General features: G+C 42.2%; 62 protein-coding genes and 1 pseudogene (1 of these 63 running past the window's edge). 22 read left to right on the top strand and 41 right to left on the bottom strand.

What is annotated here, in order from left to right; translation table 11 throughout:
• A protein-coding gene (locus PseudUWO311_RS07110; RefSeq protein WP_142654507.1) for a DJ-1/PfpI family protein crosses the window boundary here: on the top strand, positions 1 to 310 show its 3' end. The gene continues 386 nt to the left of window position 1, outside the view; only the last 310 of its 696 coding nucleotides appear in the window; the start codon falls outside the window, past its left edge; its stop codon occupies positions 308 to 310.
• Between the two features lie 92 nt (positions 311 to 402).
• On the opposite strand, the gene PseudUWO311_RS07105 is transcribed toward PseudUWO311_RS07110, so the two are convergent.
• The 3 genes from PseudUWO311_RS07105 to PseudUWO311_RS07095 all read right to left on the bottom strand — a co-directional run bounded on the left by PseudUWO311_RS07105 (position 403) and on the right by PseudUWO311_RS07095 (position 2,463).
• Entirely contained in the window at positions 403 to 1,278 is an 876-nt protein-coding gene (locus PseudUWO311_RS07105) for an RNA polymerase sigma-70 factor (protein ID WP_142654506.1), read from the bottom strand.
• A gap of 3 nt (positions 1,279 to 1,281) precedes the next feature.
• Positions 1,282 to 1,905 (bottom strand): FMN-dependent NADH-azoreductase, encoded by a 624-nt coding sequence (locus PseudUWO311_RS07100; protein WP_142654505.1) that lies wholly within the window; start codon positions 1,903 to 1,905, stop codon positions 1,282 to 1,284.
• A 141-nt stretch (positions 1,906 to 2,046) separates the two neighbouring features.
• Entirely contained in the window at positions 2,047 to 2,463 is a 417-nt protein-coding gene (locus PseudUWO311_RS07095; RefSeq protein WP_142654504.1) for a winged helix-turn-helix transcriptional regulator, read from the bottom strand.
• A 123-nt stretch (positions 2,464 to 2,586) separates the two neighbouring features.
• Here PseudUWO311_RS07095 and PseudUWO311_RS07090 point away from each other — a divergent pair, with 123 nt between their 5' ends.
• Both PseudUWO311_RS07090 and PseudUWO311_RS07085 read left to right on the top strand, forming a co-directional pair.
• Positions 2,587 to 3,333, top strand: coding sequence for an SDR family oxidoreductase (locus tag PseudUWO311_RS07090; RefSeq protein WP_142654503.1), 747 nt, complete (start codon positions 2,587 to 2,589; stop codon positions 3,331 to 3,333).
• Between the two features lie 69 nt (positions 3,334 to 3,402).
• The gene (locus PseudUWO311_RS07085; RefSeq protein ID WP_142654502.1) at positions 3,403 to 3,891 is read left to right on the top strand and encodes a RidA family protein; all 489 of its coding nucleotides are present in this window, start codon (positions 3,403 to 3,405) and stop codon (positions 3,889 to 3,891) included.
• A gap of 142 nt (positions 3,892 to 4,033) precedes the next feature.
• Here PseudUWO311_RS07085 and PseudUWO311_RS07080 read toward each other — a convergent pair whose 3' ends face one another.
• Both PseudUWO311_RS07080 and PseudUWO311_RS07075 read right to left on the bottom strand, forming a co-directional pair.
• Positions 4,034 to 4,624: an AAA family ATPase gene (locus PseudUWO311_RS07080; protein ID WP_142654501.1), complete on the bottom strand. Its 591-nt coding sequence runs from the start codon at positions 4,622 to 4,624 to the stop codon at positions 4,034 to 4,036.
• A 189-nt stretch (positions 4,625 to 4,813) separates the two neighbouring features.
• Positions 4,814 to 5,398, bottom strand: a complete 585-nt coding sequence (locus PseudUWO311_RS07075; protein ID WP_142654500.1) for an O-methyltransferase — start codon at positions 5,396 to 5,398, stop codon at positions 4,814 to 4,816.
• Positions 5,399 to 5,462: 64 nt separating this feature from the next.
• Here PseudUWO311_RS07075 and PseudUWO311_RS23950 point away from each other — a divergent pair, with 64 nt between their 5' ends.
• Positions 5,463 to 5,627: a hypothetical protein gene (locus PseudUWO311_RS23950; RefSeq protein WP_190303426.1), complete on the top strand. Its 165-nt coding sequence runs from the start codon at positions 5,463 to 5,465 to the stop codon at positions 5,625 to 5,627.
• Positions 5,628 to 5,682: 55 nt separating this feature from the next.
• On the opposite strand, the gene PseudUWO311_RS07070 is transcribed toward PseudUWO311_RS23950, so the two are convergent.
• The 5 genes from PseudUWO311_RS07070 to PseudUWO311_RS07050 form a co-directional block, all read right to left on the bottom strand.
• The gene (locus PseudUWO311_RS07070; RefSeq protein ID WP_142654499.1) at positions 5,683 to 6,261 is read right to left on the bottom strand and encodes a DUF2721 domain-containing protein; all 579 of its coding nucleotides are present in this window, start codon (positions 6,259 to 6,261) and stop codon (positions 5,683 to 5,685) included.
• A gap of 291 nt (positions 6,262 to 6,552) precedes the next feature.
• A complete protein-coding gene (locus tag PseudUWO311_RS07065; protein ID WP_142654498.1) occupies positions 6,553 to 6,927 on the bottom strand; it encodes a hypothetical protein in 375 nt (124 codons plus the stop codon).
• Between the two features lie 114 nt (positions 6,928 to 7,041).
• Positions 7,042 to 7,410: a plastocyanin/azurin family copper-binding protein gene (locus PseudUWO311_RS07060; RefSeq protein ID WP_142654497.1), complete on the bottom strand. Its 369-nt coding sequence runs from the start codon at positions 7,408 to 7,410 to the stop codon at positions 7,042 to 7,044.
• Between the two features lie 11 nt (positions 7,411 to 7,421).
• The gene (locus PseudUWO311_RS07055; RefSeq protein WP_142654496.1) at positions 7,422 to 8,054 is read right to left on the bottom strand and encodes a DUF4439 domain-containing protein; all 633 of its coding nucleotides are present in this window, start codon (positions 8,052 to 8,054) and stop codon (positions 7,422 to 7,424) included.
• A gap of 259 nt (positions 8,055 to 8,313) precedes the next feature.
• Positions 8,314 to 8,859: a peroxiredoxin-like family protein gene (locus PseudUWO311_RS07050; protein ID WP_142654495.1), complete on the bottom strand. Its 546-nt coding sequence runs from the start codon at positions 8,857 to 8,859 to the stop codon at positions 8,314 to 8,316.
• 152 nt (positions 8,860 to 9,011) lie between these two features.
• Here PseudUWO311_RS07050 and PseudUWO311_RS07045 point away from each other — a divergent pair, with 152 nt between their 5' ends.
• Positions 9,012 to 9,878 (top strand): LysR family transcriptional regulator, encoded by an 867-nt coding sequence (locus PseudUWO311_RS07045; protein ID WP_142654494.1) that lies wholly within the window; start codon positions 9,012 to 9,014, stop codon positions 9,876 to 9,878.
• A gap of 68 nt (positions 9,879 to 9,946) precedes the next feature.
• Here PseudUWO311_RS07045 and PseudUWO311_RS07040 read toward each other — a convergent pair whose 3' ends face one another.
• Positions 9,947 to 10,663 (bottom strand): DUF4336 domain-containing protein, encoded by a 717-nt coding sequence (locus tag PseudUWO311_RS07040; protein ID WP_142654493.1) that lies wholly within the window; start codon positions 10,661 to 10,663, stop codon positions 9,947 to 9,949.
• 23 nt (positions 10,664 to 10,686) lie between these two features.
• On the bottom strand, positions 10,687 to 11,076 hold the full coding sequence (locus PseudUWO311_RS07035) for an MAPEG family protein (RefSeq protein WP_142654492.1): 390 nt from the start codon (positions 11,074 to 11,076) through the stop codon (positions 10,687 to 10,689).
• Positions 11,077 to 11,159: 83 nt separating this feature from the next.
• Between PseudUWO311_RS07035 and PseudUWO311_RS07030 the strand changes: the two genes are divergently transcribed.
• A complete protein-coding gene (locus tag PseudUWO311_RS07030; RefSeq protein WP_190303425.1) occupies positions 11,160 to 11,849 on the top strand; it encodes a helix-turn-helix domain-containing protein in 690 nt (229 codons plus the stop codon).
• A gap of 150 nt (positions 11,850 to 11,999) precedes the next feature.
• Here PseudUWO311_RS07030 and PseudUWO311_RS07025 read toward each other — a convergent pair whose 3' ends face one another.
• The 4 genes from PseudUWO311_RS07025 to PseudUWO311_RS07010 all read right to left on the bottom strand — a co-directional run bounded on the left by PseudUWO311_RS07025 (position 12,000) and on the right by PseudUWO311_RS07010 (position 14,590).
• Positions 12,000 to 12,428, bottom strand: a complete 429-nt coding sequence (locus PseudUWO311_RS07025) for a GNAT family N-acetyltransferase (protein ID WP_142654490.1) — start codon at positions 12,426 to 12,428, stop codon at positions 12,000 to 12,002.
• A 419-nt stretch (positions 12,429 to 12,847) separates the two neighbouring features.
• On the bottom strand, positions 12,848 to 13,135 hold the full coding sequence (locus PseudUWO311_RS07020; RefSeq protein ID WP_142654489.1) for a DUF2442 domain-containing protein: 288 nt from the start codon (positions 13,133 to 13,135) through the stop codon (positions 12,848 to 12,850).
• Positions 13,136 to 13,149: 14 nt separating this feature from the next.
• Entirely contained in the window at positions 13,150 to 13,422 is a 273-nt protein-coding gene (locus PseudUWO311_RS07015) for a DUF4160 domain-containing protein (protein ID WP_142654596.1), read from the bottom strand.
• Positions 13,423 to 13,693: 271 nt separating this feature from the next.
• Positions 13,694 to 14,590 (bottom strand): LysR family transcriptional regulator, encoded by an 897-nt coding sequence (locus PseudUWO311_RS07010; protein ID WP_142654488.1) that lies wholly within the window; start codon positions 14,588 to 14,590, stop codon positions 13,694 to 13,696.
• A gap of 210 nt (positions 14,591 to 14,800) precedes the next feature.
• On the opposite strand from PseudUWO311_RS07010, the gene PseudUWO311_RS07005 reads away from it, so the two are divergent.
• From PseudUWO311_RS07005 to PseudUWO311_RS06995, 3 genes are read left to right on the top strand one after another with little or no spacing between them, the layout of a single operon-like run.
• Positions 14,801 to 15,526 (top strand): SDR family oxidoreductase, encoded by a 726-nt coding sequence (locus tag PseudUWO311_RS07005; protein ID WP_142654487.1) that lies wholly within the window; start codon positions 14,801 to 14,803, stop codon positions 15,524 to 15,526.
• Positions 15,527 to 15,545: 19 nt separating this feature from the next.
• A complete protein-coding gene (locus tag PseudUWO311_RS07000; RefSeq protein ID WP_142654486.1) occupies positions 15,546 to 15,842 on the top strand; it encodes a DUF1330 domain-containing protein in 297 nt (98 codons plus the stop codon).
• Positions 15,843 to 15,876: 34 nt separating this feature from the next.
• A complete protein-coding gene (locus PseudUWO311_RS06995; protein ID WP_317842998.1) occupies positions 15,877 to 16,782 on the top strand; it encodes an NAD(P)-dependent oxidoreductase in 906 nt (301 codons plus the stop codon).
• 188 nt (positions 16,783 to 16,970) lie between these two features.
• Here the strand turns inward: PseudUWO311_RS06995 and PseudUWO311_RS06990 are convergent, their stop codons facing one another.
• The 4 genes from PseudUWO311_RS06990 to PseudUWO311_RS06975 all read right to left on the bottom strand — a co-directional run bounded on the left by PseudUWO311_RS06990 (position 16,971) and on the right by PseudUWO311_RS06975 (position 20,367).
• Positions 16,971 to 17,738 carry a class I SAM-dependent methyltransferase gene (locus PseudUWO311_RS06990; protein ID WP_142654484.1) on the bottom strand — a complete coding sequence of 256 codons (768 nt, stop codon included), beginning with the start codon at positions 17,736 to 17,738 and terminating at the stop codon, positions 16,971 to 16,973.
• A gap of 59 nt (positions 17,739 to 17,797) precedes the next feature.
• Positions 17,798 to 18,634: an AraC family transcriptional regulator gene (locus tag PseudUWO311_RS06985; RefSeq protein WP_142654483.1), complete on the bottom strand. Its 837-nt coding sequence runs from the start codon at positions 18,632 to 18,634 to the stop codon at positions 17,798 to 17,800.
• Between the two features lie 212 nt (positions 18,635 to 18,846).
• Positions 18,847 to 19,269, bottom strand: a complete 423-nt coding sequence (locus PseudUWO311_RS06980) for an ester cyclase (protein WP_142654482.1) — start codon at positions 19,267 to 19,269, stop codon at positions 18,847 to 18,849.
• Positions 19,270 to 19,470: 201 nt separating this feature from the next.
• The gene (locus PseudUWO311_RS06975; RefSeq protein ID WP_142654481.1) at positions 19,471 to 20,367 is read right to left on the bottom strand and encodes a LysR substrate-binding domain-containing protein; all 897 of its coding nucleotides are present in this window, start codon (positions 20,365 to 20,367) and stop codon (positions 19,471 to 19,473) included.
• A 135-nt stretch (positions 20,368 to 20,502) separates the two neighbouring features.
• On the opposite strand from PseudUWO311_RS06975, the gene PseudUWO311_RS06970 reads away from it, so the two are divergent.
• A complete protein-coding gene (locus PseudUWO311_RS06970) occupies positions 20,503 to 21,237 on the top strand; it encodes an SDR family oxidoreductase (protein ID WP_142654480.1) in 735 nt (244 codons plus the stop codon).
• Positions 21,238 to 21,340: 103 nt separating this feature from the next.
• The gene (locus PseudUWO311_RS06965) at positions 21,341 to 22,144 is read left to right on the top strand and encodes a DODA-type extradiol aromatic ring-opening family dioxygenase (protein WP_142654479.1); all 804 of its coding nucleotides are present in this window, start codon (positions 21,341 to 21,343) and stop codon (positions 22,142 to 22,144) included.
• A gap of 33 nt (positions 22,145 to 22,177) precedes the next feature.
• Here PseudUWO311_RS06965 and PseudUWO311_RS06960 read toward each other — a convergent pair whose 3' ends face one another.
• The 5 genes from PseudUWO311_RS06960 to PseudUWO311_RS06940 all read right to left on the bottom strand — a co-directional run bounded on the left by PseudUWO311_RS06960 (position 22,178) and on the right by PseudUWO311_RS06940 (position 27,633).
• Entirely contained in the window at positions 22,178 to 23,674 is a 1,497-nt protein-coding gene (locus PseudUWO311_RS06960; protein WP_142654478.1) for a mechanosensitive ion channel domain-containing protein, read from the bottom strand.
• 24 nt (positions 23,675 to 23,698) lie between these two features.
• Entirely contained in the window at positions 23,699 to 25,171 is a 1,473-nt protein-coding gene (locus PseudUWO311_RS06955) for an alpha-amylase family glycosyl hydrolase (protein WP_142654595.1), read from the bottom strand.
• Positions 25,172 to 25,245: 74 nt separating this feature from the next.
• Positions 25,246 to 26,181: an NADP-dependent oxidoreductase gene (locus tag PseudUWO311_RS06950; protein ID WP_142654477.1), complete on the bottom strand. Its 936-nt coding sequence runs from the start codon at positions 26,179 to 26,181 to the stop codon at positions 25,246 to 25,248.
• Positions 26,182 to 26,218: 37 nt separating this feature from the next.
• Positions 26,219 to 26,932 carry a YoaK family protein gene (locus PseudUWO311_RS06945; protein WP_142654476.1) on the bottom strand — a complete coding sequence of 238 codons (714 nt, stop codon included), beginning with the start codon at positions 26,930 to 26,932 and terminating at the stop codon, positions 26,219 to 26,221.
• A gap of 80 nt (positions 26,933 to 27,012) precedes the next feature.
• Complete coding sequence (locus tag PseudUWO311_RS06940) at positions 27,013 to 27,633, bottom strand: NAD(P)-dependent oxidoreductase (RefSeq protein WP_142654475.1); 621 nt, start codon at positions 27,631 to 27,633, stop codon at positions 27,013 to 27,015.
• Between the two features lie 307 nt (positions 27,634 to 27,940).
• Here PseudUWO311_RS06940 and PseudUWO311_RS06935 point away from each other — a divergent pair, with 307 nt between their 5' ends.
• The 4 genes from PseudUWO311_RS06935 (at position 27,941) to PseudUWO311_RS06920 (ending at position 33,998) form a co-directional block, all read left to right on the top strand.
• Positions 27,941 to 28,753 (top strand): aquaporin, encoded by an 813-nt coding sequence (locus PseudUWO311_RS06935; RefSeq protein ID WP_142654474.1) that lies wholly within the window; start codon positions 27,941 to 27,943, stop codon positions 28,751 to 28,753.
• Between the two features lie 172 nt (positions 28,754 to 28,925).
• Positions 28,926 to 30,485, top strand: a complete 1,560-nt coding sequence (locus tag PseudUWO311_RS06930; protein WP_142654473.1) for a GMC oxidoreductase — start codon at positions 28,926 to 28,928, stop codon at positions 30,483 to 30,485.
• 29 nt (positions 30,486 to 30,514) lie between these two features.
• Entirely contained in the window at positions 30,515 to 31,297 is a 783-nt protein-coding gene (locus tag PseudUWO311_RS06925) for an SDR family NAD(P)-dependent oxidoreductase (protein ID WP_142654472.1), read from the top strand.
• 52 nt (positions 31,298 to 31,349) lie between these two features.
• Complete coding sequence (locus tag PseudUWO311_RS06920) at positions 31,350 to 33,998, top strand: MGH1-like glycoside hydrolase domain-containing protein (RefSeq protein WP_142654471.1); 2,649 nt, start codon at positions 31,350 to 31,352, stop codon at positions 33,996 to 33,998.
• 118 nt (positions 33,999 to 34,116) lie between these two features.
• Here the strand turns inward: PseudUWO311_RS06920 and PseudUWO311_RS06915 are convergent, their stop codons facing one another.
• Both PseudUWO311_RS06915 and PseudUWO311_RS06910 read right to left on the bottom strand, forming a co-directional pair.
• Entirely contained in the window at positions 34,117 to 34,434 is a 318-nt protein-coding gene (locus PseudUWO311_RS06915; RefSeq protein ID WP_142654470.1) for a hypothetical protein, read from the bottom strand.
• 197 nt (positions 34,435 to 34,631) lie between these two features.
• Complete coding sequence (locus PseudUWO311_RS06910) at positions 34,632 to 35,324, bottom strand: hypothetical protein (protein ID WP_142654469.1); 693 nt, start codon at positions 35,322 to 35,324, stop codon at positions 34,632 to 34,634.
• A 135-nt stretch (positions 35,325 to 35,459) separates the two neighbouring features.
• On the opposite strand from PseudUWO311_RS06910, the gene PseudUWO311_RS24575 reads away from it, so the two are divergent.
• On the top strand, positions 35,460 to 35,591 hold the full coding sequence (locus PseudUWO311_RS24575) for a hypothetical protein (RefSeq protein ID WP_263402913.1): 132 nt from the start codon (positions 35,460 to 35,462) through the stop codon (positions 35,589 to 35,591).
• 72 nt (positions 35,592 to 35,663) lie between these two features.
• Here the strand turns inward: PseudUWO311_RS24575 and PseudUWO311_RS24335 are convergent.
• Positions 35,664 to 35,891: pseudogene (locus tag PseudUWO311_RS24335) on the bottom strand (type II toxin-antitoxin system HicA family toxin).
• Positions 35,884 to 36,096, bottom strand: coding sequence for a type II toxin-antitoxin system HicB family antitoxin (locus PseudUWO311_RS06900; protein ID WP_142654594.1), 213 nt, complete (start codon positions 36,094 to 36,096; stop codon positions 35,884 to 35,886). Before PseudUWO311_RS06900 ends, PseudUWO311_RS24335 begins: the two are co-directional and overlap by 8 nt.
• A gap of 248 nt (positions 36,097 to 36,344) precedes the next feature.
• Here PseudUWO311_RS06900 and PseudUWO311_RS06895 point away from each other — a divergent pair, with 248 nt between their 5' ends.
• On the top strand, positions 36,345 to 36,629 hold the full coding sequence (locus PseudUWO311_RS06895; RefSeq protein ID WP_223807475.1) for a type II toxin-antitoxin system Phd/YefM family antitoxin: 285 nt from the start codon (positions 36,345 to 36,347) through the stop codon (positions 36,627 to 36,629).
• On the top strand, positions 36,629 to 36,958 hold the full coding sequence (locus PseudUWO311_RS06890; RefSeq protein WP_142654468.1) for a type II toxin-antitoxin system RelE family toxin: 330 nt from the start codon (positions 36,629 to 36,631) through the stop codon (positions 36,956 to 36,958). Before PseudUWO311_RS06895 ends, PseudUWO311_RS06890 begins: the two co-directional genes overlap by 1 nt.
• Before the next feature lie 105 nt (positions 36,959 to 37,063).
• Here PseudUWO311_RS06890 and PseudUWO311_RS06885 read toward each other — a convergent pair whose 3' ends face one another.
• From PseudUWO311_RS06885 to PseudUWO311_RS06850, 8 genes are all read right to left on the bottom strand, one after another.
• Entirely contained in the window at positions 37,064 to 38,623 is a 1,560-nt protein-coding gene (locus PseudUWO311_RS06885) for an iron uptake porin (protein WP_190303424.1), read from the bottom strand.
• A gap of 32 nt (positions 38,624 to 38,655) precedes the next feature.
• The gene (locus PseudUWO311_RS06880; RefSeq protein WP_142654466.1) at positions 38,656 to 39,231 is read right to left on the bottom strand and encodes a flavodoxin family protein; all 576 of its coding nucleotides are present in this window, start codon (positions 39,229 to 39,231) and stop codon (positions 38,656 to 38,658) included.
• Positions 39,232 to 39,270: 39 nt separating this feature from the next.
• Positions 39,271 to 40,464, bottom strand: coding sequence for an MFS transporter (locus PseudUWO311_RS06875; RefSeq protein WP_142654465.1), 1,194 nt, complete (start codon positions 40,462 to 40,464; stop codon positions 39,271 to 39,273).
• Between the two features lie 15 nt (positions 40,465 to 40,479).
• Positions 40,480 to 41,073, bottom strand: a complete 594-nt coding sequence (locus PseudUWO311_RS06870; protein WP_142654464.1) for an isochorismatase family protein — start codon at positions 41,071 to 41,073, stop codon at positions 40,480 to 40,482.
• Between the two features lie 133 nt (positions 41,074 to 41,206).
• On the bottom strand, positions 41,207 to 41,701 hold the full coding sequence (gene dps, locus PseudUWO311_RS06865; protein ID WP_142654463.1) for a DNA starvation/stationary phase protection protein Dps: 495 nt from the start codon (positions 41,699 to 41,701) through the stop codon (positions 41,207 to 41,209).
• Between the two features lie 6 nt (positions 41,702 to 41,707).
• Positions 41,708 to 41,986 (bottom strand): CDGSH iron-sulfur domain-containing protein, encoded by a 279-nt coding sequence (locus tag PseudUWO311_RS06860; protein ID WP_142654462.1) that lies wholly within the window; start codon positions 41,984 to 41,986, stop codon positions 41,708 to 41,710.
• Positions 41,987 to 42,477: 491 nt separating this feature from the next.
• Complete coding sequence (locus PseudUWO311_RS06855) at positions 42,478 to 43,146, bottom strand: NADPH-dependent F420 reductase (RefSeq protein ID WP_142654461.1); 669 nt, start codon at positions 43,144 to 43,146, stop codon at positions 42,478 to 42,480.
• A 147-nt stretch (positions 43,147 to 43,293) separates the two neighbouring features.
• The gene (locus tag PseudUWO311_RS06850; protein WP_142654460.1) at positions 43,294 to 44,406 is read right to left on the bottom strand and encodes an aldo/keto reductase; all 1,113 of its coding nucleotides are present in this window, start codon (positions 44,404 to 44,406) and stop codon (positions 43,294 to 43,296) included.
• A gap of 375 nt (positions 44,407 to 44,781) precedes the next feature.
• Here PseudUWO311_RS06850 and PseudUWO311_RS06845 point away from each other — a divergent pair, with 375 nt between their 5' ends.
• Genes PseudUWO311_RS06845 through PseudUWO311_RS06830 form a run of 4 tightly spaced genes read left to right on the top strand, consistent with a single transcriptional unit; the run spans position 44,782 to position 51,063 of the window.
• Complete coding sequence (locus PseudUWO311_RS06845; RefSeq protein WP_142654459.1) at positions 44,782 to 48,432, top strand: GAF domain-containing protein; 3,651 nt, start codon at positions 44,782 to 44,784, stop codon at positions 48,430 to 48,432.
• Positions 48,429 to 49,055, top strand: coding sequence for a response regulator (locus PseudUWO311_RS06840; protein WP_142654458.1), 627 nt, complete (start codon positions 48,429 to 48,431; stop codon positions 49,053 to 49,055). The genes PseudUWO311_RS06845 and PseudUWO311_RS06840 overlap by 4 nt, the downstream gene beginning before the upstream one ends.
• A 51-nt stretch (positions 49,056 to 49,106) precedes the next feature.
• A complete protein-coding gene (locus tag PseudUWO311_RS06835; RefSeq protein WP_142654457.1) occupies positions 49,107 to 50,786 on the top strand; it encodes an alpha/beta hydrolase in 1,680 nt (559 codons plus the stop codon).
• A 43-nt stretch (positions 50,787 to 50,829) separates the two neighbouring features.
• Positions 50,830 to 51,063, top strand: coding sequence for a TFIIB-type zinc ribbon-containing protein (locus PseudUWO311_RS06830; RefSeq protein WP_142654456.1), 234 nt, complete (start codon positions 50,830 to 50,832; stop codon positions 51,061 to 51,063).
• A 12-nt stretch (positions 51,064 to 51,075) separates the two neighbouring features.
• On the opposite strand, the gene PseudUWO311_RS06825 is transcribed toward PseudUWO311_RS06830, so the two are convergent.
• The 4 genes from PseudUWO311_RS06825 to PseudUWO311_RS06815 all read right to left on the bottom strand — a co-directional run bounded on the left by PseudUWO311_RS06825 (position 51,076) and on the right by PseudUWO311_RS06815 (position 55,376).
• Positions 51,076 to 52,494 carry an ATP-binding protein gene (locus tag PseudUWO311_RS06825; RefSeq protein ID WP_142654455.1) on the bottom strand — a complete coding sequence of 473 codons (1,419 nt, stop codon included), beginning with the start codon at positions 52,492 to 52,494 and terminating at the stop codon, positions 51,076 to 51,078.
• A 62-nt stretch (positions 52,495 to 52,556) separates the two neighbouring features.
• Positions 52,557 to 54,209 carry an FAD-dependent oxidoreductase gene (locus tag PseudUWO311_RS06820; RefSeq protein ID WP_142654454.1) on the bottom strand — a complete coding sequence of 551 codons (1,653 nt, stop codon included), beginning with the start codon at positions 54,207 to 54,209 and terminating at the stop codon, positions 52,557 to 52,559.
• Positions 54,210 to 54,471: 262 nt separating this feature from the next.
• Positions 54,472 to 54,627 carry a hypothetical protein gene (locus PseudUWO311_RS23945; RefSeq protein ID WP_190303423.1) on the bottom strand — a complete coding sequence of 52 codons (156 nt, stop codon included), beginning with the start codon at positions 54,625 to 54,627 and terminating at the stop codon, positions 54,472 to 54,474.
• Between the two features lie 152 nt (positions 54,628 to 54,779).
• On the bottom strand, positions 54,780 to 55,376 hold the full coding sequence (locus tag PseudUWO311_RS06815; protein WP_142654453.1) for a Uma2 family endonuclease: 597 nt from the start codon (positions 55,374 to 55,376) through the stop codon (positions 54,780 to 54,782).
• Between the last annotated feature and the right edge of the window lie 297 nt (positions 55,377 to 55,673).

The following is a 55,673-nucleotide window of genomic DNA, read 5'->3' as shown; positions in this document are numbered from 1 at the left end:
ACTGGCAATGTTGGGCGTTGAAGTTATTCCTCAGCGAGTTGTGATTGACCGAGATCGCATTACAGGAGCTGGCGTTACATCAGGAATTGATTTTGGCTTAACGCTGCTGGGCTTGTTGTGCGGAGAAGAGGTAGCTAAGATGACGCAATTGATGATGGAGTACTCACCTGACCCACCTTTTAATGCAGGTACGCCAGAAACAGCAGCGAAGGAAATCGTGCGACCATTAATGCAGTTTGGCAAACCTCTTATCGATGCCTTCTTGACTCAAACACGAGATACCATGGCTCAACTAAACCTGAAAGGGTGATGCTAATATTGCTTCTTCATAAAAGCGATCACTATTACTGTGAGTCGTGGTTTTTAGGCGATCGCCTCAATTATTTATCTGCTAAAGATTTGCTAAGGGAGATAGCTATTTGATTTGTTTTTTAGTTTATCAGGATTGACAACTGCAAAAATTGACTGGATACGATCGCGCGAAAATTCAAAACTAAAGGTGCTTTGAGGCTTTCCCTCAAAAGAATTTAGAATTCCAAGGCAATCGTTAATTTGAACAATTTTAGGAATGATTTTAGGTAGGATCTTACTGCGTCTAATTGCTACAAGAAAACGCGCTATTTTGTCACAACCCTGTAAAGGTTTTCGCGCAGAGTTCGCCTGACCTCCTCCATCTGACCAGAATATAGCATCATCTGCCATTAGAGAAATAAGACTATGTACATCTCCTTGATTCCAACTGTTTAAAAACTGTTGAATAATTTCTTCTTTTTGTTGTAGAGATAGATTACAACTAGGTCTGCGAAGGATCAGATGTTGACGAGCGCGACGAACAATTTGGCGACAATTCGGAATGTTCTTTCCAACTGTTTTAGCAATATCTGCGTAGTCATAATCAAAAACCTCGCGCAACAAAAAGATAGCTCGTTCGGTTGGCGACAAGCATTCAAGTAGCATTAAAAATGCAAATGATAGGGACTCCGACAATTCGGCATTGTCTTCAAAATCTTTGCTAGATTCAGCGATCAAAGGTTCTGGCAACCAAACACCAACATACTTCTCTCGTTGCACGCGAGCGGAGCGCAACCGATCGATACACAGACGAGTAACGAGACTCGATAGAAATGCTTTTGGAGATTGCACGATTGATTGAGTCAGTTGCCAGCGTATCCATGCTTCTTGCATCATATCTTCAGCATCTGTCGCACTGCCAAGCATTCGATAGGCGATCGCAAATAACAAGGAGCGATATCGAGTAAAAATTTCTAGACGATCCATTTACTACCAATCTCTTGCTAGATCCATAAGTTTAGCTTTCGCAGTTGCGATCTCTTGCTGACGAATTTCGTCTGGCATGAATTGATCGGGAACTGGCACAACCGACACCTCATCAATGCCGATAAACCCAAGCACTGAGAGTAAATAAGTATCGCAAAAATTCATTTTACCAAGGGGAGTTCCCACAACAAAATTTGCCGCACTTGGGGTAATAATGAGAGCTTTTTTACCTCTTGCTAGCCCTTGAAAAGTGTAGGTGACAGGATCGAAAGTAAAGGTTCGATTGATTCGGATAACATTGTCTAAATATGCTTTCAGAGAAGATGGCACACTCAAGTTATACATTGGTACGCCCATCAACAAATAATCTGCCCAAAGTAATTCCTCAATCAATGCCTCTGATTCAGCTAAAGCTGCCATCATTTCTGGCGATCGCTCCTCTGGGGGCATATTGTTTGCTTTTGCCCAAAGTCCTGTTGGATGTTCGGGCGGATTTATCCCGACATCGCGCAGTTTGTGCTGAATATTAGGGCGATCGGTTTGCCAAGCTTGGATAAATTCATTGCTCAGCGTCCTAGAGACAGAATTTTCTTTGCGAACGCTCGATTGAATCTCAAGTAATTTCATAGGTGTTTGTTGTTTACAACGTCTATTCATAAGACGAGGAGCCACCTTTATTTGTGACAACTGCTTTTTGAAAACAAGAATTTAATCAAATAAGATCGCCTCAATTATCTATCTCTTAAAGGGCTTGTTGTAGGTGATCGCCTATTTCAAAGCATAGGTATTCTCGATTATTTTATTATTTTCTAACGGATTCTCACCCAACTCATGGACATGTGCTTCTGACCATGTATAAAGAATTGCCAGAGGTTCGACTAGGGTTTCACCTAGTGGGGTAAGAGAATATTCTACCTGAGGTGGAACCACTGGATAGACAACCCGTTTTACCAATCCACAACCCTCCAATTTTCGCAAATTCTGAATCAGCATCTTGGGTGATACTCCTTCAATAAGCTGTTGAATTTGACTATATCGCTTTGTCCCTTGAGAGAGAGCGTAGATGATCAGAATTGCCCATTTACTGCCAATCCGATCGAGGACTTGTGGCACAGAGCAAGCTGAACTGAACACTTTTTTCTTGGCAAGTGAGGCTTTTGCCTGTTGAACGGATAATGTCTCCACTGCATAGAATCCTTATCTACGACTATTTTCACTATTTGGTGAGTATAGCACTTTTAGGTAAATACTTCCTATTAGATAGTCTCCTATGTTTTGATTAAATCACTCACTTAGGAGACAAAAATAATGAAATTAGCGAACAAGGTAGCTTTAGTAACTGGCGGTAGTAGTGGAATTGGATTGGCGACTGCCAAATTATTCAGTCAAGAAGGCGCACGAGTGATTATTACTGGACGCGATCGCACTTCTTTAGATACAGCAGCGATAGAAATCGGAGGAGATGTCTTAGCACATCAAGCTGATGTAGAGGATTTAGAGCAGATTGACAACCTTTACAAAGCGATCACAGAAAAATTTGGCAAGATTGATGTTCTATTCGCAAATGCTGGGATGGGAAGATTTACATCATTGGAAGCTACGACCGAAGCCATTTATGACGAAGTGTTTTCAATCAATCTAAAAGGACTATACTTTACTGTTCAAAAATCTCTTGCTCATCTCAACGATTGTGCTGCTATCGTTCTCAATACCTCTTTCATCGGTAGTCTTGGCCTTCCAAATACCAGCGTTGTATCAGCCAGCAAAGCTGCTGTGAGATCTCTAGCCAGAACATTTTCTGCGGAGCTAATTGATCGTGGAATCCGAGTGAATGCAATCAGTCCTGGTGCAATTGCCACTCCTTTTCACAGTAAAACTGGACTGTCTCAGGAGACTGTTGAAGCAAACGCACAGAAATTCATCGCGCAAATTCCAATGAAACGATTTGGCACTTCTGAAGAAATTGCAAAAGCAGTTTTGTTCCTGAGTACATCAGATTCTAGCTACATTTTGGGTGCTGAAATTGCCGTCGATGGAGGTATCAGTCAACTTTAGACCATCACTGGACGAGCATGACAAAATAAATACATATAGATCCCAAGAACATAACAAGCAAAAACCATTATGAATAGAAACTTTACGAATGACGTTATTGCTCGATTAGCTGAGCTAGGTCTGGAACTACCTCAGAACCCACCGTCCCCTGCTGGTGACTACGCACCATTTAGACTGCATGCTGGAATTGGTTTCCTTTCTGCTCAAACTTCAGGTTACGATGGCAAGTTTAGCGGTCAAGTTGGAAGCGTTCTAACACTTACGCAAGGACAGGAAGCAGCACAAAAAGCTGCACTAAATGCTCTTTCGCGGATTCATCAAGCGCTTGACGGTTTTGATCGTTTGATCGGATTGTTACATGTTGCTGGGCATGTTTGCTCAGCTCCAGATTTTTTCGATCAACCAGAAGTGCTTGATGGTGCTTCCCGTGTTTTTAACCATGTGCTTGGCGATCGAGGTCTACACTCTCGCACGGCTTACGCACAGACACATTTACCCAAGCACATTACTATCGAATTGGAAATCACGTTTGCCTATCGTGAAATACTTCACATTTAGGTGGCTCAGTATTGACTACATGACATTCCTCAAGGCTTGGAGGTCATGCCGCTTATTTGCGATCGCTAATAATGTGAGTCATGATTTCTATGTGATCGCCTCAACAATCTATCTTCTAAAGGCGATCGCTATATTCCTCTTTCTAAAATCGAATATGACGTATTTGAACGATCATCCGCTTTAAAGGGCGAAAAATTGGATGCCAAGTTGGAGGATTTATATTAAGCCCTGCGTAATAAGCAATTTCTTCAGCAACAACCTCAACTCCTTTCCCCTCTGTGTTGAGATGAAAAGCAAACTTCTCATCTGATAAACATTCTAAGCATCGATCTAGTTGACGTGCATTCCAAGAATTACTTCCATCACCCCTTCGTCTCAACCTACGAAGAATCGTATCGCGAGATGCAAGCAAAGTAAAATGATACACCTGCAACCCATAACTTTTCAATGCTCGAACAGTTTGATCGTAATAGATAGGCTCGACTATTGTCATTGGAACGATAATAGTCCCTTCAAAATTCTCAGCAACATATCGCAGCCCTTGACAGGTAAATTCGCGCCAGATAGGGTGGTTTTGAAAATCTCCTACTCGAACATCTAGCGGAACGATTTTGTCAAGAAAAAAACCTATTTGTTCGGGGTCAAACACAAAACTATTAGGAATGCGACTATGTAACTCAAAGGCAGTCTGAGTTTTGCCAACACCAAAGGCTCCATTTAACCAAATAATCATTTGTGGTAATAATGTTCTCAAAACAACAATTATCTAGTACCAATCTTCACAAATTATTGCAAACTGCTATTCTAACTCTATGTTATTGAGAATTATTTTGATCGTCTCAATAATTTATCTTCATAAATGAGATCGCTATTACTACAAGTCGTGATTTCTAGGCGATCGCATTTTATGCTTTTAAAGGTGCTATTTCTTCGCCGCGATAATAACTCCACTAGCCCAACTTATTTTAATTACACTCAAATCACTACGTTTCTCTAACTCTGTAATCAGTGCACTTACCTTTAACTCATGACCCTCTGGCCAGTTACTTTGAGGCAGCATGTCGTCAATAATATACAGCCCTCCAGACTTTAAGCATTGCAGTGCTTCCTCGAAATGAGTGTATTTCCCAGCCCATGTATCTGCAAATATCATGTCAAAGAGTTGTTTACTGTTACTTAACTTCTCTATAAGAGCGTCGCCATCTTCCACCTGAAATTCTACTCTTGAGTCCTTGCCAAGATGCTCTTGGGCAATAGCAACAAGCGCAGCATCATTGTCAACTGTCAATAGCGTTGATTGCAAATCCATTCCACTCAAAATCCATGCTGTTGAGACTCCCGTTCCAGTACCAAGTTCTAGAAATCGACCAGATGGTTTACTCACTGCTAAAGTTCTTAGTAACGCCCCAACTAGAGGTTCTGACACCATCTGAAATCCAATTTTTTCAGTCTTTATTAAAATATCTTGAACAATTTTGGGGATCTTAATGTTTTCTATGTCATGCATTATATTAATACTCTTTCATCCTTGAATTGGCGATCTTCATCTGATTATCTGCTACATTGCAACTGTGTCAAGTTTTATAATATTAAGTTGTTGCTATACAATCAGTTCTAAAATAATCAATATCACTAGAGTTGGTGGCGATCGCTATTACTATGAGTCGCGATCTCTAGGCGATCGCCTATCTGTTAAAGGGTTTGCTGGAGGCGATCGCTATAACTGTGATTCGTGATTTTTAGGCGATCGCCTCAACAATCTATCTTCTAAAGGTTTACGGTATGCGATCGCTAGTGCTGTAAATTAGGAGTTCTAGGCGATCGCTTGCTCTTGTAGGACTTTTGCTTGCATTGCTGGCAATTATGATGGGTTTCAAGCTGAATCGATTCATGGGATGTACGTAATTCGTAGGAAACAAGCACAATTCCTGTAAACAAAATCCCAATCCCAATTAGGAAAACCACCAATACAAGTTGAGATAACCAGCCAACATCTGTTGTAACTGCAATTGCAATCACAAGCATATCCAATATTTGTGTCAGAATAGCAAGATAAACCAATCCCAAAACGTCATGCAGTATGTGATGACGATGGAATAAATGTGGTAAGAGATGGTGCTCTAAATGATGTAAGCGATCGGCTTTGAGCGCTAGTTGAGAATCTAAATTCTCAGGAAGTTCAGTTTTAATGCTATTTTGGCTCAAATCTGTTTCTAATAAACTGATAATCCAGTGATTCACCTGGCGTATACGTTCCTCTAGGGAGTTATAGTGAGCAATTAATCCATTCTGCATAATGCTACAAGCTGTAATCATTACAACAGGGGCAATAATCAGTCCTATAGTTTTAACAACTGCTTCGCTTGGCATGGTTTGAACTTTCAATCGAGATTAATATTTGGCTAAGATTTTAGCGTGGATGGAACAAATTCCATTTAATTGAGCCAATGTCAACCGAAAAGCTCATAGCGTTTACTTCACTTGATAGTCCTAAGAGAGCAAACACATTTAGTCAAAAAAGCCCTGCTGAGAAAGGCTTTGGTTTTCTGGCTTCAAAATCCAAAAACAAGTTAAACCTTTTTTCAGCAAGCGTTTTAAAAATAAGATGTGGTTACCCTGTTGTATATGCCACCACCTATTCTTGTAATTAGATCTTGAAGTTTAACGATTTCCCACTCTTGAAATACGAGGATCGGTGACGAGGACCAGAAGCAGCACGATCGCACCGTTAGCAAAGTAAAACCAACGAATCAATCCTTCAAACCCAAACAAAAATGGTGCGACGAGAAAAGCAACCCCAGCAACTGCATCTAGGATTAAATGAATGTTAAAAGGAATCCACTTCACAAGACTCAGTCCATAATCGGTGATAAGACTGTAGGTGACTAGTAGAACTCCAGCCGCAACTGATAGCCATAAAGCCAGTGGTGATGTTGTTTGGAAGTTAAGTGCCAATGGGACTGAAATTAGAACAATGGCAGCAGCATAGTCTAAAATTCCGTGTAAAGAACCGCTGATAAAACGAATGGTATCCATATCAAATCCTCCCGAAATTCGGGTACAACAAAAATCAGTCAATGAAAATTAGTTAGTTTAAATCATTCGAGGAAAATCACCTTAATGGAGAAAATCATCGGGGAACATCGCCATCTACTTAACGATCGCCTTGCCCATCATGCTGGGATGAATAGCGCAATGATAGGATTGAATGCCCAGAGTATTAAACGCGATCGCTTTGCTTTCTCCTGACTTCAGTCGTCCTGTCCCCACAAAACCTTCTCCAGAATCTGGATCGACCGTGTGAGGTGCATCATCCTTATTGATAAATGTAACGATGGTGCCTTGCTTGATCTCGATCTCGGCGGGCGTAAACTGAAAGCCTTCGATCGTTACTGTAATTGAGTTAGCACTATACGAACAGATCGCCCCGATGAAGATGACAAGCGCGATCACCACAATAAACAACCCAAAGGACTGGAGTCTACGAGTAAATCTTAAGGATAGAAATGAGGTAGTCATATTAACTCCTTTTATACTTTTAGAATCCAAGCATCGCGAGTATCGGCACTCACAAAGGAAGCGGGGATGTATTCAATTTTTGTGCCAAGCGCAATGAAGGCTGCACGAATCGCTGTAGCATGGGATGCCTCTACTGGGGCGATCGTACCTGCTGCTGCAATCAGAGCGGAGCTTTTGAACTTGCTAAAGGCACCGATATAAGCGAGAGCGGCATCCACTTCCAAAGCAAGAGCCAGCTTGGCAATGTTGACATCGCTATCCAGATTTCCTTCCCCAGCTTGGATGTAGCTGGATAGATCGTAGCTTTCCTTCGCAGCGACAGGCGTGCCTCCCAGTTGCTTTACCAGAGCTAACAGAGCATCGCGATGTTTAATGTGATCGGCACGGTTGCGCAGTCCCAAGGCTAAAACTGTCTTTCCAACAGCCGTTTGACTTAGTTTTCCGCCTGCAACTCCGTATGCCCAAATCCCTTGATTCTCTAGGTCAATGGCGGCATTGAGAATTGCTAAATCTCCCGATTCCGCATGACTGGGAAGTGCAGAAACGAGGAGTGCGGTTGAAACGCTAGCGATCGTGCCACCAACTACAAAGCCTCGACGAGTGAATGTCTTAATGAATTGAGAAGTCGGTTTTGATGATTTCATAATAAATCCTAATATTTTGTAATTTGAACTTGCAAAAAAAATCTTGGCAGGAATAATATCAATTTAAGTCTTTGAATTGATTGAATTGATTGAATTGATTGATTACGAGATGAATTGTAATAAAAAAGCAGATGCTCGCAATACTCCATCCAAGTATGATTATTTCGTCTTTTCGCCTAGCTCCTATAGTTGCTTTTGCCATGAGTTAGGGTTGCAAAAGCATTGCGAGAAATGGGTTTCCCGCTTCCATATTGATCGATTACCACTCGGTTCCACGAAAAGGATAGTCATGGTGAACGATGTAGTCCAATCCTCGTAAGAGAATACTCAAATCGGGACGAGCAAAAGGATGAGTGCCAATATTGGCATAGTAAAGACGACCATCGGGCTTGATGATGAAAGTGGCAGGCTCGCTGAAGATCGCTGGTTCGCTCTCAAAGTGTTCCTTACTGATATAGAGACCCCATCGGTGCATATCATCTGGGGTTAAACCATAGCCGATCGCCAAATTCTCGATCTTACTGACGGCTTTGAATTCCTGCGCCCGTTCTAATGTATCGCCGCTGATGGCAATCACATTTACGCCAATTCGGTTGAATTCAGCCAGTTGTTTGTCTACATTGGCAACGTATTCTTGACAGAAAGGGCAATGAAGACCACGATAAAACACGAGCGCAATGTATTTGTCAGTAGGCTGTTTTGCTAAGTTCCAAACATTGCCATCGAGGGTTTTCACCTCCAGACTAGGCGCAGGATGCCCCATGATTAGTTTGGGCGAGGTTGTTCTTTCAATTTGTGTAGTCATGAGCCAATCTCCAATTGCATTTGAATAACTGTTTTTAAAGACTTGGGTTTGGTGGATTTCTCATTTGCCCTAGTCGATGTATTCATACTGCGGGATGTTAAACTATTTAGCAAGACTATATTAACGATAGAAGCTATAAAGGATATCAATAGATGGATTTATATCAGGTACGTTACTTTTTGACGATCGCCGAGACTGGAAATTTTTCGCGAGCAGCCGAGCGTCTATATTTATCCCAGCCTTCTCTGTCAACGGGCATTAAGAAATTGGAGCAGGAATTAGGGGTTTCCCTATTTGAGCGCGGTGGGCGACGCACGGTTTTAACGCAAGCAGGGCGTTCTTTCTTGGAGAAAGCGACAATCATCATGGCGCAGTATCAAGCGGCGCTACACGAACTGAAGGGATTTCACGAACAGCCAATTTTAAGGCTCGGTGCGCTCACAACCATACGGGTTGCGGAGTTAGCGGAATTGGTTAGCAGGTTTCAGCAGGATTGCCCTAGCGTAACCATTGAATTGCGGGATGGGACGCAAGAAAAATTGCGGGATTGGTTAGAAGAAGGAGAAGTTGATGTGGCGCTAACGGTTTTGGGCGATCGCGAAGAACCGCAATCCTCGTTCGCGCTTTTTAGTCAATCCTTGCAGTTAGCAGTACCGCTTAATCATCCCTTTGCCCAACGAACTTCTGTACGCCTGATGGAATTAGACGGACAACCATTTATTGATCGCATCAATTGCGAATTTGCCGAAAGGGAGTGCGATATTCTGGAAGCGAAGAATATTCATCCTAAGGTAATCTATCGCGCTAGTCGAGAAGAATGGGTGATCTCTTGGATAAAGGCGGGGCTGGGAATTAGCGTTATGCCAAAATGGCGCGGTCTAACTGGTATTGTCTATATTCCAATTGTTGATTTAGATTTTCAACGAACGATTGGCATCAAGTGGCGACAGCAGCAAAGTTCGGAAATTGTGGAGCGTTTTTGTCATTATGCGGCAAGTCATAATTGGGAGGTGGATTAGGTGCGATCGCCTCAATTATCTATCTGCTAAAGGGTTTGCTGGAGGCGATCGCTAGTCTTACAGAAAAATTATAAAAGGATAGGCTCCCCTAAAAAATCTTCGTATCCAAGCTTGAACTTTTGTTTTGCCTTCTCCTCTACGATACTACCGTGAGCCATAATTACTCGCTCGAAATCCCAGTTTAAAATTTTCACAACCGATCGCCTTACTCGCTCTTTTTCAGTCGTTGCAACTCGCTCTAAAAGGGATGGACTCAAATTTTTGTAGCCACCAATCAATCTAGCGGCAAATTGTGTCAGGGCTGGAAAGCTCTCATCAAAGTTAAAAGCGGCATCAGTCAAGATTAAAGTACGGGTTGCAGTATGAAAGAACACCCATTCATTCAGTGGGACAAACCCGCGTAAATCCAGCGTTTTAAACCCATCAAAAAACATAGGTTCTAGCCCATCCCATAAAACATCATCATCAATCCCGATTGTACGATCGATTGAAAAGTTGGGCTTTTTAAGATTCAATCCCGATGTCGCCCAGAATATTGCTTTTGGATATAATTTTTTGAAATCTTCGGCGAATAAATAGTGATACAGATTGGGAGCGATGATATGCCCAACTTCTCCGAGTTTACCAATCTGAGCGACCATTTCTGGAGTTGGTCGAATCGGTGAAATAACGGCTAAATCTCCTTGAGAAAGGCGAATAATCGTCATTCTCGTGCCAACATTCAGCCCAAAATATCGTAATGGCTGTTCCGCAACCCATATATCGCGATCTAATTCTCTGATCATGATGCTTTTAAACTATAGATATTCTAGATGAACGATCGCCAAACTATAACTAGCAAAGCTCCCAACGCAACAAAATAAGCCAACGATCTTAAGCCGACAATCCCGAAGATATAGGTCAAGCTATGGAGAATTCGACTGGTTACGATGACTATTGCCGCAATCCCAGTTATCGCATCTGTCTTTCCCATAACTTGAGCGCTGAGGATGACAATGGCGATCGCCGCGAGGTTATCGTGATGATTTCTTTGTGCGCGATCGGCTCTTTCTACCCATGCAGGTACATCGGGCGAGGTTTCGCGATTTCCCATCCCCCATGCTACGTTGGAACGAAGGACACGGGCAATCGCAGGGGTGTGATTGAGGGCGATCCCCCATAGGGCGAGGATTGTTAATGATGTTAAATCCGAGTTCATCGCAAGATCGATCTAAATTGCCAATATTTAGATTTACAATATGCTTCAAAAGTTTTTTAGGGAAGTCCCCATCTGAGTACAAAATGTCGGATTGGCAAAATTTTTTATGGCAAATTGCCACGGCTCGAAGCGAAGTAGAACTGCGCGATCGCTTTATCGAGGATGCGGGGAAATTTTTCATGGCAAAGGCTTGGGGATTCGATCGCCTCGATGCAAATTCGGAAATCATTTCTGCGGATTTCCGAGGATTATCGCAATCTTTCTGCGATCACTATCATCAACTCGGTCGTCAGGGCGATCGGATTAGTCTGACTGCTATACAAGAAAAGACTCCTATCCATAACTTATCCATCCAAACCCAAGAAAGTTGGCAGCAATCAGATATTTACCGAAAAGTTTTTCGTCCCGAAGGAATCGAGAATGGTATGGCATCGGTTCTCGTTGGCAATGGAAACCTTGTGGGCGGCATCTATTTTTTGCGCGAGCAAGACTTGCCACCCTTTGCCGACAAAGATTTGCTGCATATCAGCACTCTCTCCTTGCATCTTTCGGTAAGAATGGCAGAATTACGAAACTCTAATTCTGAAAAGTTGAATTGCCTCACGATGCGCGAACGGGAGGTCGCAGAACTGGTCGCAAAAGGTTTTAACAATCGCGAAATCGGCGATCGCATCGGAATATCAAGGGAAGGAGTAAAACAGGCTCTAAAACGAATGTTTCGGAAATTAGATGTCTCCGCAAGAGCCGAGATGGTTGCGATCTTGAAGATTTAGATCTTAATTTCTTAACTAATTAGGCGATCTCATCAAAAATCAATCTCCTCAAGGCGATCGCTATTACTATGAGTCGTGATTTCTAGGAGATCGTTATCTATCTGCTAAAAGGTTTGGTGTGGGCGATCTATGCGGTGATCCCAGTGTTCTCTATAGATCCTTCTTCAAAAAGAAACGATTATAGCCTTGAGGAAAGTCTGTTAGTTCGCCAAAAATAACATATCCACGCTTTTGATAAAAATCTAGAGCTTGAAAACTGAACGTTTCTAAATAGGCATATTTGCAACCTCGCTCTCGCTTCACAGCTTCTTGTTCCGCAGTGGCTAGAAGAGCATCACCATAACCTTCCCCACGAAAAGAATCCTGTACCCACAACACATCAACATATAACCACTGCCAATAGGTTTCTCCAACCAATCCGCCAACTATATGCCCATCTACATCTCTCAAAAAGATTGCTAGGTGCTTATAGTTGCCTTCCCCTACACGATTTCTGTTGAAATTGATAATCTGTTGCATCACAAATTCAATTTCATCAGATTGTGGCTCTATAGCTACGTCAATTCTCAATTGCTCCATAGATTTATCTCGTCATCTGGATAGTTCTAACCTGATAAGGCTAATCGCAAAGCTTACCAGCAAAACTACTGTCCTATTCTAAAGCTAGTGCGATCACTATTTTGTAGGTTGAGTTAAGAAACGCAACCCAACTAGGGGAAATGATAACTCAATTGTGGATTACTGTGAACGCTTTTTGTGAGGTGAAGGGGAAAATGGCAATCGTTAATACTCTAAGTCGTGATTTTTTAGACGATCGCCTCAATTCTCTATCTGATAAAGCAGTGGCTGAAGGCGATCGCTATTATCGTGAGTCATGATTTCTATGTGACCGCACCAACAATCTATCTCATAAAGGCGATCGCTATTACTATGAGTCGTAATTTCTAGGCGATCGCTTCAACGATATATTTTTTAAAGGTTTGCTGAAAGCGATCGCCTTAAAATATTGTCATAGCTAAAGATTGCTGACTTTCGCCATCTTTAAGGCTCACTCCATTCTTCCAAAGTTCATATTCGCTAATATCAATATCTTCATTCCAAACCAACCCATAACCACCCGACTCAATCTTAAAATTTTTAAAAAAGCTAGGATTCCGTAATGGAGCAAACATCTCTTTATTTAACAACTGAGAGATATCATACTTCTTAAATTCATTTTGGCTAAACTCAACCAACAATATGCGATCGCCAATGACTTGAGCAGAAATAATTTTAGGAGGCTTCATGATAAATATCTCAGTTATTTTAAGGGAGGTAGCTTACGAAAATCTTGAGTGTTCCACATATTGAGGAGTTCGCTTTGATATAGCGTAGCCCATTCCATTACTAGCTTTTCAGCCCGACTGGGTAAATCTCCTTCAATGATTTCTAGCGATGCGATACCAATCAAAGCATTAAAATCGCCGTAAATTGCATGAAAATGTGGAGGTGGATGATCTCCAAAAAAGACTTTGATAGTTATCCCGTAAAATCTTGTGACTTCGGCATATAGCCTCTTTTGTTTATAGTCTATTTTAGCCGAAATTGACACCTGCAAGCTACCAAAAATCTGATGAATCAAGAACTTTTTTCAGCGATCGCCTCAACAATCTATCCTCTAGAGGCGATCGCTATTACTGTGAGTCGTGATTTTTAGGTGATCGCTCCAACAATCAATCTCCCAAAGGCGATCGCTATACTATGAGTCATGATTTCTAGGCGATCGCTTATCGATTCTCATTCTTTGCGGCGGGACTCATCCTACAAGGAATCGACGATAGCTTTATCGTCCGCTCCCAGCACACTTAGCCAGATATACGCTGTTTGAGAAAATCAATAAAGACCCGAACCTTGAGCGGAACATAAGCACGGGAAGGATAGACCAGCCAAGCCGCACTACTGAAATCTCTTGCTGTCACATCATAACTTGGAAACACATTGACAAGTCTCCCATCTCGTATATCATCTCCAATCAACCAGTTGGGTAGTAAGGCTAATCCCATTCCCGCGATCGCACATTGCTGAAGGGCGATCGCGTTTGAGATAATTGTTTTCCCTTGAACAAAAACTTCACTTTCTTCTCTATCTATATTCCTAAATCTCCATTTTGAGCGAAAACCTGTTAGTGGAAACAACAAACAATCATGCTTCTCAATATCGCTAGGGATCTTTGGGTGTCCTTTTTGTTGGAGATACTCTGGACTAGCACATACAAAGTAATGAGTTTGCATCAGTCGTTGGACGATCAATGTCGAGTCTGCTAATAATCCCAGTCTAATAGCAAGATCGATGCGTTCTGTAAATAGATCGACAATGGCATCGGCTAGGAGTAGTTCGACAGTAAGATCGGGATACAGCAATCTGAAGTCAGGCAATAACGGAACAATGCACTTAAGTCCAAAAGAAACCGATGCCGTAATTCGCAATATTCCTTTCGGTTGTCCAGACATATCGGAAGCCACATCGATCGCCTGCTGCATTTCCTCGACCAATGGTTCAATTCGCTGAAAATACGACATTCCCGCCTCTGTGGGAGACAATTGCCTAGTTGTACGCTGGAACAAACGGATACCTAGTTCTTCCTCTAAACCTGCGATCGCCCGTGACACGGATGAAGGATCGACATTTCGCTCCCGCGCAACAGCAGCAAAGCTGCCTTGTTTGACGACATCCACAAAGATTTGCAGGACAGATAATTCCATAGTTGATGAATATCAAGGTTTGCTCAATAGCTTCCTGAATTTTAAGCATTAATTGTGGCGATCTCGTAGATTTGGAGATTTATTATGCATGAATTATAAACCATTCATGCAAATATTGCACGAGAGAAGTTCGTGATTTTGTATTTATTGTTGATTTAGCATGGGATATCGTGAGTCCATCTCAAAAGTTAATTCACAGGAACGCAGGCTATGAAACTTCAAAACGCAACGGTATTGGTTACTGGCGCAAATCGCGGAATTGGTCTTGCACTTGTTCGAGCCTTACTAGGCGCAGGTGTGCAGAAAGTCTACGCCACTGCCCGCGATCGCAATAGCTTAGAAGCGGTAACGGCGCTCGATTCAGCGCGAGTCATTCCATTGCAAGTCGATGTTACCAATCATGATTTGGTGAGCCGTTTATCTGAGCAAGCTCCCGATGTCAATCTACTTATCAATAATGCTGGGGTTTTGTCGTTTGGTAATATTCTGGAGGTTCCAGTAGAAAAGATCCATGAACAATTTGATGTCAACTTCTACGGAGCGCTGAATATGGCTCGTGCGTTTGTGCCTGCGATCGAAAAAAATGGTGGTGGTGCAATCGTGAATATCCTAACGCTTGTTGCTTTAGCCAGTATGCCAGGATTAGCTACTTACAATGCCTCGAAAGCTGCGGCTTGGTCGATGACTCAATCTCTTCGCGCTAGCGTTTCTGACAAAAACATCGCAGTTTATGGAGTTTTCCCTGGTGCGGTGGATACGGATATGCTAGCTGGTGTTGATATGGCAAAAACAAGTCCTGCGGATATTGCAAAGGCGGTGCTACATGGAATTGAAACCGATCTAGAAGATATCTTTCCCGATCCGATGTCTACTCAGCTTTATGCAGCTTGGCGACAAGACCATAAAGCGGTCGAGAAACAATTTGCTGGAATGTAATTGCTAGGAGCTAAATTTGATGACTAACACAATGATTACGATCGCAAATTTTGCCGAAGATGGTGCAGAAGCCTTACAACGATATGTTGATGGGGTTCTTCCCCTGCTAGAACAAGCTGGTGCTAAAGTCCAGCGTTATAGTGGTATTGCAACATTAGTGGGTGGCGATCGCTTCGATCTCGTCGCAGTGATGGAATTCCCAAGCGAGGCAGCTATGAAGCAGTTTCTTTTGAGTGATGCCTACACCGCAATGGAGCCTTACCGAGAAAAGGCGTTTAAGTTTCTCACAACCTTTTCGTCAAATTCATTACTGTAATAAACGGTGCAGGAATAAATCTTGCACCTAATGAATTATTCAAATCATTCAAGAGATATCTAAAACAATGAACAAGAAAACAGTTGCAGTAATAGGTCTTGGTGCGATGGGTTCGCGGATCGCTCTAAATCTTCTTAAAGCAGGCTATTCGGTGGTAGTGCATAATCGCACTATTGAAAAAGCGCAACCTTTAATCGAGCAAGGTGCAACTTTGGCGACAAGTCCCCGTGCTGCTGCCGAGCAAAGTGATGTGGTGATTAGCATGGTAACGGATAATGAGGTTTCGCGTCAGGTTTGGCTTTCCGCTGAGACAGGCGCAATCTTGGGATTAAACTCAGATAAAATTGCGATCGAAATGAGCACATTGACTGTAGATTGGGTGCGAGAATTAAATCCAGCAATTACTCAGAACGGAGCGAGTTTTCTCGACGCGCCTGTGGTAGGTTCTTGCCCTCAAGCAGAGTCAGGAAAGCTCATTTCGCTAGTTGGTGGGCAGGTAGAAACCTTAACGCAGGTGCAACCGATTTTAAATGCTGCGGGAGTGGCAAGCATTCATCATATTGGAGACGTTGGACAAGGTATGGCGATGAAGCTAGCGGTCAATGCGCTCTTTGGTATTCAGGTTGCAGCTTTGGCGGAACTATTAGGAATGTTATCCAAAGATGGTATTAGTCCAGAAAGAGCAATGGAATGCTTATGGGATTTGCCCGTTATGAGTTTGGCAGCCAAAGGAGCAGGAAGTTTGATGGTATCCGAAAATCATGCCCCGCTATTTCCAATCGCTCTAGTCGAGAAAGATTTTCGTTACGCTACTCAAACGGCTCAAAATTTAGAGGCAACAATCCCTACAGTCACTGCTGTTATGGATATTTACCGAAATGCAATCGCTCAAGGTCATGGCAGTGAGAATATTACAGGCATTGCTCAACTTTTCATCTAAATTCTCTGTCTAACAAAAAGTTAAACTCCAACAGACAAACTCTAAATGATTGCCATCTTAGGGGAGTAATGTATTGCGATCGCTATTACTGTAAGGCGTGATTTCTATGCGATCGCCTCAATCATCTATCTGTAAAGGCGATCGCTATTACTATGAGTCATAATTTCTAGGCGATCACTTCTACTTTATTACAATATCTTTTCTCCAACGATCGCTGCAATCGGAACTGCGTAGTGGATTGCATTACCTTGGTAATGCGCTCCGATACCAAGATTGTCAATGCCAATGTCTTCTCGAAATATTTGGCGAATTCGCTCTTTGTCACCTAAATTTGGGAAAGAAGCAGCTAGTTGTTGCTCCAACTCTAATTCGACCTTATAGAATTTCCAACTTACATTTTGGAGATTAGTGTTTGCAAACAATTGAGAAAATTCTTCTAAAGTCAAAGCATGGGTATGAGAAGGATCGCGGAGCTTTTCAAGGCGATCGTAAGCCTCTACCTTTTCTTGTGGTAAAGCCACATCAGCAATAAGTACCCGACCACCTCGACGACACACGCGCATCATCTCTGACATCACAACATCTGGCTGCAAAAAATGATGAAAGGCATAACGGCTCATCACAATCGAAAAACTTTCGTCAGGAAATGGTAATTTCTCAATATACCCTTGTTGCCAAGATAAATTTTTCAAGCCTTTTTGCTCGGCAAGAACTGAAGCCTGTTCTAGCATTGCTGGTGTAATGTCAATTCCTGTAACGCGATCGGCAACCTTCGCAAAAGCGCAAGCAACAATTCCACTCCCGCAAGCAACATCTAGAACTGTGTCTCGATCTGATACATCTGCCATTTCGACGAGCAAGTCTAAAGATTCTTGATTAGAGTGAGCATATAATAGAGTAAATGGAATAGCCTGAAGAGTGAATTGATCGATGATAGATTCTTGATGAGTAGTCATGATTAGTTAAATATGAGCGCCAGAATTAAGTAATCTCCACTCTATTTGACTAATCCCGACTAATCTTGCACGTTCTTGCTATTTTGATATTGCTTAGGTGTAACTCCTACGATTTTTTTGAAATGACGATTTAGATGGCTTTGATGGGAAAATCCAACTTCTTGAGCAACTTGCGCGATCGCTAATCCTTGAGAGAGCAGTTTTTTGGCTTGGAGCACTCGAACTTGGATTAAATATAGATGTGGAGGTAAGCCTACTGACTGCGAAAAGATACGGCTTAAATGAAAAGGACTAATATAGGTCAGGGCTGCAAGCTGAGTAAGTGTAGGATTCTCACTATAATTTGCCTCTAAATAATCGCGAATCTGAGATACGATTTTAGGCTCATCATCAAGCGATCGAATCTGGCTACATGAAGCCTGCGTACCGATCAAATAAATAAGTGTCTGCATCAAATGAGTTTCTTGCTCTAGAGCTGTTGATGCTGTTTCCATGACACTAAATAGTTTTTGAATCTGTTGTAGGATTTTCGTCCCATGAATTATGGGTTCCCGAAAAAGTGGGAGTTGTTGCGCCTTTCCTGCGATCTCGAAGGTAGCTCGTTCAACCATTGCGATACTAGGATACATAATTCTTTGACTATATCCACTCAATAAATTTTCTGGATAACAGGCGTGAACATCATCGGGATTGATTGCGATAATAGAACCTGACGAGATCGGATAAGATGTCCCTTTGTGATGAAGTAATGCCGTTCCTTGTTCGATAACGCCAAGGGTTAAGGTTTCGTGGGTATGACGAGAAGACGAGGTGACAATATTTTCAGTCACGAACATCTCAAGGTTGTCAAGTTTTGCTAAAGACAAAAATCTCGTTTTGTTTTCCTTCGTTTTCATAGCCTTATAGACAATGCGCTCACCTATCAATTTCTCATACTTTGCGATTGCTATTACTGTGATTCGTGATTTCTAGGAGATCGACTGAATTATCTATCTGTTAAAGGTTTGCTGATGGCGATCTCTATTCCAAAATATAATAAATCTCAAATAATTTATTGATTTTTATTTTAGAGGTGAGATTAGATAGAACGTTTTAATATGTTGGTCGTTCAAGATTTAATTTGCTGCATCAGGCTTGCTGCATCGGAAACAGACCAATGTTCTGCAATCTTTCCGTCTTGAATCCGATCAATTCGGATCACTGATGTCGAGATGTGCTTGCCCGTTGGCGGAATACCATAGAAATCACCACGGTGTGTGCCTTGGCTGGTGATGTATGTAGCAATTCGATCGCCTTCCGCAACCTGCTGCACGATCTCAATCTGAATGTCGGGGAAAGCGGAGAAAAAATCATCAAAGAATGAATCATGATAGATCCGAAGCGCGTTTAGACCGCGATTGTCTGTTCCTGCCATCGCATGGTTTACACAATCTTCTGTCCAGAAATCTTTCAATACCGAGAGATCTCGACCGTTCCAAACCAACCGAACAAAGTTTTGGATGATCTGCTTGTTTTTATCAGTGTCGCTCATCAGCTTTTCTCCAGAGAGTAGTCTTTCATCGGACGGTATACAACTTCAAAAGTCTGAACGACTTTGTTGATGCAGTTAAATTACTTTATCAAAGGTAAATTCGCATTTTATATTAATTCAAGTACGATCGCTTCAACAATCAATTTCCTAAATGCGATCGCCTCTCCCCGCAAAAATTTAGCAATCACTTAACAACATTATTTACGCATCGATCAAGACCTTCTTTAAGGATTGTCTTGCTAAATCGATAAAAGCGCTAACGGCTGGTGATAGGTCTTTATAAGATGGATAAAGCGCGTTAATCTCAACTTTCTTAATATACCAATCTTGCAAGACTCGCTTTAGTTGAAGATTCTTTACTGCATCGATCGTCGCAAACATAGGTAAAACTCCTATCCCTTGGTGAGCGATCGCTGCCTCTAATAAAATTGCCATATCATTACAAAATAATCGAGGCGAAACAGGAATTTCAGTCTGTAACAAGCCTTGACTGAGGCTCCAGCTTTTTTTTGGAGTATTAGAGTCTTCTAGCAGAATGTGATTGCGAAGATCGTCAGGAATTTGAGGATTACCATGCTTTTCAAGATAAATTGGACTTGCAAATAATGCAGCAGTAGCTTGTCCCAAATGTTTCATAATCAATGAACTGTCGGGTAACTTCCCTACCCTAATTCCTAAGTCGAATCCCTCTTCTATTAGATCTATACGACGATTTGATAGCTCAATTTTGCATTGTACATTGGGATAGGAGTTTAAGAAATCGATCACGATTGCCCCTAAAAAAGCTTGTCCCAAAATATAGGGAGCCGTAATCCTTAATAGTCCTGATGGCTGAGACTGATAATTTCCCACCATACTATTAGCAACTTCTAATTCCTGAACGATCCGACAACAATGGTCATAATAGCGGCGACCAATTTCTGTCAGATGGATACGACGAGTGGAACGTTGTAAAAGTCGGGTACCGAGCCGTTCTTCCAAACGCGATAAAGCCCTGCTAACTGAAGATTTCGGGAGTGCAAGTTTCTCCGCAGCAGCCGTTAAACTTCCCTGCTCCACAATCTTTGTAAAAATCATGATGTCATTAAGATTTTCCATAACACTTTTAGCTGACGAGGACAATCATTAGAATTGTTGCTTTTATGGAACAGTCTGTTCCATAAAAGCATCTTAATCTTTTGGGAACAACAATCTAAAGTAGATGAATATTAAAAATTACTGAGGATTAAGACTATGGCAACATTAACTGGAAAAGTGGCAATCGTAACTGCTTCATCTCGCGGTATTGGACGGGCTGTTGCTAAACGGCTAAGTCAAGATGGCGCGGCAGTAGTGGTGAACTATGTTTCCTCCCCAGACAAAGCTGAAGCTGTGGTGCAAGAGATTGTATCGAACGGCGGACGGGCGATCGCGATTCAGGGTAGTGTGGCGGACAAAGCCGACGTTTTGCGTTTATTTGACGAAACCGAGCAGAAATTCGGGGCGATCGATATTGTGGTAAATGTGGCAGGGGTATCGGTATTTAAGCCTCATAGCGAACTAACCGACGAAGATTTTGAGAAAGTATTTTCGGTCAATGCAAGAGGTGCAATGTACGTTTTGCAAGAGGCTGCCAAGCGCGTCAAAGATGGCGGGCGGATCGTGCAATTCTCTACTGGCGGTACGATGATGCCTATACCTGCTGGTGGCATTTATGCGGCGAGTAAAGCAGCAGGCGAACGTTTCGCCTTTGCCCTATCCAAGGAAATTGGACATCGCCAGATAACGGTGAATGTGGTTTCCCCAGGTGTCACAGATACTGACGGGCTGATTATGCCCCAAGAAGCAATAAATCAACTGATTCAGCAAACACCCCTCGGACGATTGGGAGAACCTGATGATGTGGCAAATGTCGTGGCTTTCTTGGTTAGCGATGATGCTCATTGGGTAACAGGACAAAATATCCAAGCTAACGGTGGAATTTTGTAACGTCCCCTTCCTAGAAGCTAGAGTCGTTATAAACAATCGTGCTCAACAGAAATTAATTTGGTCAGTCTTATGGAATCGAAAACACCCGTTATTTTTGTTGGGCATGGAGCTTCGGTCTACACTACGAGTCCGTACCCATCAACGTTTGCAAGAAATAGGTGTAATGCTGCAAAACATCCAGCCTCGTGCGATTGTTTGTATATCAGCCCATTTCATCGCGCCGACATTCTCAGTGACAGCAACTCAATCTCCCACCACAATTCATGACCATCCCGTGCAGACGCTTTACGCGGATCGATATCCTGCTAAAGGGTCTCCTGAGCTTGCTGACAAAATTGTTGACAGCCTAATTCATGATGGGTTTGAAAGTGAGATCGATCGCGATCGCGGTTTAGATCATGGAGCGTGGGTTCCACTCTCACTGATGTTTCCAGAGCCTCATATTCCAATTTTACAAGTTTCACTGCAACAAGACTACGATCTGCAACTTCACTTTAAATTGGGACTAACTCTACAATCCTTGCGAGATGAAGGCGTACTGATTATTTGTAGTGGAGGTGTGACTCATAATCAGGCAGAGTTCCGAAAAAGTTTTTTAAGTGGAGAAAATCCAAATATTGTCAAGGAGTGGAGTCGAAAATTTGATAGTTGGGTTACTGATATGTTAACTACAAAAAACATTCAGGAGAGAACATCTGCTATTCTGAACTTTCAGTTCCATGAGTCTTATTCTCTCGCTCATCCAAGCATTGAGCATTCCTTACCACTTATCGTAGCAATGGGAGCAGCTTATCAAGATCTAGATGAAAGCAAGGTGAAGCAACTTCATTCAGGGTTTCAACATAGTCTTTCAACTTCTGCTTTTTGGTTTTATTCTAGGCGATCACCTCAATTATCTGTCTGCTAAAGGGTTTGCGATATTGCGATCGCCAAACTGATTTCACGAGCTATTCGACAGAAAAATTCCCTTTAACCTTGATTTTACCCAGTCAGCAAAGTGATTACTATGTTCACTCATACCCAAAAGACCAAGGTCTTGTAATTGCTGGCGGATATCTTGATAGATTTTCTTTTCCTTGGTTAGTTCCTGAGTGAAAGTTTCCGCTAAATCTGGATGCAACCGCAGCAAGCGATCGAAACTATGCTTGTTGATCACAAATACGCTAGTATCCTCTAGCGTTTGAGCAGTACTTGTATAGGGCAAATTCAGCATGATTGCTACCTCGCCAAGGATATCTCCTGATTTGTAAATTTTGACATGCCGATCGAGTCTAGTTACTACAGTTTCAATCGATCCAGATAGCACCAAATAGAAGTGAGTACCCATAGCATTTTCGTTAAATACTACTTCTGACTCTGCGAAAAACTTACGATAGCCAGTTTCGATTAGTTCGCGGAGATGAATATCCGAACAAACATTGAAATGAGGTAATTGTCGAAGAGAATCTCGAATCGAAATAGATTGACGTAAACTTTTAGCAAGAGATTGCTGTGGATTTGAATTAACGGGATTGTTTGAAGAGTTCCCATTGCTTGAGATTTGGGGATCTGGCAATTGCGGTAATATCTGCTTGAGTTCGTCAATATTTTTTAGCCATAGATCTCGCTGTGGGAAAGGTATTTTGATTCCCACTTGACGTAGATTGTGTTCGACAATGAAATTTAGAGAACTTCTCACTAACACACCCTCGTCAATTTGGGCGATCCATACCCACAATTCAAACTCTAAGGCGCTTTCACCAAAACCTTTGAATATCACCCTTGGTGGTGGCTCTTGGAGCACAGTTGATTCCATGTAGGCGGAATTTAATAAAGTTTCGGTGACTAGAATCGGATCGCTATTGTAGGCAACTTTTACGGGTAAATGTAGCTTACCCGTGAGACTTTTGTAGCTCCAATTGAGAACTCGATTGCTAGTTAAGTTGCTATTAGGAACTACGACATCACCACCGTCAAAAGTCCGTATGACCGTTGAACGCAACGCAATTTCCTTAATGTGTCCTGAGAGATTATCAAATTCAACATAGTCTCCTACTTGTAACTTACCCTCAATCAATAGCGTCAATCCGCTAATCAAGTTTTTCGTGATTTCCTGAAACCCAAAACCAACCCCGATCCCTAAGCCGCCCAAAGTCACAACTAAAGGTGCAATATTCAACCCATTTACTTGCAAGACGATCACAAAGCCTAATGCCCCAATCCCATAGGTCACAAGCGTAGCGATCGCTTCTCTTTGACCTTGGCTTGCACCTAGTCTTGGCAACAAACGATTTTTGAGTAAGCGTTTGCAAATTATTGAGAGCATCATTACTGTCAGGAATGACAGCAATAGCTTAAACAACCAAAGTATAGATATTGATTCATCACCAATCTTGAAGATCGGCGCTTGAAGAAACTGACCTGTAAGCGTAAAAAGCTGCTGGAGATTGGAATTCATTGCGTTTTTGTCAGTACTCAAAATTTAGAGTAATTCAAATATATGGTACCTCCATGCTGGCAGGTCTAAGTAGAGTCCAGAATCGAGGAGAGATTCTCCAGAGTGTTTGTACGTTGCTGTTCCCATTAAGTCTTTAAGCTGGTAGTTTTGATTGCTCAGATCTGCCCAAGGTAAGGCAAGATAGCATTGGCTTTGATGGGGGGCATAGTTAACTACGACGATCGCGCGTTTTCCATCCTGCGATTGCCAAGCAAAGGCTATGAAACTATCCCAAGTCCAATTGTCATCCCAAGCAGGTTTGCATTGCAACAATTGCCAATTATCCTGACGAAATAGGTTTTGGTTCAGGACTTTAAGCAAATTTAGATAAAACTCCTGCAAACTGCGATCGCTTGCCTGTTCTGGAAAGCGACAGAGGTGAACGGAAATCTTTGTCTTCCAACCCTGTAATTGACCTTGATGGAAAAAACGCAGTCCAGAACAGAAAAAAGTGACGATTGCTGCTGCTTGATGAATATCTGTAGGAAAAGTTGCCGCAGCACGAGGCTCGTCGTGGTTTTCTAAAAAGCGGGTAGATTTTTTCTGATAATCCAGATCTGCCCAAAAATGTTCTCTTACCGATCGCGGATGTTGTGCGTGTAGGCGATCGTACAGACGTTTATCGTAGGTGTAGTCAAATCCGCGCTGTTGTAACTTCCATTCTAAATCCCAATAAACCTCTGCCATGAATGTAAAATCTGGATAGTTTGCTTTGATTTTACCAATAGCTCTTTCCCAGAATGGTTCTATCTCAATTCCCCATGTTCTTTGAAAAATTTCTGGTAAAACCAGCATTGCCATGTCACAGCGCAAACCGTCACACCATTGAGAAATTTTTAATAACTCGTTTATGAGCGCGATCTGTAAATTAGGATTACCATAATTCAGTTGTAACGTATCAACCCAGCCATCAAAATATGGGTCGCGACCATAGGCGAAAATAGTTAAACCCTTGGGCAAATCTAACTTGAAGTAATTTTGCGGCTGTTTGGCATGTTGTGCTTCTGTCCCAGAGACATAGTAATCAGGATGTGCAGATACCCAAGGATGATCGATCGCTGTATGGTTTGGTACGAAATCCAGCATCAATTTCAGTCCCCTTTGATGTAGGCGATCGCGCAGTCGAGTTAAAGACTCTGGCTCTCCTAAACTTCTATTCAAGGTATAGTCACTAATCGCAAAGCCAGAACCACAGATATCTTCTTCTTGCAAATCTGGAAAAGTTGCTTGATATTCCGCCAACCAGATGGGATTGGAGCGCGAAACTTTGCGACCGACTTCTCCTATTTGCCAAACACTCATGAAATAGACCCAATCAAATCCTAAGTCAGCCAGTTTATCTAGTTCTAGATCGGGAATATCATCTAGGGTTGCAGGACGACCGATTTGGGTAGATATTTGACTAAGCCAAACACGAGTATTGATTTGGTAAAGTGAAGGATAACGATAGTTACTCATATAGTGAAGTTTTTCATAGGATAAAAACATGAGGATGCTCCCTATATGAGCGCACCCTCAAAACTTATTTTCAATTAGCTAAGAGTACTTAGAATAATCTTTCCATGCTTGTGATTGTGCTGGATGGCATTATGAGTCTCAGCAGCATCTTGAAGTAAAAATCTTTCTACAGGGGATGGTTTAATTATTCCGAGATCGATCAAATTACCAATCTGGATCAATTGAGATGTATCGCTTGGGGTTGTAAAAATAGCAATACCTCGCAAATCTGCTGATGGCGGTACAATTGGCTCCGCAGCTCCTTCTGTTGAAATCAAAATTCCGCCTGATTTCAAAACTTGCCACGATCTCTGTCGGGTTTCTCCGCCAATGGTGTCGAAGACCACATCGACATTGGCAACCTTTTCCTCAAACCGTTCGTTTTTATAATCAATGGCTAGATCCACACCCAATTGCTGGATAGAGGCTAGGTTCTCGGAGGAAGAAGTGCCAATAGCGATCGCACCTTTCCACTTAGCCAACTGCACCGCATATCGACCAACGCCACCGGAGGCTCCATGAATCAAGATGGTTTGACCTGATTGTAAATTTGCGAGATCGAAGAGGGCTTGCCATGCAGTTAGAGCAATGCTTGGTATCGCCGCCGCTGTACCAAAGTCTATGGACTTTGGCTTGGGAGAAACCAATTCGGCATTTGCAACAACGTACTCCGCATAGGCTCCAAGTTGTTCTAAAGGCAGCATCGCAAAGACTTGATCGCCCACTGCTAGATTGCTGACCTGATTACCGATTGCTTCAACTACTCCAGATAGGTCGTATCCCAAAATCAGGGGTAGGGGAAAAGGAAATTTAGATTGTAGATATCCTTGCCGTATTTTCCAATCAACAGGGTTAATAGCAGCCGCATAAACCCGAATTAATACTTCATTCTCTTGTGGCTGTGGCTTTGGAGATTCTTCATACATTAAGACTTCAGGATCGCCGTAGCTGTGGAGTCGAATTGATTTCATTATATTAGTTACCTATTTTTACTGTTCTGTTTGAAAGCTATTCTCTTTGAGAATCTATTGCAAGGAATGCGATCGCGATCGCAGGCAAGAGAATCGCCCAGAAATTAATCAACTTCATAAAAAAAGCACCGAAGGCAGCGCCTAGAATGAATCCGATTAAAGTAACGCCAAACTTGATTTGTCGTTGGCGTAATTCCTGCATTTCTCTTTTTTGCAATTCAGGATCTCCCAGCTTTTGATAGTCGCGAATTATCAACGATCGCGCTATGTCGATAGTAAATTGCGTCAAATTACCAGTCATTACTGTAGTAGGTGCGAGACTCCCTAAAGATACGCGCATTAAGGCATTTTGAATTCCCATGGCAAACACACCAATCGATCCAACTGCAAACATAGTTAAGGGAGCGATCGCGGCATTGCGATCGGGGATTGCGACTGCACCAACCCAAGCGAAACAAATTAAGGAAACTACTTGCAACCATAGAAAACTTGATAGTTTTGGATGGCGAATTCGAGATAGCGTCGTAGTCAAGACGATCGCCGCAATGAAAACAGGAACTACAGCAAGTCTTACCCAAATCTCCTCACCACTCGCTCCAGCAAGTTGAGCGCCTGCGACCACTAAGTTACCCGTTACATGGGAAGTAAACAATCCATTTAAGCCAAGAAACCCAGCCGTATCGATATACCCAGCCACCCAACTCAATACAATAGTAGTGATAAGAATATCAGAAGCTTTTTCTATTTTCATTTCGCCTTATAAGAAGCGTGAAACCTAATATAAACATATCTTCATATTTGATTTGTATTTAACTTTATACTTCTATTTGTTTAGTACCATATACCTACAATTTTATAAAAATTCTCCTTGTCAATTTCCTGCACGATCGCACTTGCTACATCGTCAGGATGAATCGTTTTAAATCCTCCATTAAATTGATAACTTCTCAGGAAAACACTTTTTTCGGCTCCATCTTTAATGTATGGGCAACCAATTAATGTCCAATTAATATTTGACTGAGAGACTTGGTTGTAAGCATTTTGATGATCGGCTATTGCATTTTTTACTGGTGTTAACTTTAATATTTCGATAGTAATTTTGCCAAATAGAGTTTTATCCATTTGGGCAATACCAGTAATAGCTATATATCGCTTATTGGATTTGCCTGATAAGAAAGATAATATTAATTTTGTTGCATCGCTAAATATCGTGGAAGGCTTTAGTGGATCGGCTCCAATGACATTTATGATGATATCAAAATCAATGCGCTCTAATTTCTCTACTACATCACGATCGTAAATATCCCCTTCTTGAATAGATAGATTCTGGTCTTGGATAGTCAATTTACTTTTGTTACGGATAAATGCTATAACTTGATGCCCATTTTTTAGTGATTTAGAGACTATTGATTTTCCTACTCTTCCAGTAGCACCAAAAAGTAAAATTTTCATAGTTTATATTTTTTTGAAGATGATTTTGATGGTTATATCTTTTAAGATCTAGCTTCTCTATCCTCGATTTAGCATTATTTACTGTAGATTACGATTACTATATCATTTTGGATGAAACTGAAATTGCCCCAGAGATTAATAAAGAGCTGTACTTAAGTTCGGGTTTATATTAACTATTTAGACTGAATAATTGAGCTATGCTTGTAATATTGTAGTAAATCAATTTAGTTATCCTATACAACAAAATTTCTATACTAATGAGGTTAAGTTGATTTCTATCTGCTAACTGAGGTAATAGGTTAACAAGATGAATTACAAGCTATTTCGTAACCATTTGCCTGAATATCTGATCGAGGCATGGGGATTAGGAAGTTTTATGGTTTCGGCTGGACTTTTCAGTACGATCATTGCTCATCCTGATTCTTTGATCAGTAAGTCTATTCCCGATCCTTTTTTGCAGAGAGTTCTCATTGGGATTGCGATGGGTTTAACGGCGATCGCGATTATTTACTCACCTTGGGGCAAACAATCGGGCGCACATATCAATCCTGCCGTAACATTTACCTTTACGCGATTAGGTAAAGTTAATCCCCTTGATGCTCTGTTCTATATCATCTTCCAAACTGTGGGAGCGCTGATTGGTGTCTTAATCGCAGCATTAGTGCTGGGACGGATGTTTACCTATCCACCGATCGCCTATATCGTTACAGTTCCCAATACAGCAACAACGATCGCTTTTTTTGCGGAAATGGCGATCGCCTTTGTAATGATGACGATGGTTTTAGTAACTAGCAATAATCAAAGGTTAGCCCCCTATACAGGCATATTTGCAGGCTTTCTGGTCATGCTTTACGTGATCTTTGAGTCGCCAATTTCAGGATTTGGCATGAATCCAGCACGAACTCTTGCTTCTGCTATACCATCAGGAATCTGGACAGATATTTGGATTTATATTTTTGCCCCAACTTTAGGAATGCTTTTAGCATCAGAATTTTATGTGCAAACATTTACCATACACAAAGTATTCTGTGCCAAATTACAGCACCGCAATCACCAACGCTGTATTCATTGCCAATACCAAGACCAATTTCTCAACCAAAAATCTAAACTGAGGAATTAAATAGGAGTGAAAAACTAAAGGGATGAAACTGAGGATTACCCTAATCGTTTTTTAATCAAATGCTAATAATCTATCATTTTGGGTATGTATTAATTATTAGTAGGATTGAGAAACATTGATTTTTCGAGATAGTTGATGTCGATCTAAACCTAAATAGCACGAGGAGAATCCTATGTCTGTTGAAAATTACGACATTATTATTATTGGCACTGGAGCAGGCGGTGGAACTCTGGCGTATGAGCTAGCTTCAACGGGTAAAAAGATTTTAATTTTAGAACGTGGTGGATTTCTACCTCGGGAAAAAGAAAACTGGAGTGCTGCGGATGTCTATCTGAGGGAGCGCTATCACACCGATGAAATGTGGTTTGACAAAGACAATAAAGCTTTTCGTCCTTCCACTGGTTATTGGGTCGGCGGCAATACTAAGGTTTATGGTGCGGCTCTACTGAGGATGCGCGATCGCGACTTTGAAGAAGTCAGTCACAAAGATGGCATCTCGCCAGCATGGGTGGTCAAATACGACGAATTTGAACCTTACTACACCAAAGCCGAAGAACTTTATACAGTTCACGGTCAGTCTGGACAAGATCCTACGGAGCCAACTAGAAGCGCCGAGTTTCCCTATCCTGCGGTTAGTCATGAGCCACGAATGCAGGAAATTAGTGATGGGATTCAGAAGCAGGGATTACATCCCTTTAATTTGCCTTTGGGACTAAAGCTAAATGAAGTCGATCGCTCTTTAAGTACTTGTATTCGCTGTAATACCTGCGATGGGTTTCCTTGTTTGGTACAAGCAAAAGGAGATTCAGAGATAAATGGGATTCAACCAATTCGTTCATTTAGCAATGTAACTTTGTTGACTAATGCGAACGTTCTTAAACTACTGACTAACGAGTCTGGCAAACAGGTTAATGCTGTCGAAGTAGAGATTGCTGGTGAAGTGCAGACTTTCTCAGGAAATATTATCATAGTTGCCTGTGGTGCTGTGAATTCGGCGGCTTTATTGTTGCGATCGGCTAATGATCAGCATCCGCAGGGTTTGGGAAATAGCTCTGACCAAGTTGGGCGCAATTTTATGAAGCATCTCTGCGTGGCGATGGTGGCGATCGGGCTGAAGCCAAATCCTGCTAAGTATCAGAAGACGATCGCAGTTAGTGATTTTTATTGGGGTGATGCTGAGTTTCCCTATCCGATGGGGTTAGTGCAGAATACAGGTAACGTGCTTAAGGACATGATCCCTGCTGAAGCGCCGCCACTTTTGGCTCCCTTAGTGAAGCTAGTTCCAAATTTTGAACTGGAGCTAATTGCTGAGCATACTACGGGCTGGTGGCTGCAAACGGAGGATTTACCCGATCCCAATAATCGCGTGCGCGTAGTTGGTGAAAAGTTGTATCTGGACTATGTACCTAATAATCAAGAGGCAAGCGATCGCCTAACTAAGCGATGGACTGAAGTTCTCAAAAATATCGATCGCGACGAGCAGATTATTCCCTTTGGCATTTATCCTCGCAATAATATTCCTTTGCAAGCAGTCGGACATCAATGTGGAACCTGTCGCTTTGGTGACGATCCCCAAACTTCGGTTCTGGATCGCAACTGTCGCACCCACGATGTCGAGAATCTCTATGTTGTGGATGCTAGCTTTTTCCCTTCGAGTGCGGCAGTTAATCCCACGCTCACGATTATCGCTAACGCCATTCGCGTGGCGGATCATTTGAAAAGTATTTTGTAGCTAATTTTTAATTATTTTGGAGAAAAACAATGAGATTAAAAGGTAAAGTTGCGTTAGTTACGGGCAGTAGTCAAGGAATTGGACAGGCGATCGCGATTCGTTTAGCCAAGGAAGGCGCAAATGTGGTGATTAATTATCGGTCCCATCCTGAAGGTGCGGAAGAAACCCTCGCCAAGGTAAAAGAAGCAGGTGGCACATGTCATCCTATTGATGGTATTACGATTAAAGCTGATACTGGCACTGTCCCTGAAGTGCAGCGCATGATTGCCGAAAGTATCGACTATTTTGGTCAATTGGATATTTTGGTTAATAATGCTGGCATTGAGAGACATGCTGATTTTTGGGAGGCAACGGAAGCAGATTATGATGCAGTTTTGAATGTCAATCTCAAGGGTGTTTTCTTTGCGACCCAAGCCTTTGTCAAGCATCTGATGGCTACTCAGCGCGGCGGGAAAGTGATTAATATTAGTTCTGTCCATGAGGAGTTACCATTCCCGCACTTTACATCCTACTGCGCTAGTAAAGGTGGATTGAGAATGATGACTCGTAACCTTGGCGTAGAGCTAGCTCCCTACGGCATCACCATTAATAATGTTGCCCCTGGGGCGATCGAAACGCCGATCAATACTAAACTCCTAAACGATCCTGAGAAATTGGGAGCCTTATTACAGAATATCCCCATGGGAAGGCTGGGCAAGTCTGAAGATGTGGCTGGCATGGTTGCATTTTTAGCTTCGGCGGATTCTGATTATGTGACGGGTTCTACCTTTGTTGTAGATGGTGGACTGCTCTGGAATTATCACGAACAGTAAGTATAGGCTGCGCTTCGCGCCGCCTATTGAAATTATTAAGAAGCTAAAAATCATGACTGAAGAAGAGTTAAGACTAGCCGCCGATCGCGAGCGCCAAGCCCATTGGCGCAAGTGGGGATCGTATTTGAGCGATCGCCAATGGGGAACGGTGCGCGAAGACTATAGCAAAGATGGTGAAGCTTGGAATTATTTTCCCCATGACCATGCGCGATCGCGTGCCTATCGATGGGGTGAAGATGGAATTTTGGGCATATCGGATAATCATCAAAGGTTATGCTTTGCGATCACGCTCTGGAATGGTGAAGATTCCATTATCAAAGAGAGGCTGTTTGGCTTGACTGGTCAAGAAGGCAATCATGGCGAGGATGTTAAGGAATACTATTTCTATCTCGATAACACGCCCACCCATTCCTACATGAAGGCGCTGTATAAATATCCTCATCAAGCTTTCCCTTATGCTGATTTAATTAGAGAAAATCGTAATCGCGATCGCAATCAGCCAGAATATGAACTAATGGATACGGGGATATTCGATGGCGATCGCTATTTTGATGTATCGGTTGAATATGCCAAGGCATCGCCGACGGATATTTTAATTCAAATTAAAGTTACCAATCGAGGAGGTCAATCTCAACGTTTGCACCTATTACCGACCCTTTGGTTTCGCAATACTTGGGCTTGGGGGGATGCTAGCGATAAACCTCAGCTTAAAGAAATCAACGCTGATGGAAATATGCGGATCGTTGACGCACAACATTCTACTTTAGGTAATTATTGGCTTTACTGTAATGCTTCTGAGCAAAATATTCCATCAATTCTGTTTACAGAAAACGAAACTAATTACGAGCGATTATTTAAAGTCAAAAATGCTTCTCCCTATGTCAAAGATGGGATTAATAATTATTTAGTTAGCGATCGCCATGATGCGATTAATACCGAACAAGTTGGAACAAAAGCGGCGGTGCATTACTATCTAGAAATTGGTGCCTACGAAACTAAAGTCATTCATCTCCGTTTAACCAACTCTCAGCAACCCCAGCCCTTTGGCAATGATTTCGCGCAAATTTTCCAAAAGCGGCAGCAGGAAGCAGATGAATTTTACCATCGCATTACTCCTTTTGAGATTTCTGAGGACGAGAGAAACGTTCAGAGACAAGCCTTTGCAGGGATGTTATGGAGCAAGCAGTTTTATTATTACATTGTCGAGGAATGGGTAGATGGCGATCCTAGATATCCGTCACCGCGCCCAAATATTCGCAATCACGAATGGAAGCATCTATTTAGTGATGAGATTATCTCAATGCCTGATAAGTGGGAATATCCTTGGTTTGCGGCTTGGGATTTAGCTTTTCATGCCATTCCCCTTGCAGTGATCGATCCTGCCTTTGCTAAGCTCCAGTTAGATAGGCTGACGCGAGAATGGTTTATGCATCCCAACGGTCAACTTCCTGCCTACGAATGGTCGTTTAGTGATGTCAATCCGCCCGTTCATGCTTGGGCAACCTTGCGGGTATATCAAATTGAACGGAAGATGTACGGCTATGGCGACCAGCAATTTCTAGAGCGCGTATTTCAGAAGTTGCTCCTCAATTTTACTTGGTGGGTAAATCGCAAAGACGCTGAAGGGAAGAATGTCTTTCAAGGTGGATTTTTAGGGCTGGATAATATCGGCGTATTCGATCGCAGCAAAGAGTTACCCACTGGTGGCTTTATCAATCAAGCGGATGGCACTAGCTGGATGGGTATGTATTGCTTGAATATGTTAGCGATCGCCCTCGAACTCGCCAAAACCAACTCTACCTACGAAGATATTGCGAGCAAGTTCTTCGAGCATTTCCTTTATATTGCCGATGCCATGAATGGGATTGGCAGCACTAATGTGGATCTCTGGAATGAGGAAGATGGCTTTTACTATGATGCGCTCAATCTGCCCGATGGTCGTCATTTCTCGCTCAAAGTTCGTTCTGTAGTGGGATTAATTCCCCTTTTTGCGATCGCCACTTTAGAGCCAGATATCCTAGAAAAATTACCCAACTTTAAGCGGCGCATGGATTGGTTTATTCACAATCGCCCTAATCTCAAGGAAAATGTTGCCTGTATGGAAACTAAGGGTATGGGTGCAAGGAGATTATTAGCGATCACTTATAAAGACAAGCTCAGAAAAATCTTAGCGAAAATGCTCCATGAGAGTGAGTTTTTAAGTCCCTATGGCATTCGCTCTATTTCTAGATATCACAAAGACCATCCCTATATCTTGAAAGTAAATGGGCATGAGTATTCTGTGGATTATCAACCTGCGGAATCCAATATCAGTCTATTTGGTGGTAACTCCAACTGGCGAGGTCCCATTTGGTTCCCAATTAATTATCTAATTATCGAATCCTTGCAAAAGTTTCACTATTATTTAGGTGATGATTTTAAAGTTGAGTTTCCCACTGGTTCGGGTCAGGAAATGAATCTTTGGCAGGTGGCAAGTGAGCTATCAAAGCGTTTAACAGGAATTTTCTTAGAAGAGGCTTCAGGCGATCGTCCCGTATATGGCAACATCAAAAGCTTCCAAAACGATCCCCACTGGCATGATTTGATTCTTTTTCATGAGTATTTTCATGGAGATAATGGTGCTGGGATTGGTGCTAGCCATCAAACAGGTTGGACGGGATTAGTTGCCAAATTAATCTTGCAATGCGGCGAATATCAGTAGTGATAGAAGCTATTACTGTGAGTCGTGATTTTTAGGCGATCCATCTTCTAAAGGCGATCGCTATTGACTCGGAAATTTGTCGTTTAGCAAAGACTCTTTAAGAGAACTTCATACTGTTTCAAAAACCTTCATATTTTTGCTCTTCTTGAATCTTTTGAATTTCTTCGGCAGCAAGAAATTTTGCTCGGAGCTCGTTTAAGTTAGGCGCACCATTTTTCTGAAAAAGAATTGCACCGAGCGCATGAATCCACGATTGAAGAACAACATCACGATATCTATAACCATCTTCCGAAAAGCAGTAAATTGTATGCGCCCACCGAGCGGCATATTCATCAGGAGAGAGTCCATCTGACATCATTCCTCGCACATGATTCTCCATAGTGACAGTTGCCAATGGCATATCGAACTCGCTTATATCTGACTGAGTAGAATCCATAACACAACTGAGTTTTAATTTCGTTAACAAAGATAACTCATAGAAGATTTTACGCTAATTCAATATCGATCGCATCAACCATCTATCTCCTAAAGGCGATCGGCAGTACCGTGAGTCGTGATTATTAGGCGATCTCTTAATAATTTCTGTACCCGAATTGTTATGCTGTGGTATTCACTACAAGCATAGCTGCTTTATCACAATTTACTTTTGAGTTCATTAATAATATGCTCAATACCTGAAATCGACCGATCAAGGAACCATAGAATCTCTTCATCTATAACAGTAAAACTTACGTAGGTAAAAGTATATTCACCTGAACCATCTAATGGAAAGTTTTGTAAAAGCATTAATGGGCTTCTTGTGAAAGGAGTTACTCTATCACGTTTAAATTGTGAAACTCTAAAAATTCCATCATCTGCCTTACTTGCCACCCCATAGCCCGATGTACATTGAGTGACGCTTAGTTGTTCATGTTTATTCTCGTTGCATAATGATGCAAAATCAGATATCCAGTTATTATCAACTGAAGTGAACGGCTGAAAGGATTCAAGCACTGCCAAAAGATCAGGTTTTGAATCGAGAACTCCAGGCATCAGTTTGCCGACACGAGACTTAAAGTCACTTTGTCGAAAATCTTTGGAAACAATAGGGAAATAGACTACCTTGGGCGGGTTAACACTGCTACATTGATCACAAATCTCTCTGGCACAATAGTCGAGAGCTGAACGCAAATGATCAAAGATTTCTTTAACAATAATTTTTAGTTCTACACTGACAACTCCTGTGAGCAAAGCATCTTCATATGGATCACCGTGATCACCAATTTCATTACGTTGTCTTTTGACTTTTTCAACTAAGGCTCCAGCCATTTCAAATCGTGTTGTCATAATTTTTAACGACGCATATATCTCTTACTTCAAATTAAATACTCCACTGAGAAAGACAACCTTAACTAAGCGATTGCTATGGCGAGCTTTGCTATAGTTTTATTGTCGAGAGTAATCTCATTGTTAGAGTGCATTGTGAATCTCACATACAGTTTAATTACTTTACCAAAGGCAAGCTATCGCATCTGTGATACTAAGTCAAGTGAGATCGCTTCAACAATCAATCTCCTGAAGGCGATCGCTATTATTATGAGTCTTGACTTCTAGACGATCACATCAACTATCCATTTCCCAAAGGCGATCACTATTACCGTGAGCCATTATTTCTAGGCGATCGCACTACAAATTATCGATAAAATCTTCTACTGTAGTTCGTGCTTGTTTAAGTACCCCACTCAATGTGGCTATCTTCAATTCTCGATGCAAAGGCACGACACAACCGATCTCGCCTTCTTGGGTTTCTTTTTTCATGACAACATGACTACCAGTTTGACGAACTTGCTCAAATCATAATCGCTCTAACGCACGAATTGCTTCTTTGGCTGAGATTCGTGGCATTTCAGGCATAGCTAACCTCAATACTGGTCACAAATCTAGGTGATGTTTTGGGCAGAGGAAATTCTTCCAAATACAGTCGAGTCGCTTCTTTTAATCCCGCGATCGCCTGCTCAATTGTTTCTCCTTGATCGACTGTACCCACCTCTGGACATTCGGCAATGTACATATCATCTTCTTTGTAGATAATGGCTGTAAAGGTGTTACTTTTAGTCATCATTTACTCTTGCTTTTTAGAGAAATAATATCATCTTCACCATAAACCGATCATCTAATTCTCTATTTCAACAGCAAAAAGAGATCGCACCAATATCCATCCCCTAAAGCCGATCGCTATTACTGTGAGCCGTGATTTATAGGGTGATCGCATCAACAATCAATCTCATCAAGGCGATCGCTATTATTGTGAGTCTTGATTTTTAGGCGATCGCAGTTTAGCAATTAGATGTACAATTAGATGTACAGATGAATTTTAAAACAATGCTGTCCAATATTCCTATCACTGAAGCAAGACATGAGCTAACCTCATTACCTGAAAAGCTCACCCAGCAAGGAGGCACACTTGCAATTACCCGCAGAGGCAAGCCCGTCCTAGCTGTGATGACATGGCAACATTACGAAGCAATACTCGAAACTTTAGAAATACTTGGTGACGCGAACCTCATGGCTAACTTGCGTCAAGGGATTACCGAAGCGAAATCAGAACAGGGAGTAGATTGGGAATCAGCTAAACGAGAATTGGATTTGTAATGTATCGCATCGTCATTCAGCCTACGGCTCTCAAATTATTAAAGGAAATCAGCGATCGCCGTATCCGTCAGAAGATTAGCGATCGCATCGATAAGCTCCAAGAATCTCCCGAAATGCAAGGCAAACCATTACTCGGTGAACTAGATGGTTATTACAGTGTACGGGCAGTCGGACAAAGATATCGCATCATTTACGCGATCGAGCAAGCTCAAGTCACTGTGATGATTGTCGCTTTGGGAATTCGGAAAGATGGCAGTAAACAGGATGTATATGCTCTTGCCAAAAAATTATTGAGATTAGGACTTCTAGACGAGCCAGATGATGATTAAAATTCAGAATTGAAGAATAGAAGTGCTAGGAAAAGCGATCGCTATTACTACTTCTCACTCTAAGTATGGCTAAGTCGTCTAATCTATCTATTCTTAGACTGCTAATCAAAAAGAGAATACCGTGCGTAAAGCTCCAACCCAAATTGTGCCGTTCTCATTGCGGTTGCCAGCATTGGTAATCACTTGAACCAGAGGCGTAATTCTGATAAATTTGTTGATCGGAATATTATAAAAAGCTTCAAAGTTAGTCTGCGAAGCATTCCCAATCTCTCTCACGATGAGCGGTTGACCAACCGCTAGCCCTGTAATCGAACCTTGCGTAAAAAGATCCTTAAATGAAAAACCAGCCATCCAATAATTAGGACTAATATTCCCAAACTCTGTATTGTTGTAGTTGCTGAAGCCATAGCGTCCAAATATACCTAAGCGATCGCTAATTCCCCAATCAAAATTCACCCCAAAAGCATTAAAATTACTGCCAATTACCCTTCCTCCAGCATATTGCAAGCGCAGCGTAAACTTTTTATCTGGAGAATATTCTAATTCCACAACACCTTGATAGGGATCGCCAAATAAGCCCTGTTCACCGCCACGATTTGGAAAAATTAAAACTGGTAACTCCGCCGACTCAGTGGAGCGCAACGTATTCACGATCGCTGAGCCAGTTGGTCGATTAGCATTATTGGCTACATATAAGGCACGTAATTGAATAGGAAGTTGCTTAGGAGCCCATTCAGCAACAATACCTGCCCCCAAAGGTCTAGGTAAGAGAATAAAATTATTAACAAAAGCCTGAGTTGAGAAGTCATTAAAACTGACATTAGCATAGCGATTTTTATCTACAAAATCATTAGCCACCATTAAAGGGGCAACCGTTAGACGGACTTCCTCAGCGATATTAAATGAATAATAAAGACGTGCTAAGCTAACCTGATTGTCACGACCTTGAACGGAGTAATCGAGCGCGCTAGCAAAGTTTGGTTCTAAAAATCCTGATGTACTATCACTTGCACCTGCACTACCAGCCAGCAAGCGGATCTTGAGTAGATCCTTCCCAACAAAACTAGTATTGAGATCGATAGAGAAGCGATTTAAAAAGGTAACGTTGGGTTGATTACGGGTGATGACTGCACCAGTTGGCGAAAGAATGCGATCGCCGCCAAAGCCCCCAGCTGATATTGCAAAAATTGCTTGCCCTGAGAGCTTAGTTGTCGGAGAAAAATTTTGGACTTCTAATTGTTCTGTACGTTGTTCTAGATTATTGACCTTTTGGGAAATGATTCCTAACTCTGATGTGAATTCACTTTGTAATCGATTTAAGGTACTCAGATCATCTTGACTCACCTTATCACTTAGTCCGCTTCTGAGCATCTCATCGAGTTTACTGATGCAAGACTGTAGCCCTGCGGCAAACTCGAAACGACTCAAGGCGACATTACCGCGATAGGTGCGATTGGGATAGCTCTGGATACAGCCATAGCGATCCGTAAGAGATTGCAAAGCAGTAAAAGCCCAGTCCGTAGTTTTAACATCGGATAGTTGATTTACGGTAATATCTTCTGCTTTGCTCGTATCTGCGATCGCCCAGTTCCCAGCTATCAGCAAAGCTAGAAAGAAATAGTGCAGCCTTGGGTTGAGATTTAATTTAAGGTTTGAGAGCTTCATTTTTAAATAAGAGATTGAGTACGATAGCTTGATCAGTTTTTCCATCTCTTAGAGATCTGAGCGATGCGTTCGCCATATAATTCTGCCGATAAGCGATCGCCAGCATCAAGCTCTACGGCTTTAGTACCAGATAAGTCGGGGACAGCCTGTCCCATCACTCCCATATAAGAACCTAGACGATTCACTCCATTCTGATTCATCTCACCAGCGCCAACCCAGATCATGGAATGTTGGGCTGCATTAATTGCTAGATAGAGCAAAGTTCCTTGCTTATCTCCACTAGGAGAACCTGAATGGGTAAAGCCACCTGCTAATTTGTCTTTCCATAGCTGTTGGAACCAGATGCCACTAGCAGCATCAACAAACGCCTTAAACTGTGCAGCCACACCTCCCATATAGGTCGGCGAACCGAAAACGATCGCGTCATATTGATTGAGGGATTCCAAAACTTTTTCATTACGCCAGCGTCCGTTATGAATTTCCTCACCAGTAATTCTAAAAAGTTGAACTTTAGTATCTGCGATCTTATTCGCTCCTTCAGCAAAAGCCTCAGCCATCAAATGAGTATGTCCTGTGCCAGAAAAATAAACAATAGCGATAGATGACATAACTTTATTTCCTCAATAAATTTGTAATAAGGGTAATTTTTAGTCTTTCCAATTCCACAGCAAAAACATAAAGGCGATCGCTAATATCACCATTGCAATTCCCGCAGCACCATAGGTTGCATTCAAGCCGATCGCGAGACTCAAAGGCTGACTCACGAGAGGTGATACGAACTGACCTAAAAACATAGAAGTTGTTAAACCGCCTAAAATCTTGCCGCGCATATTCACAGGAGTAGCGGAAGTAAGACAGAAGGTCATATTTGGCATCACCAACCCCAGTCCAACACCTACGGTTCCTAAGCCAAAAGCAACGATTGTAAAACTACTACCTAGGCTAATCAAACCGAAGCCCAGAGCCATAGTGCTAAAAGCAATACCGTAGATACTAAAAAAGGTTGTTTTAGCTTTAATTCGTTGATATTGAAAAGATGATATGGCAGAACCGAGAGTGCAAATTGCGATCGCGATTCCACTTTGAGAAGCAGAGGATTGGAATAAATTCTTAAGATAGAAGGGAATTTGTACTGGAATCGTATAAAAAGCCATCTGACCTAGCATTGCGGCTGCAAATGTTAGACCAACAATGAGATATGGCAAGCGACTAGACTTTTCGGAATTACTAGAATGATCAGAAGATTGGGTTGAATCTTGGCGCGGTGGCTCTGATAGAAAAGACAAGACCGCAGGCAATACCAACAATGCTGCGAAGTAGATCAGAAAAGGATTACGCCATCCAATATCGGCTAACCAACCACCCAAAGAGACAAATACCACTCCGCCTAAAGAACTAAAGGCTGCCTGTAAACCCAGAAACTTTCCTCTAGCTGCTCCGCTGTAGTAGTCAGCAATTAAAGCCGTTGTAGAAATAGAAATCCCTGCGACGCTAACTCCTAACAATGCTCGACCAACAATAATTGTATCTAAGGTGTTTAGCCATAATCCAGAGCTACCCGCTAAGCCATAGATAATTAGGGATAGAAATAATAGTGGTTTTCGTCCGATCCGATCTACTAAAACTCCAAGTATTGGAGCGCTGATAGCTATAAATAGCGCGGGGAGAGTTAGTACTAGTCTTACCCAATATGCGGAGTTCGGTACTGACTCAAAATGCTTTAACATTGCAGGCAAAGAAGGTGCGATCGTGGCGCTTGCCATAATCGTCAACATACTAGCAACCAGCAGGGTTATGCGAGTAGGTAGAGAATTAACTTTTGAAGCGATCGCTGTTTTCATTTAGGTGTATTTATTCTATTCGATCAATTTCGCAAGAACTTCTTCATACATGATTGTTTGAATCTTCTGTCCAAAATCTTCTGACCAAGAGACTGCCAACTCCGCCATTACTTGATTGGTTGAAGTTAGGGTGACTCCATGCTTTTCCATGCGTCGCAGACAAGTTTCGTCAGCTATTGTCGTTGGAGAGCCACCAGCATCAACCACAACCTGTACTTCGTATCCATCCTCTACGGCGCTAATTGCGGGATAGACAATACAAACATCGTTGGTTAACCCAGCCATGATGAGTTTTTTCTTGCCAGTTGCTTCTACAGCATTTTTGAAGTCTGCGTACTCCCATGCATCGACAACTCCCGGACGCTTGATGCGCTTTTCGTAGGCATCTGGCGCGATTTTTTGGATATCTTCTAGCAGTAAACCTTGAAAATTGGTTTCCATACTACTAGTCAAAATTAATGGCATTCCAGTTTCTACGGCGGTACGAGCTAGAGCACGAGTGTTTTGGACTATTTCTGCATAGGGCAGATTGCGAGCGAGTTTAATCGTTCCTTGTTGGTGGTCGATCAAGAGCATTACCGCATTGTCAACTGTGAATTTATTTTTCATGATATTTAGAATGGAATTATGCTTGTAGGAAATGTTGAAGAAGTAATAATTTTGAAATGACGAATTACTCAGCGCGGCAATTCACTACTTTTTTAGAACAACTCTGATGACAACTCAGATGAAGAAATTGGAACTAATTTTCTATCAAATGAGATTCCAAAAGCCAGAGATATTTATCAATTGTGCGAGAAATTTCGGTATAAAGATCGGCGGTTCCAGCATCCTTGAGATCGGTGCTTTGATCGATCGCTTCTCGTACAGTTTTGCCATAGAGAGCCAAGCGATCGGCGATCGCTATTACACAATCTCTGCCAGATATAGCTTCTAGCGGATATTCTGATAATGTGGAAGCTTGAGCGACAATTCTCACTGTTCCCAGAGCCACACCACCGAGAGCTGTTACCCGTTCCGCAATCATATCCACATACTCATCTAATTGCTCGGCGATAGCATCAAACAATTGATGGAGTTCCAAGAAACTCATTCCTTTGACATTCCAATGCGCCTGTTTAACTTGACTTTTAAGATCGATTGTGAGAGCAAGGGCTAGATTGAGTAGGTCAATCAGTTGAATACGATTTTCACTCTTAAGGTCAATGCGACTGGCATAGAGTTTGGTTAGAGACATAATATTTTAATCTGACTTAGCTGTTACGTTATCTGTCAATTTCAAATGAGAACCATCACAGCTTGGCGCTCCAGCGGTATATTTACAGAGGCATAGAGCCATTTTCTTCGGCTCAGATACTTCAAAAACTACGGGACGGAAATTAGTTCCTTTATGCGCTCCATTACAAAAAGGCTGATTTTCAGATAAGCCACAACTGCACCAGTAGTAAGTACCTGATTCTAGATTCATCACTACTGGCTTTTTATCGACGATTTTTGGCTCTGATGAGGTAAATTCAGCCATGGGATATTCTCATATATAACTTAGAAAAGATGATAATAAAACATTAATAAAGAGTCACCAACTAAAGGGTTTAAATTTTTTAGCCAAGTTGTCAGCTATAAACTGTACTTAAGTATGGGAAATATTTAAGTTCAATGACAAGATGGAAAGTACTTAAAATGAAGATAATATATTTAAATTAGCTTTGAATTAGTGCAAATTATAATGTCGAAGTAACTTTGGGCTTTCTTGGGTAACTATAACGATGGCGATCGCCGATACTGCTAACCTCCTAGAACATATTGCCAAATTAGAGCAAGAAAACATTGCCCTAAAAATTCCGAGCTATCATCGTTTTTGGGCTATGTTATGCAGGAAGCAATGTCGCAAATGAATGCCAATAGAGAAAGGTACTACGTACCGTGGCACTTGCCATAATTGTCAACATGCTAGTAACCAGAAGAGTTATACGAGTAAGAAGAGAGTACGTTGCATTAGAATGGTTAGGCATTTTAGTATGTACCTTTACGACGCTCTCCAAATCTTGGTTCAGCACGAGGTGCCTCAATAAAACCTGGGGTTGCTAAGAAATTTCCAGTTGCAAACATATAAGTCCTGAGAATATCCGCTTGTAATTCTAACAACCATGCATTAGACAACAAACCAAAATCGATAGCCTTAAGCCCAATATCGCTGAGTAACTCGGTAACAATCTGTTTAGCTCGATCATCATCTCCAGCAATGAAAGCTTGTATACCTGCCTCTTTAAGAGCTACCGCATCGCTGTTAAAAACTTCCATTGCTTGGTTATTCAATGCTTTCACAATTTTTGCCGAGGGAACATCTTTTTGAGTTGCTTCAGCTAGAGAATTGAGAAATTCTTCAGGCTTGTACTCACGAGGAAAATCTCGATTATTTAAATCTATGATAACTTTGCCTGTCAAGGCTGAGGTTGATGTTAGAAAACTTGATGGCACAGCGCGTATAGAGCTGACAATGACCTCACAAGATTCAGCAACCTCATCATTTGTTCCACCAGATGCGCCATTTCCAATTCCCTTAGCTACTTCACGAGACTTTGCTGCATCTCGCGAACCGAAGGTGATTTGATGCCCTGCTAATGACCAAGCACCTCCGAGTACTCGCGCCATATTACCACTACCCAAAAATCCTATCTTCATACTCAAGTCTTACCTCTTTTATCTTTAGGTTAATCGAAATCTATAATCCATTAAAGGCTAATTACCGCAGATAGATAATTGAGTTAAGCGCGATCGCTTCAATTATCTATCTGTTACATGGCTTGATGTAGGCGATCTTCTTTCTTCTTAAGTCACTCCTGCTCCTGATGACCGAATTACGACTTTATCCTCATACCGATCGGGTTTATTACCTACGGTAACTCCACCATGAATCATGCCCTGAATTTCTGAGTCAAAGAAACTGTAAGGGAAATTCACTTCTGGACGGCTAACAGTTTCCAATCGATTCGCTAATGAATGGGGAATCTCAAAATCTAGTGATTTAAGATTATCTTGTACTTGCGAAAGTTTTGTTGCTCCGATTACTACCGAACCAATCCCTGGGCGATTGACAGTCCAGTTTAAAGCTACCTGTGCCATGCTGCGATCGAGTTCTTTGGCTACTTGTTCCAGTTCAGACACAACTCGCCAGTTACGATCGCTAAACTTTTGAAATGCAGGATTAGCAATTCCTTTGGTGGTTTCTAATCTGCCTTCACCTGTAAAGCCGCTTTCACTTGGCTTGTACTTGCCACTTAATAAACCACTAGCAAGAGGACTCCACACCATGATCCCCATGCCTAATTCCGTATCTAGAGGCACAAACTCATGCTCGATATTTCTCTCCACCAAAGAATATTCCAATTGCATTGTGCATAGAGGTTCATACCCACGCCATTCTGCTAAAGTCTGGGCGCGAGCAGCATACCAAGCTGGGGTATCACTCAAACCAACATGACGCACTTTGCCCGATCGCACGAGATCGTCCATGGTTCGCATCACTTCTTCAACAGGGGTGATTTTGTCCCAAGTATGGAGAATATAAAGATCTATGTAATCTGTTCCCAGTCTTTTTAGAGAACCTTCCACAGCCCTTAGAATATTTTTGCGCCCGTTACCGCCAGCGTTAGGATTTCCAGCTTCAGCATTGTAAGTAAACTTAGTGGCAATGACTATGCGATCGCGAAGATTCCTCTCGGCAGTAAATTTTCCTAACCAAGTTTCACTAATTCCATTTGTATAAAGATCGGCAGTATCGACAAAATTTCCACCTGCCTCAGTGTAGGTATTGAATAGCTGACGAGCTGTACCTTCATCGGCTCCCCAACCCCAGTCTGTCCCAAAGGTCATTGCGCCAAGAGCTAGGCGGCTGACCCGTAAACCTGATTTTCCAAGTGTGTAGTAAGTATTAAGAGCCATAGTTTTACCCCTATTTGATTGTTAGCGGACATAGAATGCCTGCTGGATTCATTGATGGAAACCTAACAGGCTATGGAAATACGCTATCTACAAATTTTGATTCTGATGGAGTAAGTTTTGTCATGGAATATTCTTCTAAACAATGCTTGTCATAATAATGGAACGCTCAAAGAGAGTCACTAACAGGAGGGCTTAATTTTTTTGTCCAGATGGCTAAACTTAAACTGTACTTAAGTATGGAGATTATTTAGGCTGTATGACAAGTCAACAAAGATGGACAATGCTTAAAGTTAAGATTAGGATATTTTAAAGTAGCTTTCAATCAATACAAATCTTTGTGCCAAAGTCATTTTGGGCATTCTTGGGTAACTAACGATGGCGATCGCCGATACTGCTAACCTCCTAGAACATATTGCCAAACTAGAGCAAGAAAACATTGCCCTAAGAACTGAGTTGGCAATATTTCAGGAGCGATCGGAACTTGAGAAATTAGTAGAAGCTGAACTAGTGAAGGCAAATGATGCACTCGCACTTACTTCTGCACGTCTAGCTGAGAATCCCGATCTATCATCGTTTTTGGGCTATATTACACAGGAAGCAATGGCGCAACTGAATGCTAATGCAGCACATCTAATTCTTTTTGATGAAAAGAGAAATGTACTGCGTACTGCCGTCGTCGTGGAAAAAGATGGAATTATCCAAGAAACACCGATTGCCTATGAAATGCTGACGGCAGAAGTAGGGTTTCATACAATTTTGGAAGAGACACAGAAACCACGTTTTTTTGATATAGAAACTGAGGCACATCTATTTTGGGCAGGATCTATTGCTTATCTTCGCGATCGCGGTCTCAAGCAGGTACTGGCTTTGCCGCTGCTTGCTGGAGGTAAGCTATTTGGTCATTTAGCAATGGCTTTTATTAATAACGAACCGATCGACAAACAAAAGATTGAATTACTACAAGCACTAGGGCATCAAGCTGCATTGGCAATTCAACTAACCAATCTGGCAGAGGAGGCAAAACAAGCGGCGATCGCTTGCGAACGAGAACAAGCAGCGCAAGAGCGGGCTGTCCACTTAGCGCGAGCAAATACTGCCTTACAGAAAACGGTCGATGCTTTAGGCAATATTGAAAGTGTTGAAGAATTTATTCCTCTGGTGTTAAAAATCGTATTAGAAAACTTTCAAGCGACCAGTTGTTCTTTCTTTGATTCTTCAGGCGAACTAATCTATTTACGCTATTGGTTGATCGATGGGCAAGTTCTTAAGCCAACCGAAATTCTAGCGCTCGACCCCGATAAATACGAACTGATCATTCGATTGGCGGAAGGATTTACTGTATCCGATGAATATTTGGGAACGTCAAATAGACATCGGACTCGGGCTGTACAACTCGACCATGCGGCAGGCACCTGTGTGCCAGAATTTGACGACTTTACTCGTGCTTGCGGTTGGGAATCCGAACTCAATGTGCCTTGCTTCATTGGTAATTCTGCTGACGGTGCTTTGGTCATCTATCGAGGAGCAGGATTACCCTACAGTGAGGCTGAAATTGCCCTAGCGGAAACCCTTTCGGCACAACTAGCCTTGGCATTGCAGACAAGCCGTCTGGCGGAAGAAGCAAAACAAGTGGCGATCGTTCGCGAACAAAAACGAGTGACACAAGAACGAGCTGCTGTTTTAGAACTGGTGAATTTCACATTGCAACGCAGTACCGAACGACTGAGTACAGCAACCGATCCGAAAGCCATTATCGTCGAGATTTTACGGACTATCGCTGAGGTGATGGCTCCACTAGGAGTCAATGGCATCGGACTTATGAGTTATCAGGCTCCAAGTAAAACTGTACGGGTAAAAGTGCATATTGTAGATGGTGTGGAGCAGATAATTGCTGGCAGCAATTTAGATAGTGATTGGTCGGTGAATAGTCCTTCAATGGCTATACCTTGGGAACGAATTCAGTCCGAAAACTTTATTTGGGGGCTAACTAGCGATACGAGTGTATTGATAGCTGAGGTTCGTCATTATCACGAATCAAGAGGTGCGCGCGCGATCGCATACGTTCCATTGCGAAAAGGAGAAGAGACAACTGGCTGGATTGGTTTCGATCTAGCTTCGGAGATTCCACCAACGCCGCAGCAGATCGAAATGATTCGGACGCTCGTAAGTCAGGTATCGCTGGCTATAGAGATGGAAGGATTAGCTGAAACAACTCGTGATACTGCGATCGCCAACGTGCGAGAAAAAGCGGCTCAAGAACGGGCGACACAATTAGAAAAAATCAACTCAGCATTGAATAAAAGCTTACAGCAACTGGCCAGTAAAAGAAACGTCTCACATTTTCTAGAGGACTTACTGGTTGTACTAAGCGAAAATATTAGTGCAGCATTTGCGATGCTATTCACCTTTGACATCAGTACCAAAACTGCTGAAATCGTTGCCGCAGTCGAGCGTGGGATCCCCTATGTCAATAAAGAATCCCACGACCCATATCCTCAGATAGGCTGTGAGGCTGAAAACATTACATTACTTTTGGACACATTTTCAATTGACAAAGAAATTTTGTTTTTGAATGCTTTAGAACCAATTAGCATCATTCCAGAAGTGATTGAATGGCATGCTCGCATGGGGCATCAAGAAATTGCTGCCGTTCCTTTGGTTGCTGGTAAAGATCTGATTGGGATGCTAGGATTTGCCTTTACAGAAAAATCTCACCTTCCATCATTAGAGATTGAATTTATTAAATCTCTCGCAGCTCAAGCAACGCTTGCACTTCAGCTCATTCTCCTATCAGAAGAATCGAAGCAAGCAGCTCTAGCACTCGAACGAGAACAGGCAGCGGAAGCGCGTGTGACTCAGCTGGCTAGGGCCAATGCTACTCTCAAACAGACTCTCGATGTTTTGGCGACGGAACCAGAACTAGAACGCTCTTTGGGACATGTACTGAAGGTCACATCAGAGCAGCTAGGTTCCTCTTCCTCTGCACTTTGGTTTTATGACTCGATCGCGGATAGCTTTGCGATCCACACTGTCTATTTAGATGGCAAAATTGTTCCTGCAATACCTGAAAATGCCCCACTCTTATCAGGGAAATGGATACGCGGTCGAGATTTGTCTGCTGACCTCGTGTTAAAAAAGCACATTCGCGATCGTGTTCCTGTGATTTACCAGGTGGACGAATGCCCCGACATACCTACTTCCATACGGAGACATATGCAACGATTGGGCATAAAAACTCTACTAGGCATCCCTCTCTTGCTGGGGTCAGAAATAATTGGTAGCTTCACTATTCGCTTCGATCGAAAGCGCTTGTTAGAACCGGACGAACTAGAGTTAACTCAAGCTCTGGCACACCAAGCAACATTAGCAATCCAACTTCTAAAAAGAGCCGAAGAAGCAAAGCAAGCTGCACTCTATATCGAACGAAACCGTTTAGCTGGCGAGATTCACGATACCTTAGCACAGTCATTTACAAGTATTTCAATTCAAACTGGCGTAATCAGATGGATGCTACAACAAGATCCCTCTGCGATCGAATCAATCCTAGATCGCATCAACGACATCGCCCAAACAGGACTTGCCGAAGCAAGGCGCTCAGTCTGGGAAATATATCCTACAGCCCAAGAATACGCCAACTTAGCCGAAAAACTTGCGCAATTAGTCGAGAAGTTAACCCGCGATTGTCCTACTCAAGTTGACCTACAGATTTTAGGAAGTGAATATCAAGTCTCGGCGATGATTGGGTACAACCTCCTCAAACTTGCTCAAGAAGCGATTACTAATGCTTTAAAACACGCTAAGGCAACAAAGCTTTCGATCGTTCTCGCCTATCAGAATGTCCAAGTTTCACTTAGAATTGCTGATAATGGCTGTGGCTTCCAGCCCAATTTAGATAATGGGGGATTTGGGCTTTTGAGTATATCTGAACGGAGCGATCGCATTGGAGGACAATTATTGATTAACAGTATTTTGGGTAAAGGGACAGAAATTTTAGTAGAGATTCCATTAGAGGAACAAAAATCATGACCGATCAAACAATCCGTATTATGGTAGCGGACGACCACCCAATTGTCAGGAGTGGATTGGTATTAATGATCGATTACACTCCTAATATGGAAACCGTAGCTGAGGCAAATAACGGAGTAGAAGCCGTTGCCCTATTTCGCCAGTATCGTCCTGATGTCACCTTGATGGATTTAAGAATGCCTGAAATGAGTGGAGCTGATGCGATCGCTGCTATTCATCAAGAATTTACGGAGGCAAAAATTATTGTGCTCACGACTTACGATGGCGACGAAGATATCTATAAAGGTTTAAAGGCAGGAGCCAAGGGCTATATATTTAAAAACGCTCCAGTCGATGAAATTATTAGAGCGATCAAAACTGTTTATGAAGGCAAAAAATATATTCCTCCTGAAGTTGGCGAAAAGCTCTCAGAAAGGCTCAATCGCCCTCAATTATCTAATCGAGAATTGGATGTCTTAAAATTGGTTGCCCAAGGTAAAACGAATCAACAAATTGCCACTGAATTATATATTTCTGAGAGTACGGTTAAGTACCACATAAATGGTGTTTTAAGTAAGCTAGGCGTAAGCGATCGCACTCAAGCAACATTAGTTGCGATCAAGCGCGGAATTGTTAGTTCTTAATCCAGATCATAATTCCTTATTCCTTAACTCGTTGTCAAAAAAACTAACACTATGAATTTCAGCCAATATATTCGACATATCTTCATGATCGGCAACCGCATATTTCTAGCAATTCCATTAGCTGTTGCGATCGCTTTAGGCTCATCTTTCTTAAGCAAAGAGCCAGTAATGAGTGCAGAGTCTATCTCATTTTGGTATCCTCCATTTGGACAGTTTAATATTCTCATTTCTGATCTTGAGACCTTTGCTAAAACAGGAAAAATTACTACTCGTTTAGCATTTTATCTCGATAATCTGCCGCCAAGCCAACGGGCTGAGTTACGGCAAGCTTTAAACGCACGCTATGATATTAGCCATGTTACCCTTGCTCAGTTTACCTATTCGCCAATTGGGCTTGTAATTATGAAGCGTTTGGGGAGGATTTTACAAGCTGATGGTTATCAAAATGGATTGCTTGCCTTACGCTCTGCGATGATTCTTTCCGCCGCAAGTCCTGAAGGGTTGACAGCAATTAATGTTCTGCGCCGCTTTCCCACACCCACAATTGAGTTGGATTTACCTTTAGGCTTAGAGGCATATAGGGAACTATCTCAACTCTGGTATCGAAAAGAAATAGCGATCGCATCTCTCCAACAACAATCTGAGAATGAAGCCTTAGCAACCAAAGTGACTATCCCAACTAATCGGCTTGATGCCAAAGGCGAATTCACTTGGCAAGTAAGGGAATTTTCTTTTCAAAACCCAGAGCGAGGGATGTCAATAGATGCGACACTCTATATTCCCCAGAAGCTTAGCAAACCTGCACCTGTAATTGTAATTTCCCATGGACTAGCTTCTAACCGCGATACATTCATTTATCTCGCCCAACATTTAGCATCCTATGGCTATGCAGTAGCAGTGCTAGAACATCCTGGAACTGGCAGTAAGGATTTTGGGGCGTTCTTAAAAGGATTTGGGAAAACTCCTGATCAGCGAGACGTTTACTTTAGACCTCTAGATGTGAAATATTTATTAGACGATCTTGAACGCCAGAACAAAACTTTGCCGAATATGAAGGATCGGCTTGATGTCCAAAATGTAGGATTAATTGGGCATTCTTTAGGAGGTTATACAGTATTGTCACTGGGCGGCGCTCGTCTAAATTTCGACAGCCTAAAGTCTGTTTGCAATGTCCCTGAGCCAAATGTCACTTCTTTTAATCTCTCCAAGTTAATTCAATGCCGTGCGATTAACTTAGAACCACGAGAATACAATCTAAAGGATCAGCGCGTTAAGGCAATTCTTACCTTAAATCCCATTGGTGGTAGTACAATGTTTAGCCGTGAAGGTACTAAAGCGCTTAATGTGCCAGTGATGATTTTTGCTAGTGGGGATGATGTGGTTTCCCCAACCGTTCCTGAACAGTTCTTTCTATTTACTTGGCTAAATATACCAGACAAGTATTTAGCGATCGTGCCCAAAGGAACGCATTTCTCATTTTTAGAGAAAAGTGAAAAGGGCATATTCAATGTCCCGTCTACTTTAATTGGCATCGATCCTAGTTTTGCTCATCCCTATGCCAAAATATTGAGTGTCGCTTTTTTCAAAACCTATCTTTCTAGTCAACCTAATTTTCGGCAATATCTTACATCTGCTTATGTAAAAACTATTAGCCGCGATCCTCTACCACTAAATCTAGTGACTTCTTTCTCGGAGGAGCAGTTAAGGCAAGCCTTGGATATTAAGCCGTAGTTTCTACTACAATTTTTACAAGCACATCAATATGGAGACAGTAATGAATTCAGTCTATTTTGAAGATGTTTTGGCGCTTAGAGATCAATGGTTAGAAGAACAAATTCGGCAGTTGAGTATTGACATACTTGTGGTTGGAACTTATACCTGTACAGCCTGCGGGGAGGTAGTAGGTGAATATATTATTGACCATTCAGGAGAGCAGTTTAGACTTTCTAAATCTGAAACCTATTCATTCCTTAAATATATTCTTGCGACTAGATCCCCCTCGAAGTAAAACAAGCTTTGCTTAGGCATCTTGTATGGGCAAAAAAACTATAAAGCAGGTTTTACCAGCACCAGACTCGATCGCAAGACTGCCGTGATGTCGATTTTCGATAATGCGTCTGACCACATCTAGGCCTAATCCCGAACCTTTTCCCATAGGTTTAGTAGTAAAGAAGGGTTCCAGAATGCGGTTTTTCACTTCGGGAGCGATGCCATGTCCATTGTCGATAATTTCTACTACTAAACATTTGTCTCTATGACAAGTGCGAATCGTGATCGTTGCAGGCGATCCGTCAAAGGAGCCTGTATTTTCTAGTTCGTAAATCGCATTATCGATTAAATTCGTCCATACCTGATTTAGCTCACTTCCAAAAGCCAAAATTTGCGGCAAATTCCGATCGTAATCGCGTTTAATCGTAATACCATGCTTGAGTTTGAACGAAAATAATCGCAGCGTGTCTTCAATGCCTTCGTGAATGTCAACTTTTTGCTGTGCGCCCCGATCCATATAGGAATAGGACTTCATCGACTGTACTAATGTCGAGATTCTCTCTGCACCATTTAGCCCATTGCCAATCATCGCCATCACGTCAAAGGATAGAGCGAGCCAACGCAGTCCCATATCTCTCAATTCGGTAGAATCATTCCGCCAACGATCCATCATTGAGGATAATATCTCTGGCTCAACGCCACCTAACGCCAAAGGTTCTACCAATTTCCAAGCTTCTTGTACGCCATAATCTTCTAACCATTCCAGTAATCGATCTTCGCGATCGCTTAGTTCTAGAGAATTAGTTGACGGATTGGCGATCGCCTCAAAACCTGAATCTCGAATTTTTAGCCATTCCGCAGTATGCGCCTCATCAACTTGGCGCTGACCGTAAACTAAATTCATGCGTTGCAGTTCCAGCATCGCAGGTTTTAAATCCTTTAAAGCTCTAACTAGAGCCGCCGCAGGATTATTTAGTTCGTGGGCGAGTCCTGCGGAGAGTGTGCCGAGAGCAGCCATTTTTTCACGGGTTTGAATGAAAGATTCTAGACCGCGCAAACGCTTCTGGACGATCCGAAACATGAGCTTCTCGAACTCGCGACAGGAATGCAGAACATCGATAAAATCTTCGCCAGAGAGTCGATAGAGGTGGACTTCATTGACAGCCTCTAAGGTCACAGGCACATTATCGTCAGAGAGGACTTGAATTTCACCAAAGAAGGATAATCCTTCATGCCGACCGATGGGCATATCAACACCTTGGCTCATGCGGCTGATGTTAGTAATTCCATTCACTTGAATGTAAAATCCATCGGGGCGATCGCCCTCTCGACAGAGGATATCTCCTGCCTTCAGGTGCATCGGCTGGACGCGATCGCAGATCCACTTAAGTCTTTCAATGGGCAAAGTCTGAAAGAGTTCTAGTTGTAATAGAGTATCAGCGCAGAGCATGGCAATCTCCTAGACTATAAACAAAGGAAAAAGATTGCGAAGTAATCTTTTTCCTTTGATGGTTAAACATTGGCAAGATGCTGATGGACAAATTGCACGCAAATCGATCCTTCACCTACGCCTGAGGCAACACGCTTAACTGAGCCATGACGCACATCGCCTACAGCAAAGATGCCAGAAATATTTGTCTCTAACAAAAAGCGATCGCGCTGCAATTGCCAAGGCGTAGTTTTCTCGATATCTAAGCCCGTCTTTACAAAACCGCGATCGTCTTGTTGAATCAAATCGCCAAGCCATTCCGTGCTGGGAGTCGCACCAATGAAAATAAATAGCGAACTTGCCGCCAGAGTTTTCACCTCCCCTGTTTGCGAATCCTTCACCACTATCTCTTCCAGTTTGTCGCTGCCTTTCACTTCTACAACGCTGTGGAAAGGTAAAACTTCAATATTAGGAGTTCCCGCGATCTGGTCGATCAAATACTGGGACATACTCTTAGTAAGCGACTCGCCTCGCACTAACATGCGAACCTTGCTGGCATATTTCGAGAAATACATCGCCGCTTGACCTGCGGAGTTAGCTCCACCAACAATATAAACTTCCTCATTCTGACAAGCGGCTGCTTCAGTTTGAGCTGCTCCATAGTAGACTCCTGCGCCTGTAAATTTGTCAATTCCCTTTACGTCTAACCTGCGCCAAGCTACACCCATCGCTAAAATTAGAGCGTGGCAACTAATCTCCGAACCATTAGATAATGTAATGATGCGATAGTTGTTCTCAATACGGATGCCTGTTGCTTCTAATGGTGTTAGAATTTCTACTCCAAAACGCTTGGCTTGGGTGACTCCGCGTCGAGCGAGGTCGCTACCACTCAAGCCCACAGGAAATCCTAGATAGTTCTCAATGCGCGAGCTGGTTCCCGCCTGTCCTCCAGGAGCTTCCTTCTCAATCATCACGGTGCGTAATCCTTCAGAAGCTCCATAAACTGCGGCGGCTAGTCCTGCGGGACCACCACCAATAATTGCGAGGTCGTAAAATGGTTTTTCAGCTTCTGTCTGTAGTCCGACTTTTCCCGCAATATCAGTAATGCTAGGTTTAACTAATTTCGTGCCATCAGGCAAAATTACCAAAGGCAAACAGGGATTACCTTTCTCTCCAGCATATTGTAAAAATTTCTGAGCTTCAGGATTAGTTTCAATATCGAGCCAACGATAGGGAATTTGGTTGCGGGCAAGGAAATCGCGAATATTGTGGGATTGTGGAGACCAGCGATCGCTAATTACTTTTACGCCTTGAAATTCGGGTTTAAAGTTCGCTTGCCAATCATTAAGCAGATCATCAAGTGCTGGATAAAGCTTCTCCTGCGGCGGATCCCAAGGCTTTAATAGGTAGTAGTCGAGTCTAGCGGTATTAATCGCGGCGATCGCGGCATTCGTATCGGCATAGGCAGTCAGCAGCACCCGTTTTGCTTCTGGAAAGATGTCACTCGCCTGTTCTAAAAATTCTACGCCGCTCATTTGTGGCATCCGTTGATCCACTAGAAACAGAGCGATCGCTTCATTGCGAAGTTTGAGTTGCTGGGTGGTGTCAAGTGCCGATGTTCCAGAGTCCGCTCGTACAATCCGAAACCGATCGCCATATTGTTGTCGTAGGTCTCTAGCCACCGCTTGCAATACTGCGGGGTCATCATCAACGGTAAGTATTACAGGCTTGAGCATGGGACATCTTTGGGGAATGATGGGTCTCAACTAGATTTTATATTACAAATTAGCTAAGTTTTTTGTTATAAGGTGATCGCTATTTCTTGAATTGTCCCTAAGTTTAATAAAATCCTGTACTTAAGTTTGGGTTAGTAGTGGTGAGTTAGGGAAAGCGGCGATCGCTGTTACTATGAGTCATGATTTATAGGCGATCGCTTCAATAATATATCTCATAAAAGCGATCGCTATTCCCATGAGTCGTGATTTTTAGGCGATCGCTTCAACAATCTATCTCCAAAAGGCGATCGCTATTACTGTGGGTCGTGATTTTTAGGCGATCGCTATTACTGTGAGTTATGATTTTTAGGCGATCGCACCAACAATCTATCTCATAAAGGCGATCTCCATTAAGGTGATCGCCTTTACTATGGGTCATGATTTCTAGGCGATCTCTGGTTGCTTTTTTTGAGGTGGTGATCGAGATTTTGGGTGTTGAGGGGGCGATCGCTATCTGTAAAGGAGTTACTCAAGGCGATAGTTTTTAATTTTTATGGCTACAATTTTTCATCTTCGATTTGGGAATGAGGTTTAGGATAATTTGGTTGATTCAGTCTCTGGTGTGAGATCGAGATTGCGATAGATTTGCTCAATGGGAAAGTTTAAATTAATGCTTTTGAGTTCCACGGTGTCGCCTGCTTGATAGTTAATAATTAACCAATCACCTGCTTCGTTTTTGTGATACAAATCCATTTCGATGCTGGTGGAACTAACTAATAAATAATCCTGTAAGACTGGATTTTTGCGGTACAGTCTAAATTTGCCACTGCGATCGTAGGTTTCAGTGCTAGGAGAGAGAACTTCAACGATGAGGCAAGGATAGGTGAAATAATTTGGGGTGTTTTTGTCGCGATCGTCGCAGGTGACGCTGGCATCGGGGTAAGTATAGTTTTTGGTTGCAACAATATTAATCTTGATGTCAGAATTGCCTGCTATGCAACTGGTATTTTCTAAATGATGATCAAACATGGCAGTAAGTCTGATGGCAAGACGACCGTGATTAACGCTACCGCCACTCATGGCGTAAACTTGACCGTTAATCAGTTCGTGTTTTTCTAGTTGCTTTTCTTCCCAAGCAAAGTATTCTTCTGGGGTAAGTTGGGGAAAGTTTTCTTTAACTGCGTTCATGGGAAATCTCTCTTTGGTTAGTTTTGGTACTATTTAACGATTTACACAAACATTTTTTGCAGCAAGCCTTTTTTGAATTTTTCGGTTCCTTATGTCATTGTGACGAATGATGTTTACAATACGCGCCTGTGCCTTCGATTAGTCTACTTTCATTATGACAAAGAACAAGGCTAAGGAATGAAAAACAAATAACTTGTGCAAATTAGGATAATCTCAGATAAAGAAAGAAAAGGAATAATTTTGGGTTATTACAGCGAAGAACTTGAGACGGAGATGTTGAAATTTTACGGTTCACTG

This window comes from Pseudanabaena sp. UWO311 (assembly GCF_006937785.1).
Taxonomy (GTDB): domain Bacteria; phylum Cyanobacteriota; class Cyanobacteriia; order Pseudanabaenales; family Pseudanabaenaceae; genus Pseudanabaena.
Note: the sequence above shows the minus strand (reverse complement) of the source record. Positions and strands in the feature narration are given on the sequence as shown.

Coding starts and splice junctions, on each gene's coding strand:
- PseudUWO311_RS06960 (WP_142654478.1), bottom strand. CDS start 23,674: ATGAATTCCAATCTCCAGCAGCTTTTTACGCTTACAGGTCAGTTTCTT.
- PseudUWO311_RS07040 (WP_142654493.1), bottom strand. CDS start 10,663: ATGATCAGAGAATTAGATCGCGATATATGGGTTGCGGAACAGCCATTA.
- PseudUWO311_RS06820 (WP_142654454.1), bottom strand. CDS start 54,209: ATGCTCAAGCCTGTAATACTTACCGTTGATGATGACCCCGCAGTATTG.
- PseudUWO311_RS06880 (WP_142654466.1), bottom strand. CDS start 39,231: ATGTCATCTATCGCTATTGTTTATTTTTCTGGCACAGGACATACTCAT.
- PseudUWO311_RS06815 (WP_142654453.1), bottom strand. CDS start 55,376: ATGAACGCAGTTAAAGAAAACTTTCCCCAACTTACCCCAGAAGAATAC.
- PseudUWO311_RS06980 (WP_142654482.1), bottom strand. CDS start 19,269: ATGAGCGACACTGATAAAAACAAGCAGATCATCCAAAACTTTGTTCGG.
- PseudUWO311_RS06990 (WP_142654484.1), bottom strand. CDS start 17,738: ATGACTACTCATCAAGAATCTATCATCGATCAATTCACTCTTCAGGCT.
- PseudUWO311_RS07080 (WP_142654501.1), bottom strand. CDS start 4,624: ATGATTATTTGGTTAAATGGAGCCTTTGGTGTTGGCAAAACTCAGACT.
- PseudUWO311_RS07050 (WP_142654495.1), bottom strand. CDS start 8,859: ATGACTACACAAATTGAAAGAACAACCTCGCCCAAACTAATCATGGGG.
- PseudUWO311_RS07105 (WP_142654506.1), bottom strand. CDS start 1,278: ATGGATCGTCTAGAAATTTTTACTCGATATCGCTCCTTGTTATTTGCG.
- PseudUWO311_RS06965 (WP_142654479.1), top strand. CDS start 21,341: ATGGAGCTTCGGTCTACACTACGAGTCCGTACCCATCAACGTTTGCAA.
- PseudUWO311_RS06930 (WP_142654473.1), top strand. CDS start 28,926: ATGTCTGTTGAAAATTACGACATTATTATTATTGGCACTGGAGCAGGC.
- PseudUWO311_RS06935 (WP_142654474.1), top strand. CDS start 27,941: ATGAATTACAAGCTATTTCGTAACCATTTGCCTGAATATCTGATCGAG.
- dps (WP_142654463.1), bottom strand. CDS start 41,701: ATGTCTCTAACCAAACTCTATGCCAGTCGCATTGACCTTAAGAGTGAA.
- PseudUWO311_RS07020 (WP_142654489.1), bottom strand. CDS start 13,135: ATGAAGCCTCCTAAAATTATTTCTGCTCAAGTCATTGGCGATCGCATA.
- PseudUWO311_RS06950 (WP_142654477.1), bottom strand. CDS start 26,181: ATGAAATCAATTCGACTCCACAGCTACGGCGATCCTGAAGTCTTAATG.
- PseudUWO311_RS06920 (WP_142654471.1), top strand. CDS start 31,350: ATGACTGAAGAAGAGTTAAGACTAGCCGCCGATCGCGAGCGCCAAGCC.
- PseudUWO311_RS06890 (WP_142654468.1), top strand. CDS start 36,629: ATGTATCGCATCGTCATTCAGCCTACGGCTCTCAAATTATTAAAGGAA.
- PseudUWO311_RS06895 (WP_223807475.1), top strand. CDS start 36,345: ATGAATTTTAAAACAATGCTGTCCAATATTCCTATCACTGAAGCAAGA.
- PseudUWO311_RS06835 (WP_142654457.1), top strand. CDS start 49,107: ATGAATTTCAGCCAATATATTCGACATATCTTCATGATCGGCAACCGC.
- PseudUWO311_RS06955 (WP_142654595.1), bottom strand. CDS start 25,171: ATGAGTAACTATCGTTATCCTTCACTTTACCAAATCAATACTCGTGTT.
- PseudUWO311_RS07100 (WP_142654505.1), bottom strand. CDS start 1,905: ATGAAATTACTTGAGATTCAATCGAGCGTTCGCAAAGAAAATTCTGTC.
- PseudUWO311_RS07010 (WP_142654488.1), bottom strand. CDS start 14,590: ATGGAATTATCTGTCCTGCAAATCTTTGTGGATGTCGTCAAACAAGGC.
- PseudUWO311_RS07005 (WP_142654487.1), top strand. CDS start 14,801: ATGAAACTTCAAAACGCAACGGTATTGGTTACTGGCGCAAATCGCGGA.
- PseudUWO311_RS06985 (WP_142654483.1), bottom strand. CDS start 18,634: ATGAAAACGAAGGAAAACAAAACGAGATTTTTGTCTTTAGCAAAACTT.
- PseudUWO311_RS07075 (WP_142654500.1), bottom strand. CDS start 5,398: ATGCATGACATAGAAAACATTAAGATCCCCAAAATTGTTCAAGATATT.
- PseudUWO311_RS06970 (WP_142654480.1), top strand. CDS start 20,503: ATGGCAACATTAACTGGAAAAGTGGCAATCGTAACTGCTTCATCTCGC.
- PseudUWO311_RS06850 (WP_142654460.1), bottom strand. CDS start 44,406: ATGGCTCTTAATACTTACTACACACTTGGAAAATCAGGTTTACGGGTC.
- PseudUWO311_RS07030 (WP_190303425.1), top strand. CDS start 11,160: ATGTCGGATTGGCAAAATTTTTTATGGCAAATTGCCACGGCTCGAAGC.
- PseudUWO311_RS06830 (WP_142654456.1), top strand. CDS start 50,830: ATGAATTCAGTCTATTTTGAAGATGTTTTGGCGCTTAGAGATCAATGG.
- PseudUWO311_RS23945 (WP_190303423.1), bottom strand. CDS start 54,627: ATGACCCATAGTAAAGGCGATCACCTTAATGGAGATCGCCTTTATGAG.
- PseudUWO311_RS07060 (WP_142654497.1), bottom strand. CDS start 7,410: ATGACTACCTCATTTCTATCCTTAAGATTTACTCGTAGACTCCAGTCC.
- PseudUWO311_RS06915 (WP_142654470.1), bottom strand. CDS start 34,434: ATGGATTCTACTCAGTCAGATATAAGCGAGTTCGATATGCCATTGGCA.
- PseudUWO311_RS06855 (WP_142654461.1), bottom strand. CDS start 43,146: ATGAAGATAGGATTTTTGGGTAGTGGTAATATGGCGCGAGTACTCGGA.
- PseudUWO311_RS07025 (WP_142654490.1), bottom strand. CDS start 12,428: ATGGAGCAATTGAGAATTGACGTAGCTATAGAGCCACAATCTGATGAA.
- PseudUWO311_RS06945 (WP_142654476.1), bottom strand. CDS start 26,932: ATGAAAATAGAAAAAGCTTCTGATATTCTTATCACTACTATTGTATTG.
- PseudUWO311_RS06940 (WP_142654475.1), bottom strand. CDS start 27,633: ATGAAAATTTTACTTTTTGGTGCTACTGGAAGAGTAGGAAAATCAATA.
- PseudUWO311_RS07065 (WP_142654498.1), bottom strand. CDS start 6,927: ATGGATACCATTCGTTTTATCAGCGGTTCTTTACACGGAATTTTAGAC.
- PseudUWO311_RS06875 (WP_142654465.1), bottom strand. CDS start 40,464: ATGAAAACAGCGATCGCTTCAAAAGTTAATTCTCTACCTACTCGCATA.
- PseudUWO311_RS06860 (WP_142654462.1), bottom strand. CDS start 41,986: ATGGCTGAATTTACCTCATCAGAGCCAAAAATCGTCGATAAAAAGCCA.
- PseudUWO311_RS06885 (WP_190303424.1), bottom strand. CDS start 38,623: ATGAAGCTCTCAAACCTTAAATTAAATCTCAACCCAAGGCTGCACTAT.
- PseudUWO311_RS06975 (WP_142654481.1), bottom strand. CDS start 20,367: ATGGAAAATCTTAATGACATCATGATTTTTACAAAGATTGTGGAGCAG.
- PseudUWO311_RS06900 (WP_142654594.1), bottom strand. CDS start 36,096: ATGACTAAAAGTAACACCTTTACAGCCATTATCTACAAAGAAGATGAT.
- PseudUWO311_RS07035 (WP_142654492.1), bottom strand. CDS start 11,076: ATGAACTCGGATTTAACATCATTAACAATCCTCGCCCTATGGGGGATC.
- PseudUWO311_RS07045 (WP_142654494.1), top strand. CDS start 9,012: ATGGATTTATATCAGGTACGTTACTTTTTGACGATCGCCGAGACTGGA.
- PseudUWO311_RS06840 (WP_142654458.1), top strand. CDS start 48,429: ATGACCGATCAAACAATCCGTATTATGGTAGCGGACGACCACCCAATT.
- PseudUWO311_RS07090 (WP_142654503.1), top strand. CDS start 2,587: ATGAAATTAGCGAACAAGGTAGCTTTAGTAACTGGCGGTAGTAGTGGA.
- PseudUWO311_RS06910 (WP_142654469.1), bottom strand. CDS start 35,324: ATGACAACACGATTTGAAATGGCTGGAGCCTTAGTTGAAAAAGTCAAA.
- PseudUWO311_RS06870 (WP_142654464.1), bottom strand. CDS start 41,073: ATGAAAAATAAATTCACAGTTGACAATGCGGTAATGCTCTTGATCGAC.
- PseudUWO311_RS06825 (WP_142654455.1), bottom strand. CDS start 52,494: ATGCTCTGCGCTGATACTCTATTACAACTAGAACTCTTTCAGACTTTG.
- PseudUWO311_RS06845 (WP_142654459.1), top strand. CDS start 44,782: ATGGCGATCGCCGATACTGCTAACCTCCTAGAACATATTGCCAAACTA.
- PseudUWO311_RS07085 (WP_142654502.1), top strand. CDS start 3,403: ATGAATAGAAACTTTACGAATGACGTTATTGCTCGATTAGCTGAGCTA.
- PseudUWO311_RS07055 (WP_142654496.1), bottom strand. CDS start 8,054: ATGAAATCATCAAAACCGACTTCTCAATTCATTAAGACATTCACTCGT.
- PseudUWO311_RS06925 (WP_142654472.1), top strand. CDS start 30,515: ATGAGATTAAAAGGTAAAGTTGCGTTAGTTACGGGCAGTAGTCAAGGA.
- PseudUWO311_RS07070 (WP_142654499.1), bottom strand. CDS start 6,261: ATGCCAAGCGAAGCAGTTGTTAAAACTATAGGACTGATTATTGCCCCT.
- PseudUWO311_RS07000 (WP_142654486.1), top strand. CDS start 15,546: ATGACTAACACAATGATTACGATCGCAAATTTTGCCGAAGATGGTGCA.